This is a genomic window from Mesorhizobium sp. WSM3866 (genome assembly GCF_002294795.1).
GTDB lineage: Bacteria > Pseudomonadota > Alphaproteobacteria > Rhizobiales > Rhizobiaceae > Mesorhizobium.
This window is the reverse complement of the sequence record NZ_NSGC01000005.1, coordinates 54,394-110,609: the sequence shown is the minus strand read 5'-3', so window position 1 is coordinate 110,609 and position 56,216 is coordinate 54,394. Positions and strand designations below refer to the sequence as shown.

Annotated in this window: 57 protein-coding genes and 1 pseudogene (2 of these 58 only partly in view); 18 read left to right on the top strand and 40 right to left on the bottom strand. The window is 63.4% G+C overall.

Translation table 11 applies throughout. From position 1 onward, the window contains the following. From metG to CK222_RS13595, 5 genes and pseudogenes are all read left to right on the top strand, one after another. Positions 1–929 carry the 3' portion of a methionine--tRNA ligase gene (metG, locus tag CK222_RS13615; protein WP_095800713.1) on the top strand. 619 nt of this gene lie to the left of the window's left edge, so only the last 929 of its 1,548 coding nucleotides appear in the window; its start codon lies off the left edge, out of view; it ends in the stop codon at positions 927–929. Then, entirely contained in the window at positions 929–1,723 is a 795-nt protein-coding gene (locus CK222_RS13610; RefSeq protein ID WP_095800712.1) for a TatD family hydrolase, read from the top strand. Before metG ends, CK222_RS13610 begins: the two co-directional genes overlap by 1 nt. Position 1,724: 1 nt before the next feature. Further along, entirely contained in the window at positions 1,725–2,546 is an 822-nt protein-coding gene (locus CK222_RS13605) for an MBL fold metallo-hydrolase (RefSeq protein ID WP_095800711.1), read from the top strand. 66 nt (positions 2,547–2,612) lie between these two features. Beyond that, positions 2,613–3,248 carry a chloramphenicol phosphotransferase gene (locus CK222_RS13600; RefSeq protein WP_176477635.1) on the top strand — a complete coding sequence of 212 codons (636 nt, stop codon included), beginning with the start codon at positions 2,613–2,615 and terminating at the stop codon, positions 3,246–3,248. A 90-nt stretch (positions 3,249–3,338) separates the two neighbouring features. Next, positions 3,339–3,875 (top strand): annotated as a pseudogene (locus CK222_RS13595) (arginase family protein); the annotation flags it as partial. Between the two features lie 127 nt (positions 3,876–4,002). Here CK222_RS13595 and CK222_RS13590 read toward each other — a convergent pair. After that, a complete protein-coding gene (locus CK222_RS13590; protein WP_095800710.1) occupies positions 4,003–4,239 on the bottom strand; it encodes a hypothetical protein in 237 nt (78 codons plus the stop codon). A 204-nt stretch (positions 4,240–4,443) separates the two neighbouring features. On the opposite strand from CK222_RS13590, the gene CK222_RS13585 reads away from it, so the two are divergent. After that, positions 4,444–5,961, top strand: a complete 1,518-nt coding sequence (locus CK222_RS13585; RefSeq protein ID WP_245307411.1) for a winged helix-turn-helix domain-containing protein — start codon at positions 4,444–4,446, stop codon at positions 5,959–5,961. Between the two features lie 23 nt (positions 5,962–5,984). Here the strand turns inward: CK222_RS13585 and CK222_RS13580 are convergent, their stop codons facing one another. From CK222_RS13580 to CK222_RS13555, 6 genes are all read right to left on the bottom strand, one after another. After that, positions 5,985–6,377, bottom strand: a complete 393-nt coding sequence (locus CK222_RS13580; RefSeq protein WP_067321329.1) for a GFA family protein — start codon at positions 6,375–6,377, stop codon at positions 5,985–5,987. Positions 6,378–6,513: 136 nt separating this feature from the next. Beyond that, complete coding sequence (locus CK222_RS13575; protein WP_095800709.1) at positions 6,514–6,924, bottom strand: hypothetical protein; 411 nt, start codon at positions 6,922–6,924, stop codon at positions 6,514–6,516. Between the two features lie 3 nt (positions 6,925–6,927). Beyond that, positions 6,928–7,803: an aldose 1-epimerase family protein gene (locus CK222_RS13570; protein ID WP_095800708.1), complete on the bottom strand. Its 876-nt coding sequence runs from the start codon at positions 7,801–7,803 to the stop codon at positions 6,928–6,930. 207 nt (positions 7,804–8,010) lie between these two features. Then, positions 8,011–8,727, bottom strand: a complete 717-nt coding sequence (locus tag CK222_RS13565) for a Bax inhibitor-1/YccA family protein (protein ID WP_095800707.1) — start codon at positions 8,725–8,727, stop codon at positions 8,011–8,013. Positions 8,728–8,764: 37 nt separating this feature from the next. Further along, on the bottom strand, positions 8,765–9,538 hold the full coding sequence (locus CK222_RS13560; protein ID WP_067321338.1) for an anti-sigma factor: 774 nt from the start codon (positions 9,536–9,538) through the stop codon (positions 8,765–8,767). Continuing rightward, positions 9,535–10,056: a sigma-70 family RNA polymerase sigma factor gene (locus tag CK222_RS13555; protein ID WP_245433029.1), complete on the bottom strand. Its 522-nt coding sequence runs from the start codon at positions 10,054–10,056 to the stop codon at positions 9,535–9,537. Before CK222_RS13555 ends, CK222_RS13560 begins: the two co-directional genes overlap by 4 nt. Before the next feature lie 187 nt (positions 10,057–10,243). Here CK222_RS13555 and CK222_RS13550 point away from each other — a divergent pair, with 187 nt between their 5' ends. Next, positions 10,244–11,428: an amino acid aminotransferase gene (locus tag CK222_RS13550; RefSeq protein ID WP_095800705.1), complete on the top strand. Its 1,185-nt coding sequence runs from the start codon at positions 10,244–10,246 to the stop codon at positions 11,426–11,428. An 82-nt stretch (positions 11,429–11,510) separates the two neighbouring features. Beyond that, positions 11,511–12,335 carry a nucleoside triphosphate pyrophosphohydrolase gene (mazG, locus tag CK222_RS13545; protein ID WP_095800704.1) on the top strand — a complete coding sequence of 275 codons (825 nt, stop codon included), beginning with the start codon at positions 11,511–11,513 and terminating at the stop codon, positions 12,333–12,335. Positions 12,336–12,343: 8 nt separating this feature from the next. Here the strand turns inward: mazG and hflX are convergent, their stop codons facing one another. The 8 genes from hflX to dusB form a co-directional block, all read right to left on the bottom strand. Then, the gene (gene hflX, locus CK222_RS13540; protein WP_067321349.1) at positions 12,344–13,732 is read right to left on the bottom strand and encodes a GTPase HflX; all 1,389 of its coding nucleotides are present in this window, start codon (positions 13,730–13,732) and stop codon (positions 12,344–12,346) included. Beyond that, positions 13,733–13,978, bottom strand: coding sequence for an RNA chaperone Hfq (gene hfq, locus CK222_RS13535; RefSeq protein ID WP_066989720.1), 246 nt, complete (start codon positions 13,976–13,978; stop codon positions 13,733–13,735). It lies immediately after the preceding gene. A gap of 143 nt (positions 13,979–14,121) precedes the next feature. After that, positions 14,122–14,985 carry a D-amino-acid transaminase gene (locus tag CK222_RS13530; protein WP_095800703.1) on the bottom strand — a complete coding sequence of 288 codons (864 nt, stop codon included), beginning with the start codon at positions 14,983–14,985 and terminating at the stop codon, positions 14,122–14,124. 156 nt (positions 14,986–15,141) lie between these two features. Then, on the bottom strand, positions 15,142–16,503 hold the full coding sequence (locus CK222_RS13525; RefSeq protein ID WP_066989715.1) for a sigma-54 dependent transcriptional regulator: 1,362 nt from the start codon (positions 16,501–16,503) through the stop codon (positions 15,142–15,144). Continuing rightward, complete coding sequence (locus tag CK222_RS13520) at positions 16,493–18,784, bottom strand: PAS domain-containing sensor histidine kinase (RefSeq protein ID WP_095800702.1); 2,292 nt, start codon at positions 18,782–18,784, stop codon at positions 16,493–16,495. The genes CK222_RS13525 and CK222_RS13520 overlap by 11 nt, the downstream gene beginning before the upstream one ends. Before the next feature lie 119 nt (positions 18,785–18,903). Beyond that, entirely contained in the window at positions 18,904–20,364 is a 1,461-nt protein-coding gene (gene ntrC, locus CK222_RS13515; RefSeq protein WP_066989709.1) for a nitrogen regulation protein NR(I), read from the bottom strand. Further along, complete coding sequence (locus CK222_RS13510; RefSeq protein WP_066989706.1) at positions 20,361–21,503, bottom strand: nitrogen regulation protein NR(II); 1,143 nt, start codon at positions 21,501–21,503, stop codon at positions 20,361–20,363. Before CK222_RS13510 ends, ntrC begins: the two co-directional genes overlap by 4 nt. Beyond that, positions 21,500–22,528: a tRNA dihydrouridine synthase DusB gene (gene dusB / locus CK222_RS13505; RefSeq protein WP_095800701.1), complete on the bottom strand. Its 1,029-nt coding sequence runs from the start codon at positions 22,526–22,528 to the stop codon at positions 21,500–21,502. Before dusB ends, CK222_RS13510 begins: the two co-directional genes overlap by 4 nt. Positions 22,529–22,667: 139 nt before the next feature. Between dusB and CK222_RS13500 the strand changes: the two genes are divergently transcribed. Next, a complete protein-coding gene (locus CK222_RS13500) occupies positions 22,668–23,885 on the top strand; it encodes a bifunctional 2-C-methyl-D-erythritol 4-phosphate cytidylyltransferase/2-C-methyl-D-erythritol 2,4-cyclodiphosphate synthase (RefSeq protein ID WP_067321361.1) in 1,218 nt (405 codons plus the stop codon). After that, positions 23,882–24,364, top strand: coding sequence for a CinA family protein (locus CK222_RS13495; protein WP_095800700.1), 483 nt, complete (start codon positions 23,882–23,884; stop codon positions 24,362–24,364). Before CK222_RS13500 ends, CK222_RS13495 begins: the two co-directional genes overlap by 4 nt. Here the strand turns inward: CK222_RS13495 and CK222_RS13490 are convergent. The 16 genes from CK222_RS13490 to CK222_RS33365 all read right to left on the bottom strand — a co-directional run bounded on the left by CK222_RS13490 (position 24,361) and on the right by CK222_RS33365 (position 37,780). After that, positions 24,361–24,837: a type II toxin-antitoxin system RatA family toxin gene (locus CK222_RS13490; RefSeq protein WP_066989693.1), complete on the bottom strand. Its 477-nt coding sequence runs from the start codon at positions 24,835–24,837 to the stop codon at positions 24,361–24,363. The genes CK222_RS13495 and CK222_RS13490 overlap by 4 nt on opposite strands. Positions 24,838–24,844: 7 nt before the next feature. Next, on the bottom strand, positions 24,845–25,810 hold the full coding sequence (lipA, locus tag CK222_RS13485; protein ID WP_066989925.1) for a lipoyl synthase: 966 nt from the start codon (positions 25,808–25,810) through the stop codon (positions 24,845–24,847). Between the two features lie 130 nt (positions 25,811–25,940). Then, on the bottom strand, positions 25,941–26,198 hold the full coding sequence (locus CK222_RS13480) for a GlsB/YeaQ/YmgE family stress response membrane protein (RefSeq protein WP_067321367.1): 258 nt from the start codon (positions 26,196–26,198) through the stop codon (positions 25,941–25,943). Between the two features lie 102 nt (positions 26,199–26,300). After that, entirely contained in the window at positions 26,301–27,746 is a 1,446-nt protein-coding gene (gene lpdA / locus CK222_RS13475; RefSeq protein ID WP_095800699.1) for a dihydrolipoyl dehydrogenase, read from the bottom strand. A 26-nt stretch (positions 27,747–27,772) separates the two neighbouring features. Then, positions 27,773–28,411 carry an SGNH/GDSL hydrolase family protein gene (locus tag CK222_RS13470; RefSeq protein WP_095800698.1) on the bottom strand — a complete coding sequence of 213 codons (639 nt, stop codon included), beginning with the start codon at positions 28,409–28,411 and terminating at the stop codon, positions 27,773–27,775. Then, positions 28,408–28,833 carry a hypothetical protein gene (locus tag CK222_RS13465; protein ID WP_095800697.1) on the bottom strand — a complete coding sequence of 142 codons (426 nt, stop codon included), beginning with the start codon at positions 28,831–28,833 and terminating at the stop codon, positions 28,408–28,410. The genes CK222_RS13470 and CK222_RS13465 overlap by 4 nt, the downstream gene beginning before the upstream one ends. A gap of 16 nt (positions 28,834–28,849) precedes the next feature. Further along, the gene (locus tag CK222_RS13460; protein ID WP_095800696.1) at positions 28,850–30,214 is read right to left on the bottom strand and encodes a pyruvate dehydrogenase complex dihydrolipoamide acetyltransferase; all 1,365 of its coding nucleotides are present in this window, start codon (positions 30,212–30,214) and stop codon (positions 28,850–28,852) included. Between the two features lie 18 nt (positions 30,215–30,232). Beyond that, on the bottom strand, positions 30,233–31,624 hold the full coding sequence (locus CK222_RS13455; protein ID WP_067321383.1) for a pyruvate dehydrogenase complex E1 component subunit beta: 1,392 nt from the start codon (positions 31,622–31,624) through the stop codon (positions 30,233–30,235). A gap of 13 nt (positions 31,625–31,637) precedes the next feature. Next, the gene (pdhA, locus tag CK222_RS13450) at positions 31,638–32,684 is read right to left on the bottom strand and encodes a pyruvate dehydrogenase (acetyl-transferring) E1 component subunit alpha (RefSeq protein WP_095800695.1); all 1,047 of its coding nucleotides are present in this window, start codon (positions 32,682–32,684) and stop codon (positions 31,638–31,640) included. A 178-nt stretch (positions 32,685–32,862) separates the two neighbouring features. Beyond that, entirely contained in the window at positions 32,863–33,186 is a 324-nt protein-coding gene (locus tag CK222_RS13445; protein ID WP_095800694.1) for a septum formation initiator family protein, read from the bottom strand. A gap of 167 nt (positions 33,187–33,353) precedes the next feature. Beyond that, positions 33,354–34,628, bottom strand: a complete 1,275-nt coding sequence (gene eno, locus CK222_RS13440; RefSeq protein ID WP_066989668.1) for a phosphopyruvate hydratase — start codon at positions 34,626–34,628, stop codon at positions 33,354–33,356. A gap of 391 nt (positions 34,629–35,019) precedes the next feature. After that, a complete protein-coding gene (locus CK222_RS13435) occupies positions 35,020–35,385 on the bottom strand; it encodes a PRC-barrel domain-containing protein (RefSeq protein WP_066989666.1) in 366 nt (121 codons plus the stop codon). Positions 35,386–35,464: 79 nt separating this feature from the next. Beyond that, entirely contained in the window at positions 35,465–36,307 is an 843-nt protein-coding gene (gene kdsA, locus CK222_RS13430; protein ID WP_095800693.1) for a 3-deoxy-8-phosphooctulonate synthase, read from the bottom strand. Further along, positions 36,304–37,179 (bottom strand): VOC family protein, encoded by an 876-nt coding sequence (locus CK222_RS13425; protein WP_095800692.1) that lies wholly within the window; start codon positions 37,177–37,179, stop codon positions 36,304–36,306. The genes kdsA and CK222_RS13425 overlap by 4 nt, the downstream gene beginning before the upstream one ends. A 70-nt stretch (positions 37,180–37,249) precedes the next feature. Continuing rightward, a complete protein-coding gene (locus tag CK222_RS13420) occupies positions 37,250–37,540 on the bottom strand; it encodes a Dabb family protein (RefSeq protein WP_066989660.1) in 291 nt (96 codons plus the stop codon). Positions 37,541–37,645: 105 nt separating this feature from the next. After that, positions 37,646–37,780, bottom strand: coding sequence for a hypothetical protein (locus tag CK222_RS33365; protein ID WP_259979787.1), 135 nt, complete (start codon positions 37,778–37,780; stop codon positions 37,646–37,648). Between the two features lie 259 nt (positions 37,781–38,039). On the opposite strand from CK222_RS33365, the gene CK222_RS13415 reads away from it, so the two are divergent. Beyond that, positions 38,040–38,336 carry a hypothetical protein gene (locus CK222_RS13415; RefSeq protein WP_141247061.1) on the top strand — a complete coding sequence of 99 codons (297 nt, stop codon included), beginning with the start codon at positions 38,040–38,042 and terminating at the stop codon, positions 38,334–38,336. A gap of 29 nt (positions 38,337–38,365) precedes the next feature. Here the strand turns inward: CK222_RS13415 and CK222_RS13410 are convergent, their stop codons facing one another. Both CK222_RS13410 and CK222_RS13405 read right to left on the bottom strand, forming a co-directional pair. Further along, positions 38,366–40,339 (bottom strand): bifunctional 2',3'-cyclic-nucleotide 2'-phosphodiesterase/3'-nucleotidase, encoded by a 1,974-nt coding sequence (locus CK222_RS13410; protein ID WP_095800690.1) that lies wholly within the window; start codon positions 40,337–40,339, stop codon positions 38,366–38,368. A 129-nt stretch (positions 40,340–40,468) separates the two neighbouring features. Then, positions 40,469–41,734, bottom strand: coding sequence for an NAD(P)/FAD-dependent oxidoreductase (locus CK222_RS13405; RefSeq protein WP_095800689.1), 1,266 nt, complete (start codon positions 41,732–41,734; stop codon positions 40,469–40,471). A 174-nt stretch (positions 41,735–41,908) separates the two neighbouring features. Here CK222_RS13405 and CK222_RS13400 point away from each other — a divergent pair, with 174 nt between their 5' ends. After that, the gene (locus CK222_RS13400) at positions 41,909–42,568 is read left to right on the top strand and encodes a 5-formyltetrahydrofolate cyclo-ligase (protein ID WP_095800688.1); all 660 of its coding nucleotides are present in this window, start codon (positions 41,909–41,911) and stop codon (positions 42,566–42,568) included. 106 nt (positions 42,569–42,674) lie between these two features. On the opposite strand, the gene CK222_RS13395 is transcribed toward CK222_RS13400, so the two are convergent. After that, positions 42,675–43,148 (bottom strand): Lrp/AsnC family transcriptional regulator, encoded by a 474-nt coding sequence (locus tag CK222_RS13395; RefSeq protein ID WP_059188527.1) that lies wholly within the window; start codon positions 43,146–43,148, stop codon positions 42,675–42,677. A gap of 213 nt (positions 43,149–43,361) precedes the next feature. Between CK222_RS13395 and ald the strand changes: the two genes are divergently transcribed. Further along, positions 43,362–44,477 carry an alanine dehydrogenase gene (gene ald, locus CK222_RS13390; RefSeq protein WP_095800687.1) on the top strand — a complete coding sequence of 372 codons (1,116 nt, stop codon included), beginning with the start codon at positions 43,362–43,364 and terminating at the stop codon, positions 44,475–44,477. A gap of 508 nt (positions 44,478–44,985) precedes the next feature. On the opposite strand, the gene CK222_RS13385 is transcribed toward ald, so the two are convergent. The 5 genes from CK222_RS13385 to CK222_RS13365 form a co-directional block, all read right to left on the bottom strand. Continuing rightward, complete coding sequence (locus CK222_RS13385; protein ID WP_095800686.1) at positions 44,986–45,453, bottom strand: DUF1203 domain-containing protein; 468 nt, start codon at positions 45,451–45,453, stop codon at positions 44,986–44,988. A gap of 366 nt (positions 45,454–45,819) precedes the next feature. Continuing rightward, a complete protein-coding gene (locus tag CK222_RS13380) occupies positions 45,820–46,383 on the bottom strand; it encodes a GNAT family N-acetyltransferase (RefSeq protein WP_067321624.1) in 564 nt (187 codons plus the stop codon). 5 nt (positions 46,384–46,388) lie between these two features. After that, positions 46,389–47,240, bottom strand: a complete 852-nt coding sequence (gene sseA / locus CK222_RS13375) for a 3-mercaptopyruvate sulfurtransferase (protein WP_095800685.1) — start codon at positions 47,238–47,240, stop codon at positions 46,389–46,391. A 46-nt stretch (positions 47,241–47,286) separates the two neighbouring features. Then, the gene (locus tag CK222_RS13370; protein WP_095800684.1) at positions 47,287–48,030 is read right to left on the bottom strand and encodes an alanyl-tRNA editing protein; all 744 of its coding nucleotides are present in this window, start codon (positions 48,028–48,030) and stop codon (positions 47,287–47,289) included. Next, positions 48,030–49,064 (bottom strand): cysteine synthase A, encoded by a 1,035-nt coding sequence (locus CK222_RS13365; protein WP_095800683.1) that lies wholly within the window; start codon positions 49,062–49,064, stop codon positions 48,030–48,032. Before CK222_RS13365 ends, CK222_RS13370 begins: the two co-directional genes overlap by 1 nt. Before the next feature lie 194 nt (positions 49,065–49,258). Between CK222_RS13365 and CK222_RS13360 the strand changes: the two genes are divergently transcribed. Together CK222_RS13360 and CK222_RS13355 are read left to right on the top strand one after the other, a co-directional pair. Continuing rightward, on the top strand, positions 49,259–50,104 hold the full coding sequence (locus CK222_RS13360) for an SDR family oxidoreductase (protein WP_095800682.1): 846 nt from the start codon (positions 49,259–49,261) through the stop codon (positions 50,102–50,104). 163 nt (positions 50,105–50,267) lie between these two features. Continuing rightward, complete coding sequence (locus CK222_RS13355; protein ID WP_095800681.1) at positions 50,268–51,257, top strand: alpha/beta fold hydrolase; 990 nt, start codon at positions 50,268–50,270, stop codon at positions 51,255–51,257. 65 nt (positions 51,258–51,322) lie between these two features. On the opposite strand, the gene CK222_RS13350 is transcribed toward CK222_RS13355, so the two are convergent. Beyond that, a complete protein-coding gene (locus CK222_RS13350) occupies positions 51,323–52,771 on the bottom strand; it encodes a DEAD/DEAH box helicase (RefSeq protein WP_095800680.1) in 1,449 nt (482 codons plus the stop codon). A gap of 397 nt (positions 52,772–53,168) precedes the next feature. On the opposite strand from CK222_RS13350, the gene CK222_RS13345 reads away from it, so the two are divergent. The 3 genes from CK222_RS13345 to waaF form a co-directional block, all read left to right on the top strand. After that, positions 53,169–54,701 (top strand): acyl-CoA carboxylase subunit beta, encoded by a 1,533-nt coding sequence (locus tag CK222_RS13345; RefSeq protein ID WP_095800679.1) that lies wholly within the window; start codon positions 53,169–53,171, stop codon positions 54,699–54,701. A 410-nt stretch (positions 54,702–55,111) separates the two neighbouring features. After that, entirely contained in the window at positions 55,112–55,888 is a 777-nt protein-coding gene (locus CK222_RS13340) for a glycosyltransferase (protein ID WP_245322435.1), read from the top strand. Positions 55,889–55,962: 74 nt separating this feature from the next. Then, positions 55,963–56,216, top strand: the 5' end (the start) of a protein-coding gene (waaF, locus tag CK222_RS13335; RefSeq protein WP_245433042.1) for a lipopolysaccharide heptosyltransferase II. The gene runs 751 nt beyond the window's last position; 254 of the gene's 1,005 nt are visible here — the first part of the coding sequence; it begins with the start codon at positions 55,963–55,965; its stop codon lies off the right edge, out of view.

Below are 56,216 nucleotides of genomic sequence, written 5' to 3'. Positions count from 1 at the left end.
CGATCTCGCGCACCACGTTCAAATGGGGCGTGCCTGTACCGGGCAACGACAAGCACGTGATGTATGTTTGGGTCGACGCACTGACCAACTACATCACGGCCGCTGGCTATCCCGACACCAAATCTGAGCAATGGCGCTACTGGCCGGCGACGCATGTTATCGGCAAGGACATCGTGCGCTTCCACGCAGTCTACTGGCCGGCTTTCCTGATGTCGGCCGGCATAGAATTGCCGAAGCGCGTCTTCGCCCACGGCTTCCTGTTCAACCGCGGCGAGAAGATGTCCAAATCGGTCGGCAATGTCGTCGATCCGTTTGCCATGATCGAGCATTACGGGCTCGACCAGGTACGCTATTTCTTCCTGCGCGAGGTGCCGTTCGGGCAGGACGGCAGCTACAGTCACGAAGCGATCGTCAACCGCACCAATGCCGATCTCGCCAACGGCCTCGGCAATCTGGCGCAGCGTTCGCTGTCGATGATCGCCAAGAACTGCGGCGGCACGGTGCCGAAGCGCGGCGAGCTCACCGAAGCCGACGCGGCGATCCTCGACCAGGCGGTGGAGGTGCTTGCGGTGGCGCGCAGAGCGATGGCGGAGCAGGGCATCCATCTGGCGCTGGCGGCGATCTTCGGCGTGGTGGCCGACGCCGACCGATACTTCGCGTCGCAGGAGCCCTGGGCGCTGCGCAAGACCGATCCGGAGCGCATGGAGACGGTGCTGTGGACGACGGCCGAGCTTGTCCGGCGCGTGACGGTGCTTTGCCAGCCATTCATTCCCGGATCGGCGGCGAGGCTGCTCGACCTGCTGGCGGTGCCGGCGGACAAGCGCAATTTCGCGCATGTCCACGCAGACCATGCGCTGGTGCCCGGCACGGCGCTGCCGGTGCCTGAGGGCGTGTTTCCCCGCTACGTCGAGCAGGACACCAAAGCCTGATGCTTGTCGACAGTCACTGCCATCTCGATTTTCCGGATTTTGCCGAGGAGCGGGCGGCTATCGTCGCCCGCGCTCTCGCAGCCGGGATCGGCCGCATGGTGACGATCTCAACGCGCGTGAAGCGTTTTCAGCAACTCCTTCAAATCGCTGAAGCTTTTAGAGAGGTCTATTGCTCAGTTGGTACTCATCCGCACAATGCGGCGGAAGAGCTCGATGTGACCGCAGAGGAGTTGGTACGGCTTTCCGACCATCCCAAGGTGGTGGCGATCGGCGAAGCCGGCCTGGACTATTTCTACGACCGCGCGCCGCGCGAGGCACAGGCGCAAGGCTTCCGCACTCACATCGCCGCCGCGCGCCGGACCGGCCTGCCGCTGGTCATCCATTCGCGCGACGCCGACGGCGACATGGCGGCGATTCTCGAGGAGGAGACAGGGAAGGGCGCTTTCCCCTTCATCCTGCATTGTTTTTCGTCCGGGCGTCGGTTGGCGGAAGTCGGCGTGGCGCTGGGCGGCTATGTCTCCTTCTCAGGCATCCTGACCTTCAAGAACTCGACCGAGTTGCGCGCGATTGCCGCAGATGTGCCGCGCGAACGGCTGCTGGTCGAGACCGACGCGCCTTATCTTGCGCCAATCCCGCATCGGGGAAAACGCAATGAGCCCGCCTATGTCGCGAATACGGCGAAGGTGCTGGCCGAGACCATCGGCGTCAGCGAGGCGGAGATCGCCGACATCACCACCGACAATGTCTTCCGGCTGTTTACCAAGATGCCGCGACCGGACGTGACGGCGGCCTGACATGGGCGACCAGCTGCGCCTCACCATTCTCGGCTGCGGCTCGTCGCCCGGTACGCCGCGCATCACCGGCGACTGGGGCAATTGCGATCCGGCCAATCCGAAGAACCGCCGCATGCGCACGGCTGCTCTTGTCGAGCGGATCGCAGGGAATGGCGGCCGCACCACCGTCGTCATCGACACCGGACCGGATTTCCGTGCCCAGATGCTGCTTGCTTCGGTCAAGCACATCAACGCGGTGGTTTATACCCATCCGCATGCCGACCACATTCACGGCATCGATGATCTGCGCGGCTTCGTGCTCGAGCAACGCCGTCGTATCGATATCCATGCCGACCAGCCGACCATGCTGCGGCTGCGCCAGGCGTTCGGCTACTGCTTCGAGACGCCCCCGGGCAGTTCCTATCCACCGATCGTAAGGCCGCATCTCATAGACCATGCCAGGCCGGTGGTGATCGAAGGCGAGGGGGGTCCCCTCACCCTTGAGCCGCTGCCGCAGATCCATGGCGACATCATTTCGCTCGGTTTCCGCATTGGCGGGATCGCCTATTGCCCCGATATCAGCGACTTTCCAGCTGCCACCGCGGGACGCCTTGAAGACCTTGACGTGCTGGTTATCGACGCGCTGCAGTACAACAGCCATCCGAGCCATCTGTCGCTTGCCGAGGCACTGGGCTGGATCGAGAAGCTCTCGCCGAAAAACGCGGTGCTGACGCATATGCATGTGCCGCTGGACTATGCCGCCGTGATGGCCGAGACGCCGGACCACGTGGTGCCGGCCTATGACGGCATGACGATCGAAATTCCTTGTGAATCAGTGCGATAAAGACGCCTGTTCACTTTGGCGCTTAGTCGTCAATCCGATTCTCTTTGGTGCTTCGGAAACTGATCGATGGTTCAGAATGTGTTTGTTCTGCTGCTCGGTTTCCCTGGCGTCGGCAAGCTGACGATCGCACGGGAACTCGTAACGGCACTTTCCGGCCAGGCCATCGACAATCACTGGATCAACAATCCTATATTGGCACTGCTTGCCGATGACGGTCGCCGCACATTGCCTGATGCCGTCTGGGAGCAGACCGCCAAGGTCCGTCAGGCTGTGTTGGACACCGTGGCAACACTTTGTCCTCCCGCCGCCAACTTCATCTTCACGAACTCCGGCATCCAAGGAGACGCGAGGAGCCTCGCGTCCTACCAGCAGATGAAAGATGCGTCGGATCGACGAGGCGCTCACTTCGTGCCTGTGCGCTTGCTTTGCGAAGAGGCCGAACTGGTTCGTCGCGTGATGTCGCCAACTCGACGTGACCGTCTCAAGTCTATCGATCCGGAAGCGGCGCGCCGCCGCAGCCGGACAGTCGCTGTCCTTGACCCGAAGCACCCGAGCAGCCTGACGATCGACGTAACAGCGATCAGCGCGGCGGAGGCGGTCACGAACACATCAAGGACCTCGTTGACGCCTTTGAAGTGCGGATGGGAAGCTCAGGAGGACCGTAGCAAAACCAGCTTCGTGCTGGATGTGTCAGTTCCATAATCTATCTTATGCGACTTTCTGATATGGATCACGTAGAGGATAAAGCGATCCTATCGACGTGCCCTCGCTGCGAGCGCTCACATTCGGACTATTGCCGGCTTTGCCGGTCACGGGCCGGTCTGGATCCTGCAGATCGACGCGCATATCGACTGGCGCGACGAGGTCGATGGCGAACGCTACGGCTATTCGAGCCCGATGCGCCGGGCGAGCGAGATGCCGCATATCGCCGGCCTCGTGCAAGTCGGCCTGCGCAGCGTCGGCAGCGCACGCCTGGCTGAAATCGAAGCGGCGCGACGCTATGGCAGCCGCTTTGTGACTGCCCGCGAGCTCCATGCCCAGGGCGTCGACGCAGCTCTCAGCCACATTCCGGACGGCGCGCGCGTCGTCGTGACCTTCGACTGCGACGGCCTCGATCCCAGCATCATGCCGGGCGTGGCGGCGCGCACGCCAGGCGGCCTCACCTACACCCAGGCGATCGACCTGATCGCCGGCCTCGGCAAGCGGGCCAGGATCGCAGGATTTGATCTGGTCGAATTCTATCCGCCTGCCGACCTTGACGGCCTGTCGGCGCTGACTGCAGCCCGGCTTCTCGTCAATGTCATCGGCACTGTCGTCCGGCAGGTTTAACTCAGATGGCCTGATGCCCCGACGAGATTCCCCGTTATGGCCGACCGATGTCGCTTCGAGCTCATGCCGGACCACCCTACCCGGTGGGACTGCGCTGCCGGCATCAGCGTTGACGCCACATCCGCGTTTATCTTTGCCAGAAGGGCAGCTTTCCGATCTCTTCCTCGGCCTGCTGTTTCGTCAGTCCGATATCGTCGATCAGATGCGGGTTGGCCTCTGATATCCGCTTCAGATCCCAGCGAAACCGTATCTGCTCGCGCCGGGCCGCGATCATGCCTCGCAGGGTCTGCAGGCTGTAGCGCCGGCGCGATGCCTGCCCGACCAGCGTTGCCAGCTGCGGGATCGATGCAAACGTGTCGTTCATGGCAACACCTCCTATGGTTTGCGGCCCCATGCTTTTCGAGTTGGGGCCTTCCACCTGAATGAGGTTGGATTCTGCAGGATGCGGGCTGCGCCGTAATTAAGCGCATCCAAATAGTTCTCAAAACTTCCAAATCGGCCTGAGCGGTTCATCGGACATGACGAACTGCTCTACCCGTCTCACACTTTTCCTGGAATTGCTCTATAGATGCGCCGCATGCAGGGATCGCGCTTTGCCTTCGGCCCGTACGTGCTTGATTCAGCTGCGGGAACGTTGCTTCGGAACGATGTCCCCGTGGCCGCCGGCTATCGGGGGCTGAAGCTGCTTGCCGCGCTCGTGGAACGTCCCGGCGAAATCCTGGCCAAGGCCGAGCTGATGGACGCGGCATGGCCGGGCACGGCCGTCGAGGAAGGCAACCTCACCGTCCAGATCGCGCAGCTCAGAAAGCTGCTCGGCCCCGCCGCCGACGGCGGTGAATGGATCGCTACGGTGCCGCGCGTCGGCTATCGCTTCACGGGGGTCATCGAACAGCTTGGCGAGACGACACGAAAACCTTTGCCACTGCCCGGCAAGCCTTCGATAGCCGTGCTGCCCTTCGTCAATTTCGGCAATGATCCCGAGCAGGAATCCTTCGCGGACGGGTTGACCGAAGACCTGATCACTGACCTGTCCAGGAACGCGGGACTGTTCGTCATCGCGCGCAACTCGGTCTTCGTCTACAAGGGAAAGCCGATGGATGTGCGCGCGATCGCCGAGGACCTTGGCGTGCGCTACCTGCTTGAGGGGAGCGCAAGGCGCGCCGCGGGGCGTGTACGTATCAACGCGCAGCTTGTCGACGCGGTGAGCGGTGAACATCTGTGGGCGGAACGCTTCGATCGCAGTCTGGAAGATATTTTTGCGGTCCAGGACGAGGTAACGGCCAAGATCGTGGAGGCGCTGCTCGGCCGGCTGCGCACGCAGCCGCCGCGCAATCGGCCCAAGAATCTCGAGGCCTACGACTTGTGCGTGCGGGCGCGAAAACTGATCGACGACTCGCCTCAGACGGCGCGGGAGGCGCATCTGATGCTGACGCGCGCGGTCTCGCTCGATCCGGAATATGCTGAGGCCTATCGCTGGCTCGCCATGAACCATTGGATGGGATGGGTGCATTGGGGCGAGCCCGTCGACCCCAACCGGAGCATTGCCTTGGAGCTGGCCCGCAAAGCCGTGACGATCGACCCCAACGACGCCGGCTGCCGCTGGGTGCTTGCCAACCTGCTTGCCTATGAGCATCGCTTCGGCGAGGCGGATGCCGAATTCGCCAGAGCGTTCGAGCTCGATCCGAACGAGGCCGACGCCTGGGCGACATTGTCCGATATCGAGGTCCTAGCCGGGCGGATCGAGGAAGGCCTTGAGCACATTCGCAAGGCGTTCCGGCTGAACCCGTTTCCGCCGAGTTGGTACTATCTCACGCTCGGCGCCGCGCAATATGCGGCCCGCGACTATGAAGCCGCCATCGAGACGCTGCGCCGGGACGAGACCTATCGGACCAGCTCACGCCGTTTCCTGGCGGCAAGCCTTGCGCAGCTCGGCCGGTTCGAAGAGGCGCGCGCGGAGGTCGAGATGTTCCTTATCGCCAACCCGCATTTCACGACCAGCCACTGGGTCTGGACCGAGCCGTTCCGCGACGACGCGATGCTCGAGCATTTCGTTGACGGGTTCCGCAAGGCCGGGCTTCCGGACTGACGGCCAGAAAGGAATGGCGCGACCTATTCTTCGAAGCGGCTCGTCGCCTCGCGATCGCGCTCGTATCGCTTGCTGACTGGAAACGGCGGCAGCCACGACTCGCGACGGATGATCCAGCTTTCGTAGGTCGGGGCTAGCTGGTCTGGGGCGTCCAGGGTCCCGAGATGCACTTCGATCTCGTCCGCGGTGCGTGCGAAAACGGACGAACCGCAGCGCGGACAGAAAAACCGCCCGGCATACTCGCGCGTCTCACCGTCGATCGTAACCGCGTCCTGAGGGAATACCGCCGAGGCATAGAAAAGCGCGCCATGATGTTTGCGGCAATCGAGACAATGGCAGATGCAGACCCTGTATGGGCGGCCCGACGCCACAAGCCGGACATTGCGACACAGGCAGCCGCCGGTGAATTGGTCCATGTTGCGTCTCCTTCAAAGCCGTGCGGTGGAACGTTAGCAGCGAACTCGCCCAGGCGTCCAAGGCTGAGACGTCTCGCTTGCGTGGCTCTCAAAAGCCGGATTCCATAGAGATCGATTTGATCCGTGGCTTGCCGTCTTAGAAAAACCCATCGAGAAAAGCCGCCGTCCCATGCGAGAGGCTGACGATCTTGTTCGTCGGCTGGCGATAGAATTTGAAGTTGAGCTCGGTCTCGGGCCTGCCATCGCTCCAGTCCTTGAACCGCTTGAGCTCGTCCCGACCCAATCGCCGCGTTGCCAATGCGGTGCGGCGGATGGCAACACTGACGCGCGGCGTCTGCCGTTCGCGGTCGGATCTTTTGGGAATGGCCTCGGATGACGTGACAACGCCCCGTGCGACCAGCCCCTGTCCGGCTTCGTTTTCGCTGGCGAACACAAAGATCGTGTCGCCTTCGGCGATATGCTTGCCGCCATACATGGTTTTCTGCGCCGCGAATGAGAATGTCTCGGCCAGCGGATCCTTGACCTCGGCCTTGATCGCGAACGCCATGCCTTACGCATCCCGGCTGATGGTGATCCGGTAGGTCAGCCTGCGCTTGGCGCCTGGCGGGATCAGCATCACGCCCGGCTTGTCGGCGAATTCGCCGTCGAAATCGACCGGGCTTGCAACGCCATGCCAGGGCTCGATGCAGAGGAACGGCGCGCCGCCGGGCTTGGACCAGATGCCCAATTCGTTGAATCCCTGCCACGACATTTCGATCGCCGGCCCCCGCCCGGCGGCATAGCGCACGCTGGTGCTGGCGGGCCGGTCCAGAATGACGGCGTCGTCATCGAACAGCCGCTCGGAGAGGGCAAGCGTCTTGCCCTCGACGGGCGTTGGCTGCGGCGTCGGCAGCATCAGCCCGTCCTTCAGGCGTCGTATCGGCGCAGGTTCATCGTCGGCAAAGGTCAGCCGGTAGGCTTCCTTGGGCAATTCCGGCAGCAAAGGCCAGTTGAAGGCCGGATGGGCGCCGACCGAGGCCGGCAGCACCTCGTCGCCTGTGTTGGCGACCTCGAAGGTCACGCCAAGCTGGCGGGGGCCGAGGCTGTAGCTTATGGCCAGCCGAAAGGCGAATGGGTAGCGGGTGCGGGTCTCGGTGTCATCGGTCAGGACCAGCGTGCAGGAGGAAGGTCCCTGCTCCGCCCAGGCAAAGCGCCTGTCGCGGGCGAAGCCATGCTGCGTCATTGGATAGGCTTTGCCGCGATGGCGCAACTGGTCGCCTTTCAGCCGGCCGACTATCGGAAACAGCACCGGCGAATGACGCCGCCATTCAGGCCCCGCCTGCCACAGAAGTTCCGCGCCTTCGGCATCGCGCAAGGAGACCAGCTCCGCCCCCTGCCCGACAACCGTCGCCGAGATGCCGTCACCGTCAAGCGTCAGCTGGTCCATGCGTCCTCGCGACTGGCTGGTCGGGCCGGCAGGCTAGCAAAAGGCCTCGCCTGAACTCAAGGGCAGCAGGCAGTGCGGCATCCCCTCAAGCAGCCGCCGCAAACGACCGACAGCGTTGCCACGCCAGACACGATGCCAAAAGACAAACCGTGGCCAGCGGTTTACCCGTCGGCCACGGTTCGAAGCTGTTGCCTGCTACGGTCCGGACTATTCGCGTTCGCCGGTGAAATTCAGCAACAGCTGGAAGATGTTGATGAAGTTCAGATACAGCGAGAAGGCGCCGAAGACGGCGAGCTTCTGTTGCGATTCCGCGTCGAAATTCTCGGCATACTGCTCCTTGATCGTCTGCGTGTCCCAGGCGGTCAGGCCGATGAAGACCGCGATGCCGATCACGGAGATGGCGAACTGCAGCGCGGTCGAGCCGAGGAACAGGTTGACGAGGCTCGCGATCACCACGCCGATCAGGCCCATGATCAGGAAGGACGAGAACTGCGTCAGGTCGCGCCTGGTCGTGTAGCCGTAGAGGCTGGTGGCGCCGAACATGGTGGCGGCGATGAAGAAGGTGCGCGCGATGCTGGTGCCGGTGAACACCAGGAACACGGAAGCCAGCGACAGGCCCATGACCGCGCAGAAGGCCCAGAACATCGCCTGCGCGCTCGCCGCCGACATCGTCTGCATCTTGAAGGAGAAGAACATGACGAAGGCGAGCGGCGCCAGCATCACCACCCATTTCAGCGGCGTGGAGAAGATCGGGACGTAGAGCGCCGGCGTCGAGGCCACAACAAGGGCGACGAGGCCGGTGACGACGAGCCCGAGGCCCATATAGTTGTAGACGCGCAGCATGTGCCGGCGCAGGCCCTCGTCATAGAGGGCACCGGCCCGGACGCCGGTGCCCATTCGGTATCCAAGATTAGGGCTGTTCATTTCGTTTCTCCTTGGTTGGTCGGTTCGATTGGCTGCTTCAATAGAGAGTGCGGGCGAGCTTTTCGGCGGCCCGGTCGAGATCGCCGGCATCGCCTTGTCCGACGACGGCGTAAGCGACCTCGCCGATCTGGAAATAGGCGGACGAGATATCGCCCAAGGGCGCGACGGTGGGCTTCACGACGTCGAACGTGCCTGGCCTGATCGCAAACAGCGACACCAGCCCGAGGTCCTTCGTTTCGAGTGCCATCTCGACGCTCGGCCCGAACCGCGACGGATAGATCTGAACATCGCGGATCCGCCAGTCGTCGGGCAATGACGGCATGACGATCGCGGTCGCGGCGCGGATCTCGTCGGCATTGTAATTCGGCGCCTCGGCCTGGGACGGCATCGTCTCACGCACCAGCGTCGTCCGGTGCGCGCTCACCGCTTCCTCGACATAGGCGGGCGGCTGCGTCGAGGCGACCACCTTGCTGACGGCGATCGGCCCGAAGACGCCGTTCGCAAGCCACCCTGCCGCCACCAGCACAGCGGCGGCCGCGGCGCGCTGCAGCACGGAAAAGGCTCGGTCCCTGGCAAGCACCCTTTCCAGCCGACGCGCCGCGTCGGTCGTCGCCGGGCGCGCCATTGCGCCTGGCCCGGCCAGCGCCACGCGCAACTCGTCGCGCGTTCTGAGATCCGACATCACACGCGCGGCCACTTCGGGACGAGCGGACAGGAACGCCTCGACCTCGATGCGGCGGGCGACGTCGAGCTGATCATCGACATAGGCGTCGAGATCGGCATCGGTCACCGGATCGACGATGGCGGTCATGATTCACCTCCCACGAGCCTCAGGTGATTTTTGCCGCGCGCCGGAGCGCCCTCCTCCATCTCGCGCAGCGCCGCACGAGCGCGGCCGATGCGCGACATCAGGGTTCCGAGCGGGACGCCACTGACCTCGGCGGCCTCTGCGTAGCTCAACCCTTCGATGGCGACGAGATGCAGCGCGGCGCGCTGCTCTTCCGGCAGCGACAGGAAGGCTTCGCGCACCTGCGAAAGGCGCACCGAATGGTCCTGGGACGCCGGCATGTTTTGCTCGGCGAGACGGCCTGCCTGCTCGATGCGCGCTGTCTCGGACCGCCGCGAGCGCATGCGGTCGATGAAGATGTTGTGCAGGATCGCCAGCAGCCAGGCGCGCGGGTTGCCGCCCGAGCGAAAGGTGCCGCGCCGCTCATAGGCGCGCACCAGCGCGTCATGGACCAGATCCTCGGCATCGGCGCTGTCGCGCGTCAGCGAGCGCGCGTAGCGCCGCAGCGATCCCAACTGCCCGACGATATCGAAGCGTGCCATCGACCGTTTCATGCCCTGTTTACGGAGCATGTGGGGATTTTAATCCCTGGCTGCCGTTTCTTTTTGCGATTCCCGCGAGGAGTTGCGCCGGCCTCGGGTGAGCGAGCGCCCGAGCGGCATATGGAGGAAACCGCTGGCGAAGCGCGGCCGATTTGCGTATCACTCCGCCGCCACTGGAGCCCTATCGATGTTCGAGACCCTGCAGCCCGCGCCCGCCGACAAGATCCTTGCGTTGATCGGCCTTTACCACGCCGACACGCGCCCCGGCAAAGTCGACCTGGGCGTCGGCGTCTACAAGGATCGTAACGGCAGGACGCCGGTGATGCGGGCCGTGCGCGAGGCTGAGAAGCGGCTGCTCGCGGGCCAGGACACCAAGACCTATCTCGGCCTCGCCGGCGACATCGGCTTCAACGCCGCCATGATCAGGCTTGCCTTCGGCGATAACGCCGATCATTCGCGCATCCGCGCAGCGCAGGCGCCGGGCGGATCGGGCGCCCTCAGGCTGGTGGCCGAGCTTCTGCAGCGCACGCGGCCGGGCGCGACGGTGTGGCTCTCCGATCCGACCTGGCCGAACCACCTGCCGGTGATGCGCGCCGCCGGCCTACAGGTGCGCGACTATCCTTATTTCGACGCTGTTTCCGGCGCTGTCCGTTTCGACGACATGCTGGCGGCGCTCAAGACCGCCACTAGCGGGGATGTCGCGCTGCTGCATGGCTGCTGCCATAACCCGACCGGCGCCAATCTGGATGCTGCGCAATGGGCGAAGGTTGCCGACGTTCTGCTTGAGCGCGGCCTGCTGCCTTTCGTCGACATCGCCTATCAGGGCTTTGGCGAAGGGCTCGACGCCGATGCCGCCGGCCTGCGGCTGCTCGCCGGCAAGGTGCCCGAGATGGTCGTCGCCTCGAGCTGCTCGAAAAATTTCGCCGTCTATCGCGACCGCGTCGGTTCCGCCATGATCATGGCCAAGGACGGCGCACAGGCCGACGTGGCTATGAGCCAGATGCTGGCAGCGGCGCGAGCGCTCTATTCGATGCCGCCGGACCATGGCGCTGCGGCCGTACGCATGGTGCTGGAAGACGCCGATCTGAAGAAGGTCTGGGAGACGGAACTCGAGGAGATGCGGCTGCGCATGCTCAGGCTGCGTGTCGCCTTCGCCGAGGCGTTGCGCCGGCAATCCAACTCCGATCGCTTCGATTTCGTCGCCAGCCATCGCGGCATGTTCTCCCGCCTGGGGCTCACCGAAGCGCAGGTTGAGCGTCTGCGCACCGAGCACGCCGTCTATATGGTGGGTGACAGCCGCATCAATGTGGCAGGTCTGCCTGAGGACGGCATGGACGAGCTCGCCAAGGCGATCGTTTCGGTGCTCGACTGAGTGCCGGCGCAACTGTGGACAATCGGCTTTTGCCAGCCGGCGGGATTGGTCGCCCGCCGCGGCGCGCGCTAGGGTTTGTTGCATGAAACCCTCCAAAGACATCTCCCGTCTGATCGAGATCATGGCGGCACTCAGAGCGCCGAAGACCGGCTGCCCCTGGGACATCGAGCAGAACTTTTCCACCATCGCCCCCTACACGATCGAGGAAGCCTATGAAGTGGCGGATGCGATCGCGCGCGGCGACTTCGACGATCTGCGAGAGGAACTGGGCGACCTTCTGCTGCAGGTCGTCTACCACGCGCAGATGGCGCAGGAGATTGGCGAGTTCGCGTTCGGCGACGTTGTCGAGGCGATCACCACCAAGATGATCCGCCGTCACCCGCATGTCTTCGGCGACGAGAAGGCGCGCAGCGCCGGCATGGCCAAGGGCATGTGGGAGAAGATCAAGGCGGTGGAGAAGGCCGACAAGCGCAACGCCCGCATCGCGCGCGGCCTCGACCCGGAAGATCACGGCAAGGGCTATCTCGATAGCGTGCCGGTTGCGCTCCCTGCGCTGACCCGCGCGTTGAAGCTGCAGGAGAAGGCTGCGCGCGTCGGCTTCGACTGGAGCGAGGCAGCACCCATCCTCGACAAGATAGAGGAAGAGATCGGCGAGCTGCGCGAGGCGCTGGTCACGGGCGACGCGGCACCCATCAAGGATGAGTTCGGCGACATGCTGTTTGCCGTCGTCAATCTCGGCCGCCATTTGAGACTTGATGCCGAAGCCGCGCTGAGCGGCACCAACGAGAAGTTCCGCTCGCGCTTCCATTATGTCGAGCGGGAGTTGGAGGCTTCCGGGAGGTCATTGGAACAGGCGACTTTGGACGAGATGGAAACCCTCTGGCAGCGGGCCAAAAACGCAAGATAAGCAGCGGCCTAGCCGTGGTTCCTGCGGTTCAGCCGGGTCTCGATCTCCTGGCGGGCGCTGTGCGTGGCCGTCAGTGAGATGGTGACGCTGCCGTCCTCATTGTCGCTCCGCGAGACGACATCGCCATTGCGATAGAGCCAGTCGACCTGGCCGAGCTCAGCGGGGCTCAACGTCACCGTCATCGTTTCCAACTCGCCCGACACTCTGGCCTCGATGAGCGCCTTGAGCGCATCGATCCCCTCGCCGGTCGCTGCCGATATCGCGATCGGGGGCGCCTTGCCACCGGCGCTCTCGGCAAGCAGGCGCTCGCGATTGCCTTCGTCGAGCAGGTCGATCTTGTTCCATACCTCGATCACGCGGCTGGTGTCCGCGGCATCGACGCCGAGATCGCCAAGGATGCGCTCGACATCCTCGGCCTGCGCTGCAGTGTCCGGATCAGAGATATCGCGCAGATGCAGCACGAGATCGGCCTCGACGACCTCTTCCAGCGTCGCCCGGAAGGCCGCGACCAGATGAGTCGGCAAGTCCGAGATGAAGCCGACCGTGTCCGACAGGATGATCGGCGTGCCGTGCGGCAGGCGCACGCGGCGCAGCGTCGGATCGAGCGTGGCGAACAGCATGTCCTCCGCCAGCACCCCTGCCCCGGTCAGCCGGTTGAACAGCGTCGACTTTCCGGCATTGGTGTAGCCGACGATCGCAACTACCGGAAATGGCACCTTCTTGCGTTTTGCGCGGTGCAGGTCGCGGGTGCGGCGAACCGTTTCCAGCTCATGTTTGAGCTTGGTGATCTTGTCCTGCAGGATCCGCCGGTCGGATTCGATCTGCGTTTCGCCGGGACCGCCCAGGAAACCCGCGCCGCCGCGCTGCCGTTCGAGGTGGGTCCAACTGCGCACCAGCCGACCCTTCTGATAGTTGAGATGCGCCAGCTCGACCTGCAGGGTGCCTTCCTTGGTCCTGGCGCGCTCGCCGAAGATCTCGAGGATAAGCCCGGTGCGGTCGAGCACCTTGGCGTTCAGTTCCTTCTCGAGATTGCGCTGCTGCACCGGCGTGAGCGGATGGTCGACGATGACCAATTCCGCCTTGCGTTCCTTCACGATGTCGGCGAATTCGGCCACCTTGCCGCTGCCGAGCAGCGTTGCCGGGCGGGGATCGGTGACTGTCACCACCGCGGTGTGGACCGGGTCCAGGTCGATGGCGCTGGCAAGCCCGACCGCCTCGTCGTGGCGGGCATCCGCCGAGCGGCTCAGGCGCGGGCGGCTCGAATCGTCATCGCCCCGCGGCTGGCGCGCAAGCACCGGCACAATGACAACGGCCCGGGTCGGATCCTTGGCTTCCGGCCCAAGTTGATGTCCTTGTTTCCCGCGAACTCTGCGGTCCGCGTCCTGCTCACGTGCCAATCAGGCGCCCTGGCCTTCCTCGCCATCAAACATCTGAACCGGCTGGCTCGGCATGATCGTGGAAATGGCGTGCTTGTAGACGAGCTGGGAATGCCCGTCGCGCCGCAACAACACACAGAAATTGTCGAACGAAGTGACCACGCCGGTCAGCTTCACACCGTTGATGAGAAAGATGGTAAGTGGATTTTTGCTCTTGCGAACTGAATTCAGGAACAGGTCCTGAAGGTTTTGCGATCGTTCCGCCATTGTTTTTGTCTTTCGCCGATCCCCTTCGGTCTGCAGGCCAATGCGCCAAATTACGCGGCGCCTGTCAAGCGCGCAAACCCCCTCTTGCCGCCTAAACGACAAGCAGAACGAGATAGTTGAGGTTCATTCCACCTTTGCGGTTATCAGGCTGGACTTTTTTCCGCAATGTCAAAAAATGCCTGCCGCAACGAAAGTGTCATGGAGCCGGGGTGGCCGTTTGCGATCGGCGCGCCGTCGATTTCGACTACCGGCATAGCGATCGTGGTCGCGGAACTGATGAAAGCCTCGCGCGCTGCCTTGGCTTCGGCGATCGAAAACCCACGCTCCTCGATCTTCAGACCGAGCTTTTCGGCGACGTCGAACAGTGTCGTGCGGGTGATGCCGCGCAGGATGCCGTGTTCGGCCGGCCGCGTCACCAGGACGCCGTCGCGGGTGACGATCCAGGCATTGGACGAGCCGCCCTCCTTGACCGTGCCGTCGGAGTCGACGAACCAGGCCTCCTGGGCGCCGGCTTCCTTGGCCTTCTGCTTGGCGAGCACATTGGCAAGCAGGCCGGTGCTCTTGATGTCGACGCGGTCCCAGCGATTCTCCGGGACGGTGATGACCTTAATGCCGGTCTCAACCCGCTTGGCGGCAGCAGAGGGGTCGGCCTTCCGGGCGGTTATAACCAAGGACGGACGGGTGCCGGCTGCCGGAAAGACGAATTCACGGCTGGCGACGCCGCGCGTCACCTGGAGATAGACGAGGCCGTTGACGACGTTGTTGCGGCGCACCACCTCGCGCAGCAGCATCGGCAGGACGCCTTCCGAGACGGGCCATACGATCGACAATTCCTTGAGCGAGCGCTTGAGCCGGGCCAGATGGCGCGGCATGTCGACGATAAAGCCGCGCGCCACCTCGCAGACCTCATAGACGCCGTCAGCGAACTGATAGCCGCGATCCTCGATATGGACGCGGGCGTCGGCATGGGCGACGTAGCGCCCGTTGACATAGGCAATGCGCGGCATGGACTACCTCAGGAAAATGTCCGGCTCTCTTAAGCGATTCCGCCGCTGCCGTAATGCCCAATCGCGTAGGCCAGCCGGCTTTAAGTAATTCCAGACGGAAGGGTACGGCGAAGCCGCCGAGCCCAACCGGCGCTGCCCACTTTTCCTGGATTGCCTTTACACGCCCAGCGACTTCAGCTTGCGGTGCAAGGCTGATCGCTCCATGCCGATGAACTCGGCCGTCTTCGAGATGTTGCCGCCGAAGCGGTTGATCTGTGCGATCAGATAGTCCTTCTCGAATTGCTCGCGCGCCTCGCGCAGCGGCAGCGCCATGATGTGCTGGTCCGACTGGTTGGGGGTGCGCGGCATGACGTCGCCGATCTCGGAGGGCAGAAGGTCAGCGGTGATCGGCGCGTCGACGTCGCCGCCTCGCGCCAGGATCATCAGCCGCTCGACATTGTTGCGCAGCTGGCGCACGTTCCCCGGCCAGTTGTGTGCCTGCAGCACGGCCAGCGCGTCGTCACCGATGCGGCGCGGCTTGATACCGGCCTGACGCGCGATCTGCTTCATGAAATTGTCGACGAGATACGGAATATCCTCTCGCCGTTCGGCGAGACCCGGCACAGTGACGGGGACCACCGCCAAGCGATGATAAAGGTCCTCGCGGAAGCGGCCATCGGCAATCATGGCCTCCAGGTTTTGCGCTGTGGAGGAGATGATGCGGACGTCGACCTTGACCCGCTTTGTGCCCCCTACCCGCTCGAACTGCTGCTCGACCAGCACGCGCAGAATCTTGTTCTGCGTCTCGCGCGGCATGTCGGCGACCTCGTCGATGTAGAGGATGCCGCGATGCGCCTCCTCCAGCGCGCCGACCTTGCGTTCGGTGCCGTTCGATTCGGTGCCGAACAGCTCGATCTCCATGCGTTCCGGCGTGATGGTGGCGGCGCTCAGCGTCACGAACGGCCCGTTCTTGCGCGCCGACAGCGCGTGGATGGCGCGGGCTGTCAGTTCCTTGCCGGAACCGGAAGGACCGATGATCATGATGCGGCTGTTGGTGGGCGCGACACGCTCGATGGTCTGCCGCAGTTGGCTCATCGCTGACGACATGCCGATCAGGTCGAAGGTCTCGCCGCTGCGCAGCTTGAGGTCGGACACCTCGCGCCGCAGTTTCGAAGTTTCCAGCGCGCGTTCGGCGATCAGGATGAGACGGTCGGCCTTGAACGGCTTCTCGATGAAATCATAGGCGCCACGCCGGATGGCCGACACCGCCGTTTCGATGTTGCCGTGGCCGGAGATCATCACCACCGGCATGTTCGGATGCATCGTCTTGATCTCGTCGAGCAGCGCCAGGCCGTCGAGCCGCGAGCCCTGCAGCCAGATGTCTAGGAAAATCAGCCGTGGCGCGCGATCGGCAATCGCCGCCAGCGCGCTGTCGGCATCGTGTGCCGTGCGGGTTTCGTGACCTTCGTCGCTCAGGATACCGGCGACCAGTTCGCGGATGTCTTCCTCGTCATCGACGATGAGAATGTCAGACGCCATTACCGACCTTTTCAGTTTCTCGTTCGTGTTCGTCGCGGCCTTCGCCGCGTGGGGGCGCGGCGACGACCGCCGCCGGCGGCAGGATGATCGAGATCATCGCGCCCCGGCCGCCGTGGAAATCGGGCGGCGCGTCGTGCAATTCGAGCCGGCCGCCATGGTCCTCCACGATCTTCTTGACGATAGCGAGGCCAAGGCCGGTGCCTTTTTCGCGCGTCGTCATGTAGGGCTCGAGCAGTCTCTGCCGATTCTCGCGCGGCAGCCCTTTGCCGTTGTCGATAACATCGATTCTTATGGCGCCATCTTGGCGCCCGGCTTGAATCCGGATTGTGCCGTCGGAACGGTCTTGCGCATCAAGTCCGTCGATGGCCTCCGCGGCGTTTTTGATGACGTTGCCGAAGGCCTGCGCCATCAGGCGGCTGTCGAACGTTCCCTTGAGCGGCTCGTTGCCGAAATCACGCTGGAAAGCAATGTCGGAGCGGCTGACTTCCACCAGGAACGAAGCTTCGCGCAGCGACTCGCGCAGGTCTATCACCTTCATCTCCGGCTTCGGCATGCGGGCGAAGGCCGAGAATTCGTCGACCATGCGGCCGATGTCCTCAACCTGACGGATGATGGTGTCGGTGCACTGATCGAAGACTTCACGGTCCTCGGTGATGACCTTGCCGTAACGGCGCCTGATGCGCTCGGCCGAGAGCTGGATGGGCGTCAGTGGATTCTTGATCTCATGGGCAATGCGCCGCGCCACATCGGCCCAGGCCGAGGACCGCTGCGCCTGCACGAGATCGGTAATGTCGTCGATGGTGACGACATAGGATTTTTCCTCCGAGCCGTCGTCTCCGGCCTCGACGGTGACCTGGACATTGAAAGTCCGTTCCATGCCGGCGCGGAAGAAGGTCACCTGCTCGCGATAGACCGGCTTGCCGGATTGGCGCCCGATCTCGAAGACGCGACCGACATGAGGCAGGATGGCGGACAGGTTCTGTCCGAGCGCGGCACTCGCCGAGATCGCCAGCATCGTTTCGGCCGAGCGATTGGCGATGGTAATGACGCCGTACGGATCGACGCCGATGACCCCTGCGGTCACGCCAGCCAGCACCGCCTCCGAGAACCGCCGCCGCTCGTCGATCAGGTCTTTGGCCGACAGCAGCTCGTTGCGCTGCGATTTGAGCTCGAGGATCATGTTGTTGAAGGTCTCGCCGAGCGAAGCGACGTCGCCGTCCGATTGACGCACGGGGACGGCGACGTCGAGATTGCCCGTCGCCACCTCGTCGGCCGCGCCGATCAGCTGGCGGATCGGCCGGACAATTCGATCCGCCACGGCGATGCCGGTCCAGATCGCCGACAGGATGACGATCAGGGTCAGCGACAGATAGGGCAGCGCGAACGCGACTTGCGAAGTGCGACGGTTCTCTTCCAGTCCGCGATACTCGTCGGTGTTCGACCGAACGATCTGCCGCGCCTTGATAACGTCCGGGTCGACGAGCCGGATCGTGTAGAGATAAAGACCTTCGATCTCGCGCAACTTGACAATGGCGCCCATGATGTTGCGGGTGCGCGGCTCGATCAGCACCGGCTTGCCGTCGGCGGCCGTGTTGACCGCGCCAGGGGGCGGCTCCGGCATGGCGAAGTCGGCGTCGGTTTTGGCGCTCATGACGAAGGAGCCGTCAGGCTTGATCAGCGCCGCATGCGCCAGTCCGCGGCCGACGGCCTCCTTGTTCATGAGGTCGAGGAAGCCGGTGCGGTCGAGCCCGTAGAGCGTGCGCGAGGCATCGAGGTCGTAGGCCATCGACAGGGTCGTGCCCTGCAGGTTGCGGGCATTTTCCTGGACATAGGCATCGGCGATCGACAGCGACGAATTGACGATCGTTTTGGTGCGGATCTCGAACCAGCGGTCGAGGCCGATATCGAGCGTGATCGAGGCGATGATCGCGACCATGATCGCCGGGATCGCGGCGACCAGCGCGAACATGGCGACGATGCGCACATGCAGCCGCGATGCTGCACGACCGTTCCTGCGGGCCATGACGATGCGGCGGATCTCGCGGCTGATCAGAGCGATCAGGAAGAGGACGAAGACGGCGTTGAGCGCGATCAACGCCCAGGTGGCGTTTGCATTCGGCGCGATCGGGGTCGCACCGACAAGGATTGCAAACGAGATCGCTGCGGTGATCATGGCGCCGACGATCGCGACCACGCCGGGCAACGCCAGCAGCCGGCGGCCGTCGCGAACGCCGGCCCGGCTGAAAAGCGGTTGGTTCAGTGTCGGAGCCTCAGCAGCCATATCGCCGTCTAGAGTCGGTCATTGCGTCGGATGTATGCAACGCATTGTGGCGATTATGCAACAAGTGTGGCCGGGACGGAAATCTTTCCCCGACTTAATCCCCAAAAGTGAAGGCAAAGTCAGGGCTGCCTGGCGGCCTTGTAGACGTTGACGCCAAGCTCGCGGATCTTCTTGCGCAGCGTGTTGCGGTTGAGGCCCAGAAGCTCGGCCGCCTTGATCTGGTTGCCGCGCGTCGCGGTCATCGAAGCCAGCACCAGCGGATATTCGACCTCGGCGAGGATGCGTTGGTAGAGCCCGGAGGGCGGCAGGTCGCCGGCGAAGGACGCGAAATAGCGCTGCAGGAAATGCTCGACCGCCTGGCCGATCGACAGGTCGTCGGGGATCAGCGCGCCGCCGTCCGGCACGACAGATCGCTCGCCGGTCTTCAGTTCGGCCTCGATGATCTCGGCCGAAATCTCGTCCTGCGAATAGAGCGCGGCGAGCCTGCGCACCAGATTTTCCAGCTCGCGCACATTGCCGGGCCAGGGATAGCGCTTCATCAGCTCGATGCCACCGGCGGAAATGCGCTTGGTCTGCAGGCCTTCGCTGGCGCCCTGCTTGAAGAAATGCCGGACAAGGTCAGGCACGTCTTCAGAACGCTCTCGCAACGCCGGAAGTCGCAGCGGCACGACGTTCAGGCGGTAGAACAGGTCCTCGCGGAACAGGCCCTGGTTGATCAAGGTCCGCAAATCCTTGTTGGTGGCGGCGACGATGCGCACGTCGGTCTTGATCGGCGTGCGGCCGCCGACGGTCGTGTATTCGCCCTGCTGTAGCACGCGCAGCAGGCGCGTCTGCGCCTCCATCGGCATGTCGCCGATCTCGTCGAGGAACAGCGTGCCGCCTTCGGCCTGCTCGAAGCGGCCGGTGGAGCGGTTCTGCGCGCCGGTGAAGGCGCCCTTCTCATGGCCGAACAGTTCCGATTCGATCAGGTCGCGCGGGATCGCGGCCATGTTGATGGCCACGAAAGGCCCGCCGCGGCGGCGGCCGTATTCGTGCAGCGCGCGCGCTACCAGCTCCTTGCCGGTGCCGGATTCGCCGCTGATCATCACCGTCAGGTCGGTCTGCATCATGCGGGCCAGCATGCGGTAGATGTCCTGCATGGCGGCCGAGCGGCCGACCAGCGGCATCGTCTCCGGCTGATCGTCGGCGCGGGAATCCAGCTTCGGCCGCTTCGGCTCGGCAAGCGCGCGGTTGACGATGTTGAGCAGCTCGGTCAGATCGAAGGGCTTCGGCAGATACTCGTAGGCGCCGGTCTCGGAGGCGCGGATGGCAGTCATGAAAGTGTTCTGCGCGCTCATGACGATGACCGGCAGCTCGGGTCGCGCCTTCTTGATGCGCGGCAGCATGTCGAAGGCGTTCTCGTCCGGCATCACCACATCGGTGATGACGAGGTCGCCCTCGCCGGCAGCCACCCAGCGCCACAGCGTCGAGGCGTTCGAAGTCACGCGCACTTCATGGCCGACGCGCGACAGCGCCTGGTTGAGCACGGTTCGGATCGCCGCATCGTCGTCGGCGACGAGGATATTGCCGCGAACGGTCATTTGCGGTCTCCTTCAGCTTCGTCGCCGGCGTTGGGCAAAGTGTCCTTCCAGGCCGGCATCAAGACGCGGAAAGTGGTTCCACGCTGCGTCGAATCGCATTCGATGATGCCGCCGTGCTCGCCGACAATCTTGGCGACCAGTGCCAGCCCGAGGCCCGAGCCGTTCGGTTTGGTGGTGATGAACGGATCGAAGAGGATCGGCAGGATGTCCTCGGAAACACCGGGGCCGTTGTCGTGCACGCAGAATTCCAGCGGCAGCGAGACGCGGTCTTGCGTTCCCGGCACGGAAACGCGGATGCCGGGCCGGAAAGCCGTCGACAGCACGATCTCTCCCTGCGGGTCGGCGCCGATCGCCTCCGCGGCGTTCTTGACCAGGTTGAGGAACACCTGGATCAGCTGGTCACGGTTCGCATAGACTGGAGGAAGCGATGGATCATATTCCTCCAAGATCTTGATTTTTTTTGCAAAGCCGTTCTTGGCGATCGCTTTCACATGATCCAGAACGACATGGATGTTGACGGGAAAGCGCTCGATCGGCCGCTCGTCGGAAAACACTTCCATGCGGTCGACCAGCGACACGATGCGGTCGGTCTCGTCGGTTATCAACCGGGTGAGGGCACGGTCCTCGTCGGAGGCCGAGAGCTCGAGCAGTTGCGCCGCGCCGCGGATGCCGGAGAGCGGGTTCTTTATCTCATGCGCCAGCATGGCCGCCAGGCCGGTGACAGAACGGGCGGCACCCCGATGTGTCATCTGCCGGTCGATCTTGTCGGCCATCGACCGTTCCTGGAACATCACCACGACCGAGCCGGGAAACTCCGGCACCGGGGCGACGTAGAGGTCGACCATCTTCTCGATGCCGAGGCGCGGCGAAGAGACGTCGACGCGGTATTCGTTGACCGGCGCGCGGCGCTCGCGCACCTGGTCGACCAAGGTGAGCAGCGGACTGCCGAACGGGACCAGCTTGGACAACGTGTTGCGCGCCAGCATGGTCGCGCTGGAGCGGAAGAAATCCTCTGCATCCGCGTTGGCGAAGGTGATGAAGCCGTCGGCATCGACCATGATCACCGGGCGGCGAATGGTGTTCAGCACGATATTGGCGGCATCCGCGGTGTCGGCCGGCTGTGGGAGGTTCGTATTCATGCCGCGCTCCGCAATTCTGGCGATGCCGCGCTTTCGGTAAAGGCTTGGCGCAGCCCGGCGATCACTTCAGCCGGCTCGAAGGAAGTGAGGATGTGCTTGCGCCGTTCCGCCGAAGCACGAGTCGCGAGCCTGTCCAGATACCAGCCGAGATGCTTGCGCGCCTGGCGGAGCCCGCTTTCGACGCCGTAGAGCGAGAGCATGTCCTCGTAATGCGCAACCACGTAGTCAGCAAGCCTCTTGGGCGTTTCGGGAATATCGGTTGCAGACATGCCAGCGGCGGCTGCCGCGATGCTGCCGGCGGTCCACGGCGCGCCGTAATGGGCACGGCCGATCATCACCGCGTCGGCGCCTGATTGCTCTAGGATCGTCGCAGCCGCTTCCGGCGAGCCGACATCGCCATTGGCCACCACCGGGATCGAGACCGCTTCCTTGACGCGCGCAATGGCACGCCAATCGGCCTTACCCTGATAGAACTGGCAGCGCGTGCGGCCGTGGACGGTCACCATGCGCACGCCGGCCAGCTCGGCGCGGCGCGCCAATGTCGGCGCGTTGAGCGCGCTTTCGTCCCAGCCGAGCCGCATCTTGACCGTCACCGGCACCGAGACCGCACCGACCACCGCCTCGATCAGCGAGAGCGCGTGATCGAGATCGCGCATCAGCGCCGAGCCGGCATAGCCGCCCGTCACCTTCTTTGCCGGGCAGCCCATGTTGATGTCGATGATGTCGGCGCCCTCGCCCGCCGCGATTCGCGCGCCCTCGGCCATGTGCGCTGCCTCGCGGCCAGCAAGCTGCACCATATGGACGGGCAGCCCGGAATGGCGGATGCGCAGATCGCAGCCGGCCCTGCCCTTGGCCAGTTCGCCGCTCGCCACCATTTCCGACACGACCAGCCCGGCACCATGCGCATGCGCACGCTGACGGAACGGCTCGTCGGTTATGCCGGACATCGGCGCCAGGAACACGCGGTTGCGTATCCTTACGCCGCCGACGTCGAGCGGCGAAGCCAATGTGGTCAATTCAGGCATGCACAAAAACCAAGCATGTTCGATTGCTGCACATTGTGTAGCCAGATGCACGCCATTGTGCAACGCGCAATGACGTCACATTAAGGCGCATTTTGGAAAATGCTGGCCTTCCCTGCCAGCCGCGACTAAGCCTCTCGCCATGACTGACACAAGTGAAAAACCGGACGGTAAGGTCGGCGTGGTCATTGTCGCCGCCGGCCGCGGCGCCCGTGCCGGACAGGCCGAGGGGCCGAAGCAGTATCAGCGCATCGGCGGACGCGCCGTCATTGCGCATACGCTGGAAAGATTCCTGTCACATCCAGCCGTCGGGCCAGTGGTGGTGGCGATCCACGCCGACGACCGCGAGCTGTTCGAGCGCGCGGCGGGAGCTAATGCTACGCACACGCTCATCGTCATGGGCGGTCCGTCCCGCCAGGCTTCCGTCCGGCTGGGACTTTTGGCGCTGAGGGAGCAGGCGCCGGCAAAGGTGCTGGTGCATGATGCGGTGCGCCCGTTTGTCGACCATGGGCTCATCGACCGAACCATCGAGGCCATCGGCGAGCGCCAGGGCGCCCTGCCGGCGCTGCCCGTCGCCGACACGCTCAAGCGGGAATCGGCCGAGGGCATGATCGAGGAGACGGTGTCGAGGGCCGGCCTGCACGCGGCGCAGACACCGCAAGGCTTCCCGTTCTGGCCGTTGCTGGCGGCGCACGAGAAGGCGCATCATCTCGGCAAAAGCGAGTTCACCGACGACGCGGCGATCGCCGAATGGGCGCATATTCCGGTCAAGATCGTCCAGGGCTCGCCGGACAACATCAAGCTCACCTGGGCAAGGGATATCGCGATGGCCGACCAGCGGCTCTCAAATGCGCTGCCGCGCTTTCCGGACATCCGCACCGGCAATGGCTACGATGTGCACGCGTTCGAAGCGGGCGACCATGTCACTCTGTGCGGGGTCACTATCCCCTATGACCGGAAACTCTCCGGCCATTCGGACGCCGATGTCGGGCTTCATGCGCTCACCGATGCGTTGCTCGCCACCTGCGGCGCCGGCGACATCGGCACGCATTTCCCGCCGTCGGACCCGCAATGGAAGGGCGTTGCCTCGAAAATCTTCGTCGAGCATGCGGCGACGCTGGTGCGCGAGCGCGGCGGGCGCATCGCCAATGCCGATATCACGCTGATCTGCGAGGCGCCGCGGGTGGGGCCGCATCGCGAGGCGATGACGGCGGCGCTGGCGGCGATGCTCGGCATTGCGCCGGAACGCGTTTCCATCAAAGCGACGACCAACGAGAAGCTCGGCTTTGTCGGGCGCGGCGAAGGCATTGCGGCGATCGCGACCGCCAGCGTCGTCTATCCGGGAGACGTGCCGGCATGAGCAACGCGGAATTAGCCAACGCCCTGCTCCAGGCTTGTCAGCAGCGCGGCATCATGCTGGCCACGGCCGAGAGCTGCACCGGCGGTCTGATCATTGCAGCACTGACCGACATTGCCGGCTCTTCCGCCGTGGTCGATCGCGGCTTCATCACCTATTCCAACGAAGCCAAGATGGAGATGCTCGGCGTCTCCGCGGCGACGCTTGAGGCGCATGGCGCGGTCTCGGGTGCGACGGTCAGGGAGATGGCTGCGGGCGCGCTGACGCATTCGCGCGCGAGCCTCTCCCTTGCGGTCACCGGAATTGCCGGCCCGAGCGGCGGCTCGTCGGAAAAGCCGGTGGGTCTCGTCTGGTTCGGGATGGCATTTGCCGGCCAGCCGGCCGTCGTCGAGCGCCAGCTGTTTGGTCATAAGGGGCGGGAATTCATCCGCCACGAGACGGTCCGGCACGCGCTGCAGCTCGGCCTGCGAGCGCTGGCCTAGGCTATCCGCGGATCGGGCGTGCCTTGCGCTGCGCCGTAGATCACGTTCGCTCGCTTCTCGAATGCTTCGGAAAACATGCGGAAGGCGCGATCGAACATCGTGCCCATCAGCGCGCCGAGAATGCGGCTCTTGAATTCGTAGTCGATGAAGAAATGCACTTCGCAGCCGCCATCGGCCGGATCGAAGCGCCAGATGTTGCTGAGATATTTGAACGGGCCGTCGATGTATTTGACGTCGATGGCGTTCTCGTCGGGCTTGAGCAGCACCTGGGTCGTAAAGGTCTCGCGGATCGCCTTGTAGCCGATGCTCATGTCGGCGACGAGGATGGTGCGGCCGTCGCGCTCCTTGCGCGAGCGCACCGTCAGCGCCTCGCAGAGCGGCAGGAATTGCGGATAGGTCTCGATATCCGCCACCAGCGCGAACATCTGTTCCGGCGTGTAGGCGACGCGGCGGGTGGCTTCGAATTTCGGCATGAAAGCGTCAGCTGGCCTTCTTGAGCTGCGCCTCGCGCGCAGCGCGCAGCCTGGCGAAATCCTCGCCGGCATGATGCGAGGAGCGCGTCAGCGGGCTCGAAGCGACCAGCAGGAAGCCCTTCGTCTTGCCGATCGTCTCAAAGGACTTGAACTCGTCCGGCGTGATGAAGCGGATCACCGGATGGTGCTTCTTCGAAGGCTGCAGGTATTGGCCGATGGTCATGAAGTCGACATTTGCCGAACGCAGGTCATCCATGAGCTGCAGCACTTCGTTCCGCTCCTCGCCGAGGCCAACCATGATGCCGGACTTGGTGAAGATCGACGGATCGAGTTCTTTCACGCGCTGCAGCAGCCGGATCGAGTGGAAGTAGCGGGCGCCGGGCCGCACCGTCAGGTAATTCGACGGCACGGTTTCCAGATTGTGGTTGAAGACGTCGGGCTTGGCGGCAACGACGATCTCTAGCGCGCCGTCCTTGCGCAGGAAGTCGGGCGTCAGGATCTCGATCGTCGTTGAAGGCGCGGCGGCGCGGATGGCGTGGATGACGTCGGCGAAATGCTGCGCGCCGCCGTCGTCGAGGTCGTCGCGGTCGACCGATGTGATGACGACGTGGCTGAGGCCCATCTGCTTGACCGCATGGGCGACACGCGCCGGCTCGTCCGCGTCGAGGGCGGTCGGGATGCCGGTGGCGACATTGCAGAAGGCGCAGGCGCGCGTGCAGATCTCGCCCATGATCATGAAGGTGGCGTGCTTCTTGTCCCAGCATTCACCGATGTTCGGACATCCGGCCTCCTCGCACACCGTTACCAGCTTGTGCGACTTCACGATCTCGCGTGTCTCGGCGTAACCCTTCGAAACCGGCGCCTTGACGCGGATCCAGTCCGGCTTGCGCAGCACTTCCTGGTCCGGCCTGTGCGCCTTTTCGGGATGCCGCGGGCGCGGCGCATTGGCGATCGTGTCGAGAACAGTGACCATTTCGAACCCTTCGCGGCCGCCCGCGTCGCGGCCGCCTGTCTGCGTCATCTAGGACTTTTCGGAATAAAGAAAAAGGCCACGCCGGCGCATGCCGCCACGGCCATTTTCGCATAACGGACTTCGCTGGGGCTCAGCGCCGTACCAGCCGGCCGACAAAGATCAGCAGGCAGGCGCCGATGAAACCGGTGATGAGATAGGCGAACCAGCCGGCGCCGAAGGACTGGATGTTGAGAGCCTGTAAGATCGCATTCAGAACGATCGCGCCGACGATACCCAAAATGATGTTCATGAAGATGCCGGTGTTGCTCTTCATGACCATTTCGGCGAGCCATCCGGCCAAGCCTCCGATGATGATGGCTGCTATCCAGCCCACGCCATTCACGTCCATATGCCAATTCCTCCTTGATCAGGTGAAAATGCATCCGGATACGAACTGCTTTGCCCTCAGAATCCTCCGGCTGCCGCGTCTGAGTCTCGCGCGAGCAGTCTATCATGCGTTCAATGCGCGGCCATAGGCGTCGAGCACGCTTTCCTTCATCATCTCCGACAGGGTCGGATGCGGGAAGATCGTGTGCATCAGCTCTTCCTCGGTGGTCTCCAGGTTCATCGCCACGACGAAACCCTGGATGAGTTCGGTCACCTCGGCGCCGATCATATGCGCGCCCAGCAGCTGCCCGGTCTTCTTGTCGAAGATGGTCTTGATGAAGCCCTGGTCCTCGCCGAGCGCGATGGCTTTGCCGTTGGCGCCGAACTGGAAGCGACCGACGCGGATGTCCTTGCCCTCGGCCTTGGCCTTGGCTTCGGTCAGGCCGACCGAGGCGACGTGCGGGCTGCAATAGGTGCAGCCCGGGATCTTCAGCTTGTCGATGGCGTGCACGCCCGGGATATTGGCGATCTTCTCGACGCAGATCACGCCCTCGTGCTCGGCCTTGTGGGCGAGCATCGGCGGCCCGGCCACATCGCCGATGGCGTAGATGCCGGGCACGTTCGTCCTGCCGTAGCCGTCGACCGCGACACAGCCGCGATCCGTCTTGACGCCGAGCGCCTCGAGGCCGAGGCCCTCGATATTGCCTTGTACGCCGACGGCCGAGATCATGCGGTCGGCGGTGATCTTCTCGACCTTGCCGTCCTTCATCTCGACATGCGCGGTGACCGAGTTGGCACCCTTCGCGACCTTGGTCACCTTGGCCTCGAGCAGGATCTTCATGCCCTGCTTCTCGAACTGTTTCTGCGCAAATTTCGAGACCTCGGCATCCTCGACCGGCATCACCGCCGGCAAAAGCTCGACCACGGTCACATCGGCGCCCATGGTGCGGTAGAAGGAGGCGAACTCGATGCCGATGGCGCCCGAGCCCATCACCAGCAGCGACTTCGGCATCTCCTTCGGAACCATGGCCTCGAAATAGGTCCAGATCAGCTTGCCGTCCGGCTCGATGCCAGGCAGCGCGCGCGGCCGCGCGCCGGTTGCGAGGATGATGTGCTTGGCGGTGTAGGTGCCCTCGCCCTTGACGCCTTTCGGCACCGGCGGCTGCGGCTCCATCGGCTTCTTGGCGGTCTTGGCGACGACGACCTCACCAGGCTTGGAAAGCTTAGCCTCACCCCAGATGACGTCGACCTTGTTCTTCTTCATCAGGAAGGCGACACCGCCATTCAGCCTGAGAGACACCTTTCGCGAGCGGTCGACGACGGCTGCGGTGTCGGGGCTGACCTTGCCGTCGAGCTTAAGGCCGTAATCCTTGAGGTGGTTCGAATAGTGCATGATCTCCGCCGAGCGCAGCAGCGCCTTGGTCGGGATGCAACCCCAGTTGAGGCAGATGCCGCCGAGATGCTCGCGCTCGACGATCGCCGTCTTGAAGCCGAGCTGGGCGGAACGCACAGCGGTGACATAGCCGCCGGGGCCTGAGCCGATGATAATGACGTCGTAGTTCTCAGCCACGGGTTTCTCCCTGATTTTTCTCGGGGTTAGAAGGAAAGCATCACACGCACGGGGGGCGCCAGCGCCTGACCGATCCGCCGCGTGTTTTCGGCATCGAGATGGACGCCGTCGAGCGGCGTGGTGACGGCGACGGAGCCGGCGTCGAAGAAGCCGCAGCCGGCCTCGTCGGCAAGCGAGGAATATTGCGGCGCCAGCCGCTTCGAGGCGTCATCGCCGCCGGCGAACATTTCCTTGAATTCGGCATTCTCGGTGCGCGTCACCGCGGGCGGCGCGACAATGAGGATCTGCGGAGCCGGCCAGTCGAACGGATAGTCGTGGCCGCGCACGATATCGATCAGGCGCTGCATACCCTGCTTGGCGGCAACGGGATTGCCGTGGATCCACGGCTTCATGTCGTTTGCGCCCAGCATGATGATGATCAGGTCGAGCGGCGCGTGCGTCGTAAGGATCGTCGGCAGCGCTCTCGCGCCGTTGCGGTCGGCACCGGCGAGGTGATCGTCAAAGGCGGTGGTGCGGCCGTTCAGCCCTTCGGCGATGACATCGATGCCGTCGCCCAGCGCCGTCTTGAGAACGCTCGGCCAGCGGTCCTCCAGCGCATGGCGCCCGAGGTTGGCAGCGTCGTAGCCCCAGGTCAGCGAGTCGCCGTAACAGAGAATAGTCTTCATGCGCTTGCCCCACCCCTGCCGAACCCCGCCGACGAGCGCTTGAGTTGCCAGCGCACGAACCGCCATTGCACGATGATCGCCGCTGCGCCCGGCAGGATCAGCCCGGCAACGATCGAAAGGTCATTTGCGGTCGCCCGGCTCTCGGCCGGCACCGAAAACGTCCAGCCCACCAGCGCCAGCAGCCCGAGACAGAAAAGCGCAAGCAGCAGCCACAGCATCCCATCGAGCGCCCGCACCGGCTTGCCTCGGAATTGAACGAGGAAGAAGGCGACCGTGACCACAACGACGATAATCACCGTGGCCGCGAAGACCAGAATGCATTCCTCTGTCGCGCCGGTGATGACCGCCAGCTCTTGAACGACAAGTACGTCGGCCAGACCGGAAAGAATGAAGGCGAAAAGGCTGGTGAAGAAATTCCGCACCGCCTTTTTCCCTTCCTTACACCAGCATGCCCATCGGGTTTTCGATCATGCGCTTGAAGGCGCCGAGCAGCTCCGCACCGAGCGCGCCGTCGACGGCGCGGTGATCGGTCGACAGCGTCACCGACATTATGGTCGCGATCTTGATCTCGCCTTTCTTCACGATGGCGCGCTCCTCGCCGGCGCCGACCGCAAGGATCGTGGCGTGCGGCGGGTTGATAACGGCGGCAAAATCCTTGACGCCGAACATGCCGAGATTGGACACGGCCGTGGTGCCGCCCTGGTACTCTTCGGGCTTCAGTTTGCGGCCGCGTGCGCGGCTTGCCAGATCCTTCATCTCGTTGGAGATAACGGACAGCGTCTTTTCGTCGGCATGGCGGATGATCGGCGTGATCAGGCCGCCGGGTATCGACACGGCGACGCCGACATCGGCGTGCTTGTGCTTGACCATGGCGTTTTCGGTCCAGGAGGCGTTGGCGTCCGGCACCGCCATCAGCGCCATCGCCATCGCCTTGATCACCATGTCGTTGACCGAGAGCTTGTAGGCCGGGACCTCGCCCTTCTCGGTTTTCCGCATTGGGGCCGCGGCGTTGAGCTGCGTGCGCAGCGCGAGCAGCGCATCGAGCTCGCAGTCGAGCGTCAGATAGAAATGCGGAATGGTGCTCTTGGCCTCGACCAGCCGGCGCGCAATGGTCTTGCGCATATTGTCGTGCGGAACGAGTTCGTAAGAGCCTTCCGCGAACAGCTTCAGCACCTGATCGTCTAACATCGGCTTCGGCGCGGGGGCAGGAGCGCCTGCGGGCGCACCGGCAGGAGCCTTGGCGGCAGGCGCAGCCTTGGCGCCGCCCGAGGCGATCGCCGCCTCGACATCGGCCTTCACCACGCGGCCATGCGGGCCGGAACCGGCCAGCGCTGAAACGTCGACGCCGGCATCCTTCGCGATGCGGCGGGCGAGCGGCGAGGCAAACACGCGCTCGCCTCCGGCGTGGCCGTTGGCGACCGGTGCAGGCTCGGCCTTCGCCGGCGCGGCCGCCGGCTTCGGCGCTTCCTTGGGCGCCTCGGCCTTCGCAGGGTCCGCTTTCGGAGCCTCCGCCTTGGGCGCCGCACCGCCATCGCTCTTTGCGGCAGCACCGGCGTCCTCGCCTTCGCCTGCCAGAATGGCGATCACCGCATTGACCTTGACGCCTTCGGTGCCTGCCGGAACGACCAGCTTAGCGACTGTGCCCTCATCGACCGCTTCGACTTCCATCGTCGCCTTGTCGGTCTCGATCTCCGCGATCACGTCACCGGGCGCAACATGATCGCCTTCCTTGACCAGCCACTTGGCGAGATTGCCCTCTTCCATGGTGGGCGAGAGAGCCGGCATGGTGATGTTGATTGGCATGTTGTCCTCCCGACCGGCTCAGCGATAGGTGACGGCTTTGACCGCCTCGACGACCTCGCCGACATTGGGCAACGCCAGCTTTTCGAGGTTCGCCGCGTAAGGCATCGGCACATCCTTGCCGGCGATGGTGATGACCGGCGCATCGAGGAAGTCGAAGGCGCGCTGCGAGACCTGGCTGGCGATGTGGTCGCCGACCGAGCTCTGCGGGAAGCCTTCCTCCACCACGACCAGCCGGTTGGTCTTCTTGACCGAGGCGATGATGGTATCGAAGTCGAGCGGACGGACGGTTCTCAAATCGATGATCTCGGCGTCAAGGCCCATGCCGCGCAGTTCGGCCTCGGCCTTGACCGCATAGGTCATGCCGATGCCGAAGGAGACGAGGGTGACGTCCCTGCCCTGCTTGTGCACACGCGCCTTGCCGATCGGCAGCACGAAATCGTCGAGCTTCGGCACGTCGAAGGACTGGCCGTAGAGAATCTCGTTCTCGAGGAAGATGACCGGGTTCGGATCGCGGATCGCGGCCTTGAGCAGGCCCTTGGCGTCGGCGGCCGTGTAAGGCATCACCACTTTCAGGCCGGGGATGTGGCTGTACCAGGCGGCGTAGCACTGCGAGTGCTGGGCGGCGACACGGGCCGCGGCGCCGTTCGGGCCGCGGAAGACGATCGGCGCGCCCATCTGGCCGCCGGACATATAGAGTGTCTTGGCGGCCGAATTGATGATCTGATCGATCGCCTGCATGGCGAAGTTGAAGGTCATGAACTCGACGATCGGCTTCAGGCCTGCCATCGCCGCGCCCACACCGACGCCGGCAAAGCCATGCTCGGTGATCGGGGTATCGACGACGCGGCGCGGCCCGAACTCCTGCAGCAGGCCTTGCGTGATCTTGTAGGCGCCCTGGTATTCGGCAACTTCCTCGCCCATGACGAAGACATCGCCGTCGCGGCGCATTTCCTCGGCCATCGCGTCACGCAGCGCCTCGCGCACCGTGGTCGAGACCATTTCGGTGCCGGCAGGGATGTCCGGATCGGCCGCGACTTCCGCCTTCGGCGCGGCGGCGACAGGCGCAGCCGCCTCGCTTTTGGCCGCGGCGGGCGCCGGTGCCGGCGCGGCCGCTTCAGCCTTGGGCTCTTCTTCGCCGATGCCTTCGCCGGCCTTGTCGACGTCTTCGCCGTCGACCGCAAGCACGGCGATCAACGCGTTGACCTTGACGCCTTCGGTGCCGGCCGGAACCACGATCTTGGCGAGCGTGCCTTCATCGACGGCTTCGACCTCCATCGTCGCCTTGTCGGTCTCGATCTCGGCGATGACGTCGCCGGCGACGACCTTGTCGCCTTCGTTCTTCAACCACTTGGAAAGATTGCCCTCTTCCATCGTCGGCGAGAGAGCGGGCATGAGAATTTCGATCGGCATGTCCGTGCCCTCCTTAGAGTACGATGTCGGTCCAGAGCTCGGACGGATCCGGCTCGGCGTCGTGCTGGGCAAATTCGGCGGCGTCGGCGACGATGTCGCGGACCTCCTTGTCGATGGCCTTGAGATCGTCTTCGCTCGCCCACCTCTTATCGATCAGGCGCGCCTTGACCTGTTCGATTGGGTCGTGCTCCGAGCGCATCTTCTGCACTTCTTCCTTGGAGCGATACTTCGCCGGGTCGGACATCGAATGCCCGCGATAGCGATAGGTCTGCATCTCGAGGATCAGCGGGCCGTTGCCGGCGCGGCACCATTCGGCGGCGACGTCGCCGGCTGCCTTGACCGCGCGAACGTCCATGCCGTCGACCTGCATGCCGGGAATCTTGAAGGAAGCGCCGCGGTTGGAGAAGTCGGTCTCGGCGGATGAGCGCGACACCGATGTGCCCATGGCGTAGCGATTGTTCTCGATGATGTAGATTACCGGCAGCTTCCACAGCGAGGCCATGTTGAAGCTTTCATAGACCTGGCCCTGGTTGGCGGCGCCGTCGCCGAAATAGGTCAGCGAGACATTCTTGTTGTCGCGGTAGCGGTTGGCGAAGGCCAGGCCTGTGCCCAGCGACACCTGCGCGCCCACGATGCCGTGGCCGCCATAGAAATGCTTCTCCTTGGAGAACATGTGCATGGAGCCGCCCTTGCCTTTCGACAGGCCGCCACGGCGCCCGGTGAGCTCGGCCATGACGCCGCGCGGCGACAGATCCATCGCCAGCATGTGGCCATGGTCGCGATAGGCGGTGATCATCTGGTCGCCCTCGATCAGCGCCATCTTCATGCCGGTAACGACGGCCTCCTGGCCGATATAGAGGTGGCAGAAGCCGCCGATAAAGCCCATGCCGTAAAGCTGGCCCGCCTTCTCCTCGAAGCGGCGAATGAGCAGCATGTGCCGGTAGGCGGAGAGCTCTTCTTCTTTGGTGAAGTCGGCTGGCTTGGGGGTGGAAAGGGCCGACGATTTGCCCTCGGATCTGGATTTGGACTTGGCAGGCGCTTTTCTGGCGGCGGTGGCCATACATCACTCCCTGTTGGCGTCTCTTCGCGGACATTCAAGGGAGAGCGACCCGTCTCCCCACCGATTTGAGCGAGGCTAACACGCAAGAGTGCAATGCGCCATGCTGAAAAATGCATGGCTGACATGCATCCTAAGCGATTAGAATCATTGCAAATAAGTTTGATTAACCGAAATTCGGTTATTTTGCCGAAGCCGGCAGCATGATGGTGATTTCGTCTGGATGGGACAGATTGAGCGCCTTTCGGGCCTGCTCGTCAAGCATGTCCTTTTCCAGCGTGCCTTCATGCATGAGCTGGACACGACGTTCGAAGTCGATCCGGCGCGCCTTGACCGCGTCGAGCTGAGTCTGGAGTTCGGCCGCCTGGGCCTGCAGCCGATATTTGGAGTAGATGCCGAACTCCCCGTGATAGGCATGGAAGCCGAAATAGGCGAGAAACAGCACGCAGAGCGACGGAACGATCAGCCTGCCGGTGTTTCTCTGCTTGTGCTGACGTGTCCACATGACCCGACCCCTTTCGGCCGCGAGCGCAAGCGGCTGTTCGAGTCTTTTTTCGCCCGATTGTGCTTAATGGACGGTTACGGCTGGCTGGACTGAGACCTGCCGAAACAAAAAGAGGCGGGGAAACCCGCCTCTCCGCCTCTTTCAACAACCAAGACAGTTTGTCCGGATCAGCCCTTGACCACCGACTTGCCGGCGTAGCGCGCCTGCCGGCCGAGCTCTTCCTCGATCCGGATGAGCTGGTTGTACTTGGCCATGCGGTCTGAGCGCGACAGCGAGCCGGTCTTGATCTGCCCGCAGTTGGTGGCGACGGCGAGGTCGGCAATGGTCGAATCCTCGGTCTCGCCCGAGCGGTGCGACATGACGGCGGTGTAGCCGGCCTTGTGCGCGGTCTCGACCGCGTCGAGCGTTTCGGTGAGCGAGCCGATCTGGTTGACCTTGACCAGGATCGAGTTGGCGACGCCCATGCGGATACCGTCGCGCAGTCGCGCCGTGTTGGTGACGAACAGATCGTCGCCGACCAATTGGGTCTTCTTGCCGATCAGATCGGTCAGGTATTTCCAGCCCTCCCAATCGTCCTCGGCAAGGCCGTCCTCGATGGTGACGATCGGATAATCGGAAGCGAGCTTGGCGAGGTATTTGGCCTGCGCCTTCGGATCGCGGGTCTTCTTCTCGCCCTCATAGACGTAGTTGCCGTCCTTGAAGAACTCGGTCGCCGCGCAGTCGAGGCCGAGCGCCACGTCCTCGCCCGGCTTGAAGCCGGCCTTCTCGATCGATTCCATGATGAAATCGAGGGCCGACGGCGCGCTCTTCAGGTTGGGGGCGAAACCGCCCTCGTCGCCGACATTGGTGTTGTGGCCGGCATCCTTGAGCTTCTTTCTCAGCGTATGGAAGATTTCAGAGCCCCAACGCACGCCGTCGCGCAGCGTCGGCGCGCCGACCGGCAGGATCATGAATTCCTGAAAGTCGATCGGGTTGTCGGCATGAGCGCCGCCATTGATGATGTTCATCATCGGCACCGGCAGGATGTGCGCCTTGGCGCCGCCGACATAGCGGTAGAGCGGCAGCCCGGCGGCCTCGGCGGCGGCCTTGGCCACCGCCAGCGACACGCCGAGGATGGCGTTGGCGCCGAGCCGGCTCTTGTTCGGAGTGCCGTCGAGCTCGATCATCGTCTGGTCGATATGGATCTGGTTCTCGGCTTCCATGCCGCCGATCGCCTCGAATAACTCGCCGTTCACCGCCTCGACGGCGCCCTGGACTCCCTTGCCGAGATAGCGCGGCCCGCCGTCGCGCAGCTCGACCGCCTCATGCGCGCCGGTCGAGGCGCCCGACGGAACGGCGGCGCGGCCCATCGAGCCGTCTTCCAGCACCACGTCGACCTCGACGGTCGGATTTCCACGGCTGTCCAGGATTTCACGCCCGACAATGTCGATGATGGCGGTCATTGCGATGTCCCCGATTGATCGATTGAAGCGTCGCGCCCCTCTTAGCCAAAGCCCGGCAAAAGGCAATTGGGCGGTCCGTAATAATTGCCGGCGACAAGATTCACGAAGCGCAAATCTTTGTCATCATTAGTCATGCGCGCGACTCGCCCTTCTGATTTATGGTCGTGTTTGCGCGGGGCGAAACACGAGGAGTTTCGCCATGTCTCAGTTGAGCGGTATCGTGAGTTTGTTCCTGATCGCGGCGGCGTTCCTAACGTCCTGCGAAACCCAGAAGCCTCAGCAGAACTCCACGGAGCTATCCACCCTTCGGACCGCTGAATAGGTTCCTCAACGCTCGAAGGCCCCCGGACCCGGGGGCCTTCTCGATTCTGGAAGCAGCCGCTCAGGCCGATCAGTGCCAGTAAGGCTTCACGTGGTAGTATTCGAAGGATGCGTCGCGGGCCGCTTCACCATCGGCGCCGGTCAATTCCTCGATCGAGTAGGCCGGTGCCGCCTTGAGCTGTTCCTTCGTGAAAGGCACGACGTAGCCGCCCATGTTTTCATCATAGTCGAGGCTTGCCCACGGAATGGCGTGATACTTCTCGCCCATGCCGAGGAAGCCGCCGAAGCCGATAACCGCGAACATGATCCCGTTCGACATCTTGTCGAGCATCACGTCCTCAATGCTGCCGATGCTGTCGCCGGCGGTGTTGTAGACCGAGGTGCCGATGACGCGTGAGGCGGCGATGGCTTCGGTGTGGCCAGACGGAGTGGTCATTGTTGTGCTCCTCTCATTTGATTGTCCGTTGTGGACAATGAGGGGAGCGGGCGAAGGTTCCAGATTTTCGGCTGCCCTGCTACGGCCTCTTGGCGATCCGATCGAACGCCATCAGCCTTTCCAGCAATGCGGGAAGATTCTTCAAGGGCACCATGTTGGGGCCGTCGGAGGGGGCGTTGTCCGGATCCTGGTGGGTTTCGATGAACACGCCGGCAACGCCGATCGCCACGGCGGCGCGCGCGAGGGTCTCGACGAAGCGTCGCTCGCCGCCGGTCGAGCCGCCCTGCCCGCCCGGCTGCTGCACGGAATGGGTGGCGTCGAAGATGACCGGCGCGCCGATCTCGGCCATGATCGGCAGCGCTCGCATGTCCGAAACCAGTGTGTTGTAGCCGAAGGAGGCGCCGCGCTCGGTGACCAGCACGTTGGCATTGCCGGAACCGGTGAGCTTGGCGACGACATTCTTCATGTCCCATGGCGCAAGGAACTGCCCCTTCTTGACGTTCACCACCTTGCCGGTGCGCGCCGCCGCAATCAGCAAATCCGTCTGCCGGCTGAGAAAGGCCGGTATCTGCAGCACATCGACATGCGGCGCGACCGATGCGCATTGCTCCTCGGTGTGGACGTCGGTCAGCACCGCCAGTCCGAACTCCTTGCGCAGATCGTCGAAGATCGGCATCGCCGCCTCGAGCCCAGCGCCGCGCGCGCCGCCAAGCGAGGTGCGGTTGGCCTTGTCGTAGCTCGTCTTGTAAACGAGCCCGATGCCGAGCCTAGTGGTCAGTTCCTTCAGCGCGCCGGCCATGTCGAAGGCATGCTGGCGCGACTCGAGTTGACAGGGGCCTGCGATCAGCGACAAGGGCGCATTGTTGGCGAAAACGACCTTGCCGACGCTTACCGCGGCATTGGGCGCAAGGGGCTCGCTCATGGGATCTCCCGAAAGATGAAGGCCGCGCCCTGACCGGGTGCCGGCGGCACGACGACATCGTCGCCGCTCATGTTGTGCTCTATGGCGTTTGCCGCAAGTAGCTGGGTGGCTGCGGCGACGCTGCGAACCGCAAAGATGACGGCCGCAAATCGCAGATCCGAAGGCTGCCCTGCCGAAACATCAAACCGTGCGGCAAAAGCGTCGGGCGTCAGAACGGCCAGGGTCGCGTTTGGCAGGTCAGTCCTGTCGCCGTCGCTCGCGCCCTGGCCGGCAGCGATCGATATCAGTCCCCTCTGGCTCGAAGGCTCGTCGCTCACCGCCACGATCTCAACGATGCCGGTCACGCCATTGGCATGTGCCTGCAGTGCGGTGCGGTCGATCTGCGGCGCGTTGATGCGCTGGCAGGCGAACAGGAATGCGTCCGCTGCTTTTCGATCGGCCGCGAATGCCAGTTTGAACGATGCCGTGTCGCTTTTGCCCGTTGTGTCGGTGAAGGCGCGCGAAAAGCTCAACATATTGCCTGCGGACAGCCCTGCTTCGACATAGCGCGCGTGGTCGGCATCTGCATCGGCGGTCCCGAAGACGACCGCGGAGAAGCCTTCATCGCCAAGCCTGCTGCGGTAAAGGCGGTCGCGCGCGACGAAGACGTTGCCTTCGCCCATCGCCCGATCGGCCGTTTTGTCATCGCCGACGGCCAGCGGTTCCAGATAGGTGCCGTCGGCGAAGAAGACACAAGCGTTCACGGTCCCGAAAGGATGGACGCCGGTCGGTGCGACGACGAAGCCGAGCGACGAGAGGCGCTGCCTTGCAATGTGGAGGCTCTGCGTGGGCAGAACGAGATGGTCGAGCGGATGGGGCGAAGTTTTCGTCATGCCGGCGCGGTGTGCACCATTGCGGAAATCGGTTCAAGGCCTGGCGTCCAAGGCGAGCGGACGGCGCGGCTCAGGCGGCGGCCACGACGTCGGCCGAATAACGCAGCTCGCGCAACGGTTTAACCCTGCCGGTCGTCTCCGCATAGATCGGATGCGCCCTGTATGCTGCGAGCGCTGCCTCGTCCTCGAATTCGGCATAGACGACCACGTCGATCGCGTTTGAGAACAGATCGACCTTGGTATTGAGCGTCACCTCGAAGTGTTTCGAATGTGGAATCTTGCCCAGTTCCTGAAGACCTGACCGGACGGCCTCCACATCCTCCTTGCGCCGCACGCTGAAGAAAACGATGTGCCGGATCAAACCCAGCCTCCTTGATCGACGGATGAACGCGTTTTGTGGGAGCAAGGCCGTCGCGTCAACCGGCAACGATGTCGCGCCCGCTGTTCGAGCGGCAGCGTCGGAGCCTCAGGCAGCGCCGGTGACGTAACGCACGATGCGCGACATCTCCCTGACGGTCGCGTCGAGATATTGGCCCTGGTTGTAGAGGCCGTCCCAGATCAGGAAGAACGTGATGGCGACGATAACGATCACATAACGCATGGCTAAAGCTAGCGTATGTCCTCAAACCGAACCAGAGCGCCTTCACGGCAATCGTTCCAATTCACCGCTTTGTAATCGACGCACCTTTCCGGCGTCATGGGACCCAGCGCCGGCTACCTTGAGAGCTGCGGTGCGAGCACAAATGTCTCATGCGAACGTGATGCAACCGCGATCGGACATCCGGCATTTTTCCGGCTGTCCGGCGCCGTCACTGCATCCTCGGGCGAGCGCCGAGCGTCGTTCGCAACAGGAGGCTTCCTTGAACCGCACCGTAACCGTCGCCGTGCTGCTGCTTGCCGTGATCTCGGCAAGTGCGGCTGACGCAAAAGTATCCTTGCCCACAGTCACCAATGACCCGCTGGGCGCGCTGACTGCCCCGACGCTGACACCGGGGGCCAGCGACCTTGTCAACAACACGCCGACATCGACCATCCAGGAGATTCGCCACCCGAGAGGAATGGCGCCGCTGACCGTGCTCAGCGATCCGCTCGGCACGTCGATCCAGCCGGCCTTCCCCGGGCCGCTCACCACGCCCGCGACCACCCCTTCGCCTTAGCCGAATCAGGCCGGCCCGGCCGCGCAACATCAAAGGGCAATGCGGTATTTGGCAAACCCCGCCTCACCCTCGCCCGCCGGCTCGATCTTCAGCGACTTCACCTGACCGATGAAATCCTTGGCCCTAGGTCCGGTCTCGAAGACAACGCTGGTTCCAGGCAGCGGCGCGAACGACCAGTTGTCGTCCGCCGACGGATTGATCGTGCCCTCGCTGATGACGTAGCGCACGATCACGTCGCGGTTGGTGTCCGGCGCCTCGTAGATGATCTTTGAAGCATTGATATCGGGGAAATTGCCGCCGCCGCCAGCGCGGTAGTTGTTGGTGGCAACCACGAATTTCGCTGCCGGATCGAGCGGCTTGCCGCCGAATTTAAGATCGACGATGCGGCTGGAGCCGGCATTGGCGAGGGCGCCCTTCGTATCGTATTTCGGTGGCTGCGACAGGTCGATCTTGTAAGTGATGCCATCGATGACGTCGAAATTGTAGGAGGGGAACTCGGTGTTGATCAGCGGCTGATCCGCCTTCCCGGGCTCGATCCTGTTGAACATGCCGGCCGACATCTCCAGCCATTCCTTGACTTGCGAGCCGGTGATTTCGACCGCGCGCACGGTGTTCGGATAAAGATAGAGATCGGCGACGTTCTTGATGGCGATATCGCCGACAGGGACGTCGGTATAGTAGTCGGCGCCGTTGCGGCCGCCTGCCTTGAACGGTGCCGCCGCAGAGAGGAGTGGCACGTCCTTCCACTCTGTGCTCTTCAGAATATCCTTGAGATACCAGCTCTGCGCCTGATTGACGATCTGCACCGATGGATCGTCGGCGACCAAAGCGAAATAGGAATAGAGCGGCGCGGACGTCTTGCCGACGGGGCGGCGGACATAGGCGAGCGTCGCCTCGTGATCCTGCTCGAGCGCCGCGATGATGCGCTTGTCGTCGCCGACCGTAGCCTTGTTCTTGCTGTCGACCCGCTCATAGATCGGCCGCGCCTCGGAGGTGGCCGAGACGACGCGCCATTTCGAGCCGTCGCGCTCAAGAAGCAGGTCGATCAGGCCCATATGCGAGCCCCAGAAGCCGCCCATCACCGCCGGCTTGCCCTGCAGAGTGCCTTTTTCGGTGTCGACGCCTTCCAGCGCCTGGAAATCCTTCTTGCCGGGGAAGACGAGATGCTGGTGCCCGGTGAAGACCGCGTCGATGCCTTCGACGCCGGCGACGAAGAAGGAGGCGTTCTCCATCATTTCGCCCTGCTTGATATCGATGCCGGAATGCGAAAGCGCAATGACGATGTCGGCGCCCTCCTCGCGGATTTGCGGTACCCAGGCCTTGGCCGCCTGGACAATGTCGCGGGTCTGGACGTTGCCTTCCAGGTTTTTCAGGTCCCAGACCATGATCTGCGGCGGCACGAAACCGATCACCCCGATTTTGATCGGCTGCTCGGCGCCGGAACCGTCCTTGATCTTCTTGTCGAGGATGACATAGGGCTTGAGGTAGAGCTTGTCGTCGCGCGGGTTCGTGGCGAGCGTCGTGCCCCGGATCAGGTTGGCGCACACGAAGGGGGAATTGGCGCCGGCCAACACCTTGTCCATGAAGGACAGGCCGTAGTTGAATTCGTGGTTGCCGAGCGTCGAGCATTCATAGCCGAGCAGGTTCATGCCCTTCATGATCGGATGCAGGTCGCCGTCCTTCATGCCCTTTTCATAGGCGATGTAGTCGCCCATCGGATTGCCCTGTAACAGGTCGCCATTGTCGATCAGCATCGCATTGGTGGCCTGCTTGCGCACCCCGTCGATCAGCGAGGCCGTGCGCGACAGGCCCATCGTGTCGTTCGCTTTGTCGGCGTAATAGTCATAGGGCAGCAAATTCACATGGATGTCGGTCGTCTCCATGATCCTCAGATGCGCCTGATTGGCTGCGGCCCGGGCGGAGAACGGATGCAGCATGATCAGCGCTCCGCTGGCGGCGGCTCCGGCCAGGAATTCGCGGCGAGAGACGGGCAAAAGTGACATTGTTTTCCTCCTCTTAGACAACGCGACATGCCCTGCCCCTCAATCGGAACATGCCGCCGAAGGCATTTCGAGTCCATGTCTGTTGGATGCCTGTTGATCACGACACGGTGACGCGTCGATGAAAAGCAATCAGCTCTTGTCGTCGTCACCCTGAGTGATCAGGCGCGCGCTGCGCTGTCCGGTAAAATATATCCATAGCCAGCTGAGCGACACTGCGAGCCGATTGCGGAAATCGATCAGGAAATAAATGTGCGCTATCCCCCAGAGCCACCATGCGAGCCAGCCGGTGAGCTTGATCCAGCCGAAATCGATGGCGGCCGCGCGTTTGCCGATCGTCGCCAGGTCGCCGGCATGCTTGTAGCGGAAAGGGCGTGGCGTTGCGTCGCCATCGAGCCTCGCTTTGATCGTTGCAGCAACATGCCTGCCCTCCTGCTTGGCGGACGGCGCCACGCCCGGTATCGGCTTGCCGTCCGGTCGCAGCAGATGTGCCGTATCGCCGATAACAAATATCTCCGGGCTGCCCGGCACGGTGAGATCGGGCTCGACCAGCACCCTGCCCGCCCGGTCGGCGGGCGCTCCCAGCCATTCCGCCGCAGGCGAAGCGGCGACGCCGGCTGCCCATAAAATCGTCTTTGCCGGCAGGTAGGTATCGCCAAAGACGACGCCCTCGGCATCCAACTGCGTGACGGCACGGCCAAGCTCGACCGTCACGCCAAGCCGCTCCAGCGCTTTTTGAGCATAGGCCGAGAGCTCCGGTGCGAAATTGGCGAGCACACGGTCACCGGCTTCGATCAGCACAACGCGCGCCTGCCGCGTGTCGATATTGCGGAATTCGCCGCGCAGCGTGTCCTGCGCAAGCTCTGCAATGGTGCCGGCAAGCTCCACGCCGGTCGGTCCGCCGCCAACGATGACCAGCGTAAGCAATGCCTGGCGCCTGGCGGGATCGGTCTCGCGCTCGGCTTGCTCGAAGGCGAGCAGGATGCGGCGCCGGATGGTGGTGGCATCTTCCAGCGTCTTCAGCCCGGGCGCGAATGGCTCCCATTCGTCATGGCCGAAATAGGCGTGGCGCGCGCCGGTGGCGAGCACTAGCGTGTCGTAGCCGACTGCGCTCCCGTCATCGAGCAGCACGCGTTTGCCTGCGCGGTCAACACCGATGACCGTACCCAGAAGCGTCGTCACGTCCTTGCGCTTGCGTAACAGATGACGGATCGGCCAGGCGATCTCGGAAGTCGCCAGCGCGGTGGTCGCCACCTGGTAGAGCAGCGGCTGGAACAAGTGGTGATTGCGCTTGTCGATCATGGTGATGCGCACCGGTGCGCCGGCCAGCGCGCGGGTAAGTTCGAGACCGCCGAACCCGGCGCCGACGATCACGACATGATGCTTGGCTTCGTCCATTTTCAGCCACCTCGCCCAAAGCAACCCGATTGCTTAGATGTAAGCATTTTTGTGCACCGCAACAACGCCGCCGCTGGCCATGTCATTGCCTGGGAGTCGTCGTCCGGTGTCGTGTACGCGCATGTCGCCCCGGAACGCCCGGTATACCGTGGAGCAGAACGATAGGAGTGAAGCATGTCTGACAATCGCGATGACGACGGCCCGGCCCAATACGCTTCACCGCCTTGTTTCATGCATGAGCTCGACCCGGCCTATCAGATGCCGCTGTCCGACTGGACCGATGTCCGGCGCTGGCGCAAGGCGGAGCGTGAGCGGCTGATCGGGGCGCGGCTTGCGGTTTCCGCCGATGCACGCGCGGCAATGTCACAGCGGATTGCCGAGGGCCTCGATATGCTGGTCGGCAAGGTTGCCGGCCTTATGGTCAGCCTCTACTGGCCGTTCCGCGGCGAGCCGGACCTGCGCGGCTTTATGGCGTCGATCAATGCGCGCGGCGGCCGCACCGCGCTGCCCGTCGTCATCGAGAAGGGCCAGCCTTTGGTGTTCCGCGCCTACGCGCCGGGCGACCGGCTGGAGAAGGGCGTCTGGAACATCCCGATCCCGGCCGAGGGTGATCCTGTCCTGCCCGATATCGTGATCTCGCCGGTAGTCGGCATCGATCCCAGCAACTACCGGCTGGGCTATGGCGGCGGTTTCTACGATCGTACGCTCGCCGCCATGCCGTTCAGGCCGCTGGTGATCGGCGTCGGCTACGAATTGCAGCGCATTCCCACCATCTATCCGCAACCGCACGACATCCCGATGACCAAGGTGGTCACCGAGGCGGCCGGAGCCTAATGCAGTTCCAGGAAAAGTGTGTAGCGGTTTTCCGTCCGTAATTGCGCAAAGCAAAGAAATGAGCGGTTCGGGGTTCCCGTGAAACGATGCAACGCTCTGACTTCAGCTAAGCCATTTCGGGCCTCAACCCCACCGCCGTCCTGTCGACGATCTCGCGCAGGGCGAAGGATGAGTTGATCTTCGTCACATGCGGCATCGCCGACAGCCATTCCTTGTGGATACGCTCATAGTCGGCAAGGTCCTTGGCCGCTATACGCAGGATATAGTCGTATTCGCCCGACATCAGATGGCAGGAAAGCACGTTCGGGCAGCGTTTGATCGCCGCTTCGAAATCGGACAGCGTCTTCTCGAACTGCCCCGACAACGATATATGCACGATCGCCGTCATCTGATGGCCGAGCGCGGCATTCGACAGCCGCGCGTGATAGCCGCGGATGGTTCCGGATTTCTCCAGATTGTCCAGGCGCCTGGAGCAGGCCGACTGTGACAGCCCAACCTTTTCGGCAAGCGCTGCATTGGGGATCCGGCCATCCTTCTGCAAGGTCTCCAGAATGGCGATATCAATCCTATCGAGCGGCATTTTTCGAGATTCCTGCGAATAATCCGGCATTTTGCGCAAAGATTATCGAAGGCCGGACGCTGCAGCAAGTGCATTCGCAAACACATACGGAACGATTCATGCTTCACTGCGTCTCATGCATGTCGCCTCAAAACTGCGCGGCGGGTTGGGATTGGCGGCATGCCCGGAAATGTCAGGGAGAGCGCCCTTTCGAGGGCCGGACAGGAGAAGTAGATGCGCGTCGGCTGCCCCAAGGAAATCAAGAACCATGAATACCGTGTCGGTCTGACGCCCGGCTCGGTCCGCGAATATGTCGCGCACGGCCACGAAGTGCTTGTCGAGGCTGGCGCCGGCGCCGGAATAGGCGCCGACGATAACGCCTATCGCGCCGCCGGGGCCACGATCGCCAAGGCAGCGGCCGACGTGTTCGCCAAGTCGGACATGATCGTCAAGGTCAAGGAGCCGCAGCCCAACGAATGGGTGCAGCTGCGCGACGGCCAGATCCTCTACACCTACCTCCACCTCGCCCCGGATCCGGAGCAGACCAAGGGCCTGCTCGCTTCGGGCGTCACGGCGATCGCCTATGAGACGGTCACCGACGACCGCGGCGGTCTTCCCCTGCTCGCGCCGATGTCGGAAGTCGCCGGCCGCCTGTCGATCCAGGCCGGCGCGACCGCGCTGCAGAAGGCCAATGGCGGCCGCGGCGTGCTGCTCGGCGGCGTTCCCGGCGTGCTGCCCGGCAAGGTCACCGTGCTCGGCGGCGGCGTCGTCGGCCTGCACGCTGCCAAGATGGCTGCCGGCCTCGGCGCCGACGTCACCATCATCGACCGCTCGATCCCGCGCCTGCGCCAGCTCGACGACATTTTTGGCGGCCGTGTCCATACCCGCTACTCGACCGTCGAGGCGCTCGAAGACGAGTGCTTCTCGGCTGACATAGTCGTTGGCGCCGTGCTGATCCCGGGCGCCGCCGCACCCAAGCTGGTCACCCGCGAAATGCTCTCCGGCATGAAGAAGGGCTCGGTGCTCGTCGACGTCGCCATCGACCAGGGCGGCTGCTTCGAGACCTCGCACGCCACGACCCATGCCGACCCGACCTATGAGGTCGACGGCGTGATCCACTACTGCGTCGCCAACATGCCGGGCGCGGTTCCGGTTACCTCGGCGCATGCGCTGAACAACGCCACCCTGCATCACGGCCTGCAGCTCGCCGACAAGGGCCTGAAGGCGCTGGTCGACGACCATCACCTCCGCAACGGCCTCAATGTCCACAAGGGCAAGATCACCAATCGTGCAGTCGCCGAAGCGCTGGGTTACGAGATGGTCGAACCGAAGGCGGTGCTGGCCGCCTGAAATTATTTGTCACGCAATTCCGGACGGTACCGCTGCTACAGAGCTTTCCTGGAATTGCCCTCGATAAAAGCTTCCTTCTGTCGCCCGCCGGTTCTTCCGGCGGGCGTTTTTTATCGTGTTTCCAACCGGTCCTTTGCGCGAAGAGTCCGGGCAACAAAAAAGCGGAGCCAGAGCCCCGCTTCCTCGATGTTGCGATGTGCCGCCGGTCCATCCGCGGTCGGCCATCGATCAACGACCGCCCTTCTAGCGCGGTTATGCGACGGGAGTACGACAGTTTGCGGGGGCATGCGGGCCGCCGCTCAGCCAGCGAGCGAATCCGGTGCCTCTTGTGTGAAATGCTTCACATTCGGGACCCGAGAAACCTGCCTAGAGAGATTTCGCTACCTGATGGCTACGGTCGCCCTCGGTTCCGGTGAAAACCGGCCCCGCCGGCGGCTCGGGCCGAAGGCTTCTGTCACAGACTTCCAACGGCCCGCCAGACCACCGGCGGGCATTTTTTTGCCGGCGATCAAGCTCGTTCGATGCGGCACTGGTAGCAATTGTTCCGTGCCGAACGGACGTGAATGTAGGCTATGTCGTCGCGCTCGAACAAAGTCTCGGCGCGGGCCGCGATATCGCCGGTCGGAACGACGGCGCCGCTGCCGTAGACGATGCGGTCGTCCTTGCCATAACCGCGCACTATGTAGTCGCTGCTTTGGAGCATCTCAGGCAGTGCATCCGCCTCCGCGGCGCGTTGGCATTCGTTCGCATGCAGGAAGATCGGTCCGATCTCCGCGTAAGGCTGAAGCTCCGGGAACGGCCGGTAGGCGAGGATGAGATAGCTATCGCCGGTTGCGACGTTCTTCATGCAATGCCGGCACGGCACGCCATCGCCGTCCGAAATCCTTCGCTCTGGCGTGTGGCCGTAAGCGTCGGGCCCTCCCCGCTGTAAGGCGCGCACGGCTTCGGTCGGCAGGGCTTTGAACTGGATGCTCATGGCAAAATTCTCCGGTGTCCTTGGCCGGAAACTATGCCGAGCCGACAGCGTCTCCCACCCGATTCCTGCCAAGCGCTTCGTGCGTCGCTCGAAGCGCAGTATCGAATTACGAACCCGAAATCACGATACTAGACTTATCGGTCTCGCCATGGACCGCGCTCCGCGCCATGATGATCGCAGAAGAAGGGTGCGGCGCGCGGCCGGCTGAGGTCGGGCGATGATCCGAGCATGATACGGCCCGCAGCGACGATCCGGACGACCAAGGCGCCCCGCTGGGCTTGCATCGACACGTGGCTGCCGAGGGCCAGCCGCCGCCGGTTGCGTAAGCGGCATCGAGGCAGCCGACTGCGCCGCGCTTCCCCTTAGCTACGGCCGCATGACGCTTGCGGAGCGCTCGGCGAAGGTCAGCGGATGCACGACCTCTTTCTTCTGCGCAACCGGCGTAAAGCCAAGCTTCTGGTAAAGCGGCAGCGCCGCCGGGTGGTCGAGCGTGCAGGTCTGCACGGTGATGCGCTTCGGCCCATACGACCATGCAGCCGAGATGGCCGCTCCCAGGAACCAGCGGCCGATACCCTGGCCGTGAGCATGTTCCATCATACCGAAATAGGCGAGTTCCACTTCCTCGGGCAGATGCGGCTTGAGGTCGAAGAAGCCGGCGGGAGAGCCGTCGAGGTAGAGCACGCTGATGTCGCGGTCCTCACGATGCAGGCCGGCGGCCAGTTCCTCGTCGCTCAGTCTAAGCACGTTGACCCAGTGCCATTTGCGCCCGACGCGATCCATCAGGTAGCGGTAGAAATGCAGCGGAATGTCCTTGGTCCTCAGCAAGGCGATCTGCCGGTTGTAGGGCAGCGGGGGAGATGAAGCCGGCGGTGCGTGCATTTCGAGGAATGTGACCGTGACATCGATATCCTTCGGTCCACCGTTTTCCATCGCCGTCATTCCTTGCCCGTCACCACGGGCGTGTCGCTCAGCCCACCCCATTCGGTCCATGAGCCGTCGTACAGCCTGTTGTCGGTATGGCCAAGCGTCTCCAGCGCCAACGTGATCGCCGCCGCGGTGATGCCAGATCCGCACGAGGTGACGACCGGCTTTGTAAGATCGATGCCGGCCTCCTCAATGACCATGCGCAAGCGGTCCTTGGGTAGCAGTTCGCCATTCTCGGCAAGCGCGGCAACCGGAACATTGCGAGCGCCCGGCATATGGCCGGAACGGACGCCGGGACGCGGTTCGGGATCGGTGCCGGCGAAACGCCCGGGTGAGCGCGCATCGGCGATCTGGCTTTCTCCGCTTCCAACGATCCGGCGCATTTCGTCGAGGCTGACAACCCGGCTTGCATCGAAATCGGCATAAAAGACGCAAGGTGCGATCCGGGTCTGCTCCGCCGTTACCGGCCGCCCTTCCGCCTTCCAGCGGTCGAAGCCGCCATTCAGGATATAGACCTGGAAGACGCCCATGACGCGGAACATCCACCAGGCGCGCGGCGCCGAGAAATAGCCTGGACCGTCATAGATGACGATCGTGTCGTCGGCCGAAACACCCATCGAGCCGACATATTGCGCGAAATATTGGGGCGACGCCAATGTGTGCGGCAGCTTGGAATCCGGGTCCGAAACGGCGTCCTGATCGAGGAAGCGAGCACCGGGGATATGGGCGTCGTCATACTCGGCGCGGGCGTCGCGTTTCTGCGCCGGCAGGTACCAGGACGCGTCAATGATGGTCAGTCCTGGCGTTCCCAACCGCTTCTCGAGCCAATCCGCGTCGACGATGAATGGGCTGTCTTCGGCCATTTTTCCTCTCCTGCCCGCGCCTGGCGACTTTGGTAGGTGTTGCTCGTCAATTCGTCGGCATCGGCCCGAAGCGGATGCGGAAGCGCCTGTTCTCGCGGCCCTTCTTTTCGATCTTGCCGATATGGATCTCGCCGATTTCGCCGGTGCTCTTCACATGGGTGCCGCCGCAAGGCTGACTGTCGATTGAGGCATTCTCGCCGATGCAGACCAAGCGAATGCGGCCGGTGCCGACGGGCGGCCGCACGTTCTTCGATTTGACAAGCCCGGGATTGGCCGAAAGTTCCTCGTCGGTGATCAGCCGCGTGAAGACGGGATGGTTGGCCCGCACAAGCTCCATCAACCTCGCTGTCACGTCCTCCTTGCTGAAGCCGGCATCGGGAATGTCGAAATCGACGCGGCTGTCGTCCTCGGCGACCGCTGCCCCGGTGATCGGAAACGGGCAGACGACGGTGAGCAGATGACACGCGGAGTGCATACGCATCAGAAGATGCCGCCGCCGCCAGTCGATGTCGAGCTTCAGCTTTTCACCGACGGCCGGTAGGGCCTGTTCAGGCGCCGGCACATGGATGATCTCGTCCTTGGTCTCGCCGGTGATGGTGGCGGCGATCGCGATGCGGCTGCCGTCGGCGCGCTCCAACATGCCCGTATCGCCTGGCTGTCCGCCCGACGTGGCATAGAAGATCGTGCGGTCGAGAAGGATGCCGCCGCGGTCATTGATGGCGACGACTTGCGCCTCCGCCGTGCTCAGATAGGCGTCGTCGCGAAACAGCGCTTCGGTTCTCTGCGCCATCAGGCCACCTTTTCGAACGGCACCGGGATGCTGGTTTTTTCGTCCATCCAGCCTGGGACCGGCAGGTTCTTGCTTCGCAGGAACTCGGGATTGAACAGCTTCGACTGGTAGCGCGTGCCGTAGTCGGCGAGGATCGTCACGATGGTATGGCCGGGGCCAAGCTCGCGCGCCAGCCGAATGGCGCCGGCGATGTTGATGCCCGTCGAGCCGCCGACGCACAGTCCCTCTTCCTGGATCAGATCGAAGATGATCGGCAATGCCTCCTCGTCCGGTATCTGGTAGGAGAAGTCCGGCGTGAATCCGTCGAGATTGGCGGTGATGCGACCCTGGCCTATGCCTTCGGTGATCGAGCTGCCGTCGGCTTTCAGCTCACCGCTGGTATAGAAGCTGTAGAGCGCAGCACCCAACGGATCGGCAAGTCCGATCTTGACTTGCCTGCTCTTGGCCTTGAGTCCGAGCGCAACACCGGCGAGTGTGCCGCCGGAGCCGACGGCTGACACGAAGCCGTCGACCTTGCCGCCGGTTTGGGTCCAGATCTCCTCGGCAGTCGTGCGGATGTGGCCGTCGCGGTTCGCGACATTGTCGAACTGGTTCGCCCAGATCGCGCCGTTCGGCTCCGACCGTGCCATCTGCTCGGCGAGCCGCCCCGAAAGCTTCACATAGTTGTTCGGGTTCTTGTAGGGCACGGCCGGCACTTCGATCAACTCGGCTCCCAGGATCTTGATCGTGTCCTTCTTCTCCTGGCTTTGCGTGTCGGGGATGACAATGACTGTCCGGTAGCCGAGCGCCTTGGCGACCAGCGTGAGGCCAATGCCGGTGTTGCCGGCGGTCCCTTCGACGATGACACCACCGGGCCTCAAAAATCCGCGCTGTTCGGCGTCCCTGATGATGAAGAGGCCTGCACGGTCCTTGACCGATTGCCCCGGATTCATGAATTCGGCCTTGCCCAGGATCTCGCAGCCGGTTGCGTCCGAAGCCTTGTTGAGCCGGATCAGGGGGGTGTTGCCGATCGCTTCGATCACATTACGGGGCATGGGGATTCCTTCATGCGTGCGGCGAGACCCTAAAAACCGGAAGCCGCGGTTTCAAGGCAAGATTTTGCCTGGTCCAGTCGCATTCGGGACGCTGCAATGCTCCCGAGCATTTCAACGATGTCATCCAAAAGCGCTCTTTTCATCCCATTTCTTCGCCGCTAGAGCACTAGCCCAGATAATTCGCAGGACTTTCAATGACACTCTACCGGGCCAACCCGAAAGACGGTGTCGCCTGGATCACGGGCGGCAGCAGCGGCCTCGGCCGGGCGCTGGCCAAGGACCTGGCGAGGCAAGGCTATGCCGTCGCGGTGACGGCGCTGGCCAGCGATCCAGCCGATACGCTGCTGGTTGAGACCGCGCAGATGGCCGGCCACGTGAAATCCTTTCCCTGCGATGTGACCGACGAAGAAGGGATGGCACGCACTGTCGCGGCGATCGAGAAAGACATGGGGCCGATCGTGCTCGCCGTCTTCAACGCCGGCAACTACATCGCCACCCCCGGTGAGCATCTCGTGGTGCGCGATTTTCATCGTTCCTTCGCCGTCAATTATTTCGGCATCGTCAACGGACTGGTGCCTGCGGTCGACTATATGCGCACGCGAGGACGCGGGCATGTCGTCTTGGTCGGGTCGGTCACGGCCTATTCCGGCTGGCCGACCACCGCCGCCTATGGCGGCACCAAGGCGGCAATCAATATCCTGGCGGAATCGCTGAAATACGACTTCGACAAGATGAACATCCGCATCCAGGTGATGAATCCGGGCTTCGTCGACACGCCGCTGACCGAGAAGAACATGCTGCCGATGCCGGGCCTGATGCCTGTTCACCGGGCATCGCGCCGCATGGCGCGCGGCATCCGGAAGGGAGGCTTCGAAGTCACCTTCCCCTATCACATAAGTTGGCCGCTGAAGCTGCTGGGCCTGCTGCCGCGACCCGTAGGCCGACTGGTGATCGGGCTGACCACCAGCTGGCGGGGACGGCCGTTGTATTTCGACCGCAAGACGCCGGGCGAAAAAAGTCCAACGGACAAAGCGGCGTAAAGCGCCTCGCGCTGAAACGCATTCAGGCAAAGCGCTTTATGCCTTTCTATGCAAGTCGTTTCGCAAAACCGTCGCAGGCTTTTGCACGACATCCGCTGATCCGGGAGAGATTGCCTCTCGGTGGGCACCGCCATAGGTTGAGAATTGTTGCTTGGAGTCGGTCATGGGGCGACGGATCTTGCTTGCGGTACTGGGTCTCGTCGTTATCCTCCTCTCAGGCTTTTACCTCGGCCCACGCGTGGCGGTCGATACGACGATCCGTTTCGATCCTTCGGCGATCGGCGACGATCCGCAGGCCTATCTGGCGCGCGAAGAAGCGGCCGTGCCCAATATCCGTGACGGGTTGGACAAGGAGATCATCTGGGCGAATCCGTTGGTTCACGCCAAGACCAAGCTTGCGATCGTCTACATCCACGGATTTTCGGCATCCAAGGGCGAGATCCGGCCGCTGCCCGACGACGTCGCCGGGGAGCTCGAGGCCAATCTCTTCTACACCCGCCTGACCGGCCACGGGCAGGACGGCGCGGCCATGGCCGAAGGCAGCGTGAATGCCTGGATCAACGACTATGAGGAGGCGGTGGCGATCGGGCGCGCGATCGGCGACAAGGTGATCGTTATCGCCACCTCGACCGGCGCCTCACTGGCGACATGGGCTGCAACCCAGCCTGGTGCTTCCGACGGCGTCGCGGCAATTGCATTCATCTCGCCTAATTTCGGCGTCAAGGCGTCCGGCGCCGAGGTCCTTACCCTGCCTTGGGGCAGAGAGATTGCCGAGCTCGTCGGCGGCAGGGAGCGCAGTTTTCCGGCGCGCAATGCGCTGCACGAAAAATTCTGGACCACCAAATATCCGATCGCGGCGGCCTTGCCGATGGCTGCGCTCACCGAGCTCGCCTATCGCGCGCCGGTCGAGAAGGCGACCATCCCTGCCCTGTTCATCTTCTCGGATGCCGACAAGGTGGTCCGGCCGGACCGCACGCGCGAGGTCGCCGGCCGCTGGGGCGGTCCGCACGAACTGGTGCCGGTCGACGATACGGGCGATCCGGACAACCACGTCATTGCAGGCGATGCGCTATCGCCGCAGACCACGGGCTTTCTGACAGAGCGGATCGTGGTGTGGGTGAAGGCGCTGATGCAGCAGCAATCAAGTCCGTGAGACGACCAACGGCCGGAGCGTTGCTTCCGGCCGTTATGCGATTTCAATCAAACCTGGGTGGGACTTTAAGCGGCCCGGTTCGCCGGCCGCTTGCCGCCGAAGCGGCGCTTGTTGTTGCCCTTGAAGCGCTTGAAGCCGTCAGGCTTGTGCTCGCCATTCGGCTTGGCGCCCGCAGGACGTTCGCCTTGCGGCTTGGGCGCGAATTGACGCTCGCCACCGGGCTTGCCGCCGAAGCGCTTCTTGCCGTTGTTGCCGCTGCCGGGACGGCGGCCATCACGACGGCCGCCATGGTGCTCGCGGTCATTGGCCGGCTCGAAATGACGCTCGGTCCTTTCCTTCGGATCGCGCTGCGGGTCGGGACTGCCGAGATGATCGGCAATGACCGGAAGCTTCATGCGGATGATGCGCTCGACCTGCCGCAGCTTGCCGTTCTCCGATGGATCGCAAAGCGTGATCGCGATGCCGTCCCTGCCGTTGCGGCCGGTACGGCCGATACGGTGGACATAGCTCTCCGCTTCGTCCGGCAAGTCGAAATTCACGACATGGCTGATGCCTGGGACGTCGATGCCGCGCGCGGCGATATCGGTCGCCACCAAAATACGCACCGAGCCGTCGCGGAAATCGTTGAGCGCCTTCTGACGCGCGTTCTGCGACTTGTTGCCGTGGATCACTGCGGCGTCGAAGCCGTCGCGGGCAAGGTCCTTGGTGACGCGGTCGGCGCCATGCTTGGTGCGCGAGAACACGATGACCGAGCGCATCGCCTCGTCGGCCAGCATCTTGGACAGCACTTGGCGCTTCTGCTTGGTGCGGGCAAGCACCACGCTTTGCACGATCTCGGCCGCCGTCGTGCTCTGCGGGGAGACTTCGATGCGGACGGCGTCCTTCAGCAAGCCCTTGGCGAGTTCCGCGATCTCGTTCGGCATGGTGGCCGAGAACAGCGCGGTCTGGCGGTTCGGCGCGGTCGCCTTGGCGATGCGCTTGACGTCGTTGATGAAGCCCATGTCGAGCATGCGGTCGCCCTCGTCGAGCACCAGCCATTTGGTATCGGCAAGGATGAGGTCGCCTTCCCGCACCAGGTCGGTCAGCCGGCCGGGCGTGGCGATCAGGATATCGACGCCGGGTGCGATCTTCTTCACCTGGCTGTAGCGGGAGACGCCGCCGAGCACGAGCGCGGTCGAGATGTGCGCGCTCTTGGCGAGCAGCTTGATGGTGTCCTCGATCTGTACCGCTAGCTCGCGTGTCGGCGCCAGGATCAGCGCGCGCGCCGTCTTTGGCCGGCGCTTCGTGCCGAGCCCGATGATCTTCGACAGGATCGGCAGCGCGAAAGCCGCCGTCTTGCCCGAACCGGTCTGAGCAATGCCGAATATGTCGCGGCCTTCGAGCTGCGGCGGGATCGCCTGCACCTGGATCGGCTTCGGATCCGTGAAGCCCGCGGCATTGGCGGCCTTGAGCAGCGCGCCGGTGATTCCAAGGGTAGCGAAACCGTTCTGGTCCGCCTGATTTTCATTGGTCAAAATAGTCTTCTTTCACGCGGCCCTGTGGCCGCAAACATCATGGCGGCAGGGCGCCACCTGCCGTCGAAAAATTGTCAGGAAACGACAAGGCGGCGGACGGGGAGCGTCCGCGCGGCTGCGCTGTCGTGCCCGCAGGCGTCATGCCCCGGGGCTCTTTCGCCAGCTTGCCGATCGACGGGAGGGCCCACCGGAAAGAGGGAAAACAGACGCAACCAGTCTCAATTAGTGGAGAAAGCCGAAGTTCGGCCCAAGCGCCTATGCGACCGCATATGGCCGAGTCCGCCGCAAAATGCAAGGGTGGATGTTGCAGCGCAACAAAACGCCGATCGAAAAGCGACGCTTGCGCTGCGCTGCCCTCACGATTACCACAAACCACCTTTCTATTGTGGGGGCAGCGATGAAGGACGTGCTGAAGGAACTCGAGCGCCGCCGCGAGATCGCCCGGATGGGCGGCGGCAAGCAACGGATCGAGGCCCAGCACAAGAAGGGCAAGCTCACCGCCCGCGAGCGCATCGACGTCTTCCTCGACGAGGGTTCGTTCGAGGAGTTCGACATGTATGTCGAGCACCGCTCAACCGACTTCGGCATGGAGAAAACCAAGATCGCGGGCGACGGCGTCGTCACAGGCTGGGGCACCGTCAACGGCCGTCCAGTCTACCTTTTTGCCAAGGATTTCACCGTCTTCGGCGGCTCGCTGTCTGAGGCGCATGCCGAGAAGGTGGTCAAGGTGCAGGAGATGGCGCTGCGCAATCGCGCGCCGATCATCGGCCTCTACGACGCGGGCGGCGCACGCATCCAGGAAGGCGTGGCCGCGCTCGGCGGCTATGCCGAGATTTTTCAGCGCAACGTGCTCGCCTCCGGTGTCATCCCGCAGATTTCGCTGATTATGGGCCCGTGCGCCGGCGGCGATGTCTATTCGCCGGCCATGACCGACTTCATCTTCATGGTGCGCGACACCTCCTACATGTTCGTCACCGGGCCGGACGTGGTGAAGACGGTGACCAATGAGACGGTGACGGCCGAAAGCCTCGGCGGCGCCACGGTACACACGACCCGATCCTCCATCGCCGACGGCGCCTATGACAACGATGTCGAGGCGCTGCTGCAGATGCGCCGGCTGGTTGACCTGTTGCCGGCGTCCAATACCGCAGAGATTCCCGAGATCGAATGCTACCAGTCGGTGACGGACCATGACATGTCGCTCGACCGGCTGATTCCCGACAACGCCAACAAGCCCTACGACATCAAGGAACTGATCCTGAAGGTTGCCGACGAAGGCGACTTCTTCGAGATCCAGGCGAGCTTCGCCAGGAACATTGTCACCGGCTTCGGCCGTGTGGAGGGGCGAACCGTCGGCTTCGTCGCCAACCAGCCGATGGTTCTGGCCGGCGTGCTCGACTCCGACGCCAGCCGCAAGGCGGCGCGCTTCGTGCGCTTCTGCGACTGCTTCTCGATCCCGATCGTTACCTTGGTCGACGTTCCAGGCTTTCTGCCAGGCACCGCGCAGGAATATGGCGGGCTGATCAAGCATGGCGCAAAACTGCTGTTCGCCTATGCCGAAGCCACCGTGCCGAAGATCACCGTGATCACCCGTAAGGCCTATGGCGGCGCCTATGACGTGATGGCGTCGAAGCACCTGCGCGGCGACATGAACTATGCCTGGCCGACGGCGCAGATCGCGGTGATGGGCGCAAGGGGCGCGGTCGAGATCATCTACCGCAAGGACATCGGCAACGCGGAGAAGATCGCCGCCCACACCAAAGCATACGAGGATCGGTTCCTGTCGCCCTTCGTAGCAGCCGAACGCGGCTATATCGACGAGGTGATCATGCCGCATTCGACGCGCCGCCGGATCGCGCGGGCGCTGCGCATGCTGCGCAACAAGGATATGCAGAACCCCTGGAAGAAGCACGACAACATTCCGCTGTGAGGCGGTGGTGTCGCGACTGGTCCTTGTAGCTGGCAAGCATTTCGGCAGGTTCGCCGTTATTCTCGTTGCTTAGCCCCTCTCCTTCCGCTTGGCCTCGCGACCGGGAGTCGCCGACCATCTCAATCGGTGGAACCTCGAAAGCCGGCCGGCGGCTGGAACTCTGGCTTACGCAATCCGTCGTCGGAGATTGACAACTGGCCACCTCTAATCACATTGAAATCACATCAATGTGATTACGGTGCTGAATGCTAATAACCCTTGCAACAAAGGGCGTCGTTCCGTGCAAAGGTTACGGCGGGATAGAACGTCAGGTCGACTGGCTGGCCACTGAACTGGTCAGGCAGGGCCACCATGTCGTCCTCGTGGCGGGCCCTGGATCGTCACATCCACTGTGCGAAGTCCGGCATGCTGTGAGCGATGCCGAGTGCCGCGCGGCGATCCCCAAGGACACCCAAATCGTCCACCTTCATGCGTGGAAGGTCGAGGTTGACTTCCCGACCCTCAACACCGAGCGGGGCCATTTACCGGATTATCCGCGGCCGCAACCGAACTGGAGCTTCATCAGCGCACGGCACGCCCAGCTGCACGGCCGCAAGACCTTCGTCTACAACGGCTTTCCGGTGGATGACTATCGGCTGGCCGAATCGAAGAGCGATCGCCTCCTCTTCATGGCGGCCATCGCACGCGCCGGAAAGGGCTTGAACCGGGCAGTCGAGCTCGCCAGGAAATTCGACTTTCCCCTCGACATCGCCGGCGGCTCGCGGTGGAAATTGCTCGGCCGAAGTCGGACCCGCCGCGAGGGGGTCTTTTTCAAGAGTCTTTCCCGCCGCTATCGCTTCAACGGCGTCGTCGACGGCGACGACAAGCTGCGCCTGCTGGGCGCATCGAAGGCCTTCCTCAATCCGATCGCCTGGGAAGAGCCTTTCGGCAATGCGCCGGTCGAGGCGATGCTGTGCGGCACGCCCGTTTTGACCACAGCGCGCGGCGCCCTGCCGGAGACGGTGGACACGGATACGGGCCGATTCTTCGAGAGCGACGAGGAGTTCGCCGAAGGTCTTGCCGAGGTCGCAGACCTGTGCATGCGCAAATGCCGTGAATCTGCCGCCGACAGATTTCCGATCGCGAAAACCGCGAAGGCCTACCTGGAACTCTATGCCCGCATCCTTGATGGCGAAGCGCTTCCGTGACAAGGAACCGGCAGCTCGCCGTTCGCGGCGACTGCGTCGGATCGAAAAGGTATCGCGCGTTGCGCCCCATTCTCGTGTTCTGCTTGCCGGCAATCGGCGACTTCATCCGCTGCCATTCGGCAATTCAAATCATAGCAGCGACGTTTCCCGGACAGCCGATGGACGTCATCACCTCGCCGCTCGCCGCGCCCCTGGCGCGCTTGATGCCGCATGTCCGGAAGGCCTGGACCGTTGAAAGGCATTGGAACCCCGGTCTCAAGGAGCGGGCGCGGCTGGCGCGCGAACTCCGCCAGGAGAATTATCAGGCAGCCTATCTGCTCACCAGCAG

Coding starts and splice junctions, on each gene's coding strand:
- dusB (WP_095800701.1), bottom strand. CDS start 22,528: ATGCCTGAATTGACCACATTGGCTTCGCCGCTCGACGTCGGCGGCGTA.
- CK222_RS13525 (WP_066989715.1), bottom strand. CDS start 16,503: ATGGCGTCTGACATTCTCATCGTCGATGACGAGGAAGACATCCGCGAA.
- CK222_RS13500 (WP_067321361.1), top strand. CDS start 22,668: ATGACTGACACAAGTGAAAAACCGGACGGTAAGGTCGGCGTGGTCATT.
- CK222_RS13585 (WP_245307411.1), top strand. CDS start 4,444: ATGCGCCGCATGCAGGGATCGCGCTTTGCCTTCGGCCCGTACGTGCTT.
- CK222_RS13575 (WP_095800709.1), bottom strand. CDS start 6,924: ATGGCGTTCGCGATCAAGGCCGAGGTCAAGGATCCGCTGGCCGAGACA.
- CK222_RS13405 (WP_095800689.1), bottom strand. CDS start 41,734: ATGGACGAAGCCAAGCATCATGTCGTGATCGTCGGCGCCGGGTTCGGC.
- CK222_RS13590 (WP_095800710.1), bottom strand. CDS start 4,239: ATGAACGACACGTTTGCATCGATCCCGCAGCTGGCAACGCTGGTCGGG.
- CK222_RS13610 (WP_095800712.1), top strand. CDS start 929: ATGCTTGTCGACAGTCACTGCCATCTCGATTTTCCGGATTTTGCCGAG.
- CK222_RS13530 (WP_095800703.1), bottom strand. CDS start 14,985: ATGCCGCGCATTGCCTATGTCAACGGGCGCTACGTCGCCCATGCCGAC.
- mazG (WP_095800704.1), top strand. CDS start 11,511: ATGAAACCCTCCAAAGACATCTCCCGTCTGATCGAGATCATGGCGGCA.
- CK222_RS13380 (WP_067321624.1), bottom strand. CDS start 46,383: ATGGAAAACGGTGGACCGAAGGATATCGATGTCACGGTCACATTCCTC.
- ntrC (WP_066989709.1), bottom strand. CDS start 20,364: ATGACCGTTCGCGGCAATATCCTCGTCGCCGACGACGATGCGGCGATC.
- CK222_RS13395 (WP_059188527.1), bottom strand. CDS start 43,148: ATGCCGCTCGATAGGATTGATATCGCCATTCTGGAGACCTTGCAGAAG.
- CK222_RS13355 (WP_095800681.1), top strand. CDS start 50,268: ATGGGGCGACGGATCTTGCTTGCGGTACTGGGTCTCGTCGTTATCCTC.
- eno (WP_066989668.1), bottom strand. CDS start 34,628: ATGACCGCCATCATCGACATTGTCGGGCGTGAAATCCTGGACAGCCGT.
- CK222_RS13565 (WP_095800707.1), bottom strand. CDS start 8,727: ATGAACAGCCCTAATCTTGGATACCGAATGGGCACCGGCGTCCGGGCC.
- CK222_RS13435 (WP_066989666.1), bottom strand. CDS start 35,385: ATGACCACTCCGTCTGGCCACACCGAAGCCATCGCCGCCTCACGCGTC.
- CK222_RS13385 (WP_095800686.1), bottom strand. CDS start 45,453: ATGAGCATCCAGTTCAAAGCCCTGCCGACCGAAGCCGTGCGCGCCTTA.
- CK222_RS13600 (WP_176477635.1), top strand. CDS start 2,613: ATGGTTCAGAATGTGTTTGTTCTGCTGCTCGGTTTCCCTGGCGTCGGC.
- ald (WP_095800687.1), top strand. CDS start 43,362: ATGCGCGTCGGCTGCCCCAAGGAAATCAAGAACCATGAATACCGTGTC.
- CK222_RS13365 (WP_095800683.1), bottom strand. CDS start 49,064: ATGCCCCGTAATGTGATCGAAGCGATCGGCAACACCCCCCTGATCCGG.
- CK222_RS13400 (WP_095800688.1), top strand. CDS start 41,909: ATGTCTGACAATCGCGATGACGACGGCCCGGCCCAATACGCTTCACCG.
- lipA (WP_066989925.1), bottom strand. CDS start 25,810: ATGGTCACTGTTCTCGACACGATCGCCAATGCGCCGCGCCCGCGGCAT.
- CK222_RS13460 (WP_095800696.1), bottom strand. CDS start 30,214: ATGCCAATCAACATCACCATGCCGGCTCTCTCGCCCACCATGGAAGAG.
- CK222_RS13580 (WP_067321329.1), bottom strand. CDS start 6,377: ATGGACCAATTCACCGGCGGCTGCCTGTGTCGCAATGTCCGGCTTGTG.
- CK222_RS13555 (WP_245433029.1), bottom strand. CDS start 10,056: ATGGCACGCTTCGATATCGTCGGGCAGTTGGGATCGCTGCGGCGCTAC.
- CK222_RS13345 (WP_095800679.1), top strand. CDS start 53,169: ATGAAGGACGTGCTGAAGGAACTCGAGCGCCGCCGCGAGATCGCCCGG.
- CK222_RS13490 (WP_066989693.1), bottom strand. CDS start 24,837: ATGCCGAAATTCGAAGCCACCCGCCGCGTCGCCTACACGCCGGAACAG.
- CK222_RS13360 (WP_095800682.1), top strand. CDS start 49,259: ATGACACTCTACCGGGCCAACCCGAAAGACGGTGTCGCCTGGATCACG.
- sseA (WP_095800685.1), bottom strand. CDS start 47,240: ATGGCCGAAGACAGCCCATTCATCGTCGACGCGGATTGGCTCGAGAAG.
- CK222_RS13410 (WP_095800690.1), bottom strand. CDS start 40,339: ATGTCACTTTTGCCCGTCTCTCGCCGCGAATTCCTGGCCGGAGCCGCC.
- CK222_RS13520 (WP_095800702.1), bottom strand. CDS start 18,784: ATGGCTGCTGAGGCTCCGACACTGAACCAACCGCTTTTCAGCCGGGCC.
- CK222_RS13605 (WP_095800711.1), top strand. CDS start 1,725: ATGGGCGACCAGCTGCGCCTCACCATTCTCGGCTGCGGCTCGTCGCCC.
- CK222_RS13495 (WP_095800700.1), top strand. CDS start 23,882: ATGAGCAACGCGGAATTAGCCAACGCCCTGCTCCAGGCTTGTCAGCAG.
- CK222_RS13480 (WP_067321367.1), bottom strand. CDS start 26,198: ATGGACGTGAATGGCGTGGGCTGGATAGCAGCCATCATCATCGGAGGC.
- CK222_RS13560 (WP_067321338.1), bottom strand. CDS start 9,538: ATGACCGCCATCGTCGATCCGGTGACCGATGCCGATCTCGACGCCTAT.
- CK222_RS13445 (WP_095800694.1), bottom strand. CDS start 33,186: ATGTGGACACGTCAGCACAAGCAGAGAAACACCGGCAGGCTGATCGTT.
- kdsA (WP_095800693.1), bottom strand. CDS start 36,307: ATGAGCGAGCCCCTTGCGCCCAATGCCGCGGTAAGCGTCGGCAAGGTC.
- CK222_RS13550 (WP_095800705.1), top strand. CDS start 10,244: ATGTTCGAGACCCTGCAGCCCGCGCCCGCCGACAAGATCCTTGCGTTG.
- CK222_RS33365 (WP_259979787.1), bottom strand. CDS start 37,780: ATGCGTTATGTGATCGTTATCGTCGCCATCACGTTCTTCCTGATCTGG.
- pdhA (WP_095800695.1), bottom strand. CDS start 32,684: ATGGCCACCGCCGCCAGAAAAGCGCCTGCCAAGTCCAAATCCAGATCC.
- CK222_RS13510 (WP_066989706.1), bottom strand. CDS start 21,503: ATGAATACGAACCTCCCACAGCCGGCCGACACCGCGGATGCCGCCAAT.
- hfq (WP_066989720.1), bottom strand. CDS start 13,978: ATGGCGGAACGATCGCAAAACCTTCAGGACCTGTTCCTGAATTCAGTT.
- CK222_RS13455 (WP_067321383.1), bottom strand. CDS start 31,624: ATGCCGATCGAAATTCTCATGCCCGCTCTCTCGCCGACGATGGAAGAG.
- CK222_RS13470 (WP_095800698.1), bottom strand. CDS start 28,411: ATGAAGACTATTCTCTGTTACGGCGACTCGCTGACCTGGGGCTACGAC.
- CK222_RS13370 (WP_095800684.1), bottom strand. CDS start 48,030: ATGGCGCAGAGAACCGAAGCGCTGTTTCGCGACGACGCCTATCTGAGC.
- CK222_RS13570 (WP_095800708.1), bottom strand. CDS start 7,803: ATGGACCAGCTGACGCTTGACGGTGACGGCATCTCGGCGACGGTTGTC.
- CK222_RS13425 (WP_095800692.1), bottom strand. CDS start 37,179: ATGACGAAAACTTCGCCCCATCCGCTCGACCATCTCGTTCTGCCCACG.